The 54611-nt window shown below is 70.1% G+C and carries 57 protein-coding genes and 1 pseudogene (1 of these 58 only partly in view); 24 read left to right on the forward strand and 34 right to left on the reverse strand.

Features of this window, described 5'->3' with window-relative positions; genetic code table 11:
* Both AC060L_RS06430 and AC060L_RS06435 read right to left on the reverse strand, forming a co-directional pair.
* On the reverse strand, positions 1-38 hold the start of the coding sequence (locus AC060L_RS06430; RefSeq protein WP_483797533.1) for a GNAT family N-acetyltransferase. 475 nt of this gene lie to the left of the window's left edge; only the first 38 of its 513 coding nucleotides appear in the window; its start codon is at positions 36-38; its stop codon lies off the left edge, out of view.
* A 122-nt stretch (positions 39-160) separates the two neighbouring features.
* Positions 161-619, reverse strand: a complete 459-nt coding sequence (locus AC060L_RS06435) for a nitroreductase family deazaflavin-dependent oxidoreductase (protein WP_483797534.1) — start codon at positions 617-619, stop codon at positions 161-163.
* A 235-nt stretch (positions 620-854) separates the two neighbouring features.
* Here AC060L_RS06435 and AC060L_RS06440 point away from each other — a divergent pair, with 235 nt between their 5' ends.
* Complete coding sequence (locus AC060L_RS06440) at positions 855-1571, forward strand: TetR/AcrR family transcriptional regulator (RefSeq protein ID WP_483797536.1); 717 nt, start codon at positions 855-857, stop codon at positions 1569-1571.
* A gap of 195 nt (positions 1572-1766) precedes the next feature.
* Here AC060L_RS06440 and AC060L_RS06445 read toward each other — a convergent pair whose 3' ends face one another.
* Entirely contained in the window at positions 1767-3503 is a 1737-nt protein-coding gene (locus AC060L_RS06445; RefSeq protein ID WP_483797537.1) for a ricin-type beta-trefoil lectin domain protein, read from the reverse strand.
* Between the two features lie 177 nt (positions 3504-3680).
* Here AC060L_RS06445 and AC060L_RS06450 point away from each other — a divergent pair, with 177 nt between their 5' ends.
* Both AC060L_RS06450 and AC060L_RS06455 read left to right on the forward strand, forming a co-directional pair.
* Positions 3681-4148 (forward strand): hypothetical protein, encoded by a 468-nt coding sequence (locus tag AC060L_RS06450; RefSeq protein ID WP_483797538.1) that lies wholly within the window; start codon positions 3681-3683, stop codon positions 4146-4148.
* A 113-nt stretch (positions 4149-4261) separates the two neighbouring features.
* Positions 4262-4573: a transcriptional regulator gene (locus AC060L_RS06455; protein WP_483797539.1), complete on the forward strand. Its 312-nt coding sequence runs from the start codon at positions 4262-4264 to the stop codon at positions 4571-4573.
* Between the two features lie 58 nt (positions 4574-4631).
* Here the strand turns inward: AC060L_RS06455 and AC060L_RS06460 are convergent, their stop codons facing one another.
* From AC060L_RS06460 to AC060L_RS06500, 9 genes are all read right to left on the reverse strand, one after another.
* Positions 4632-5387: a histidine phosphatase family protein gene (locus AC060L_RS06460; protein WP_483797540.1), complete on the reverse strand. Its 756-nt coding sequence runs from the start codon at positions 5385-5387 to the stop codon at positions 4632-4634.
* A gap of 213 nt (positions 5388-5600) precedes the next feature.
* A complete protein-coding gene (mctP, locus tag AC060L_RS06465; RefSeq protein ID WP_483797541.1) occupies positions 5601-7232 on the reverse strand; it encodes a monocarboxylate uptake permease MctP in 1632 nt (543 codons plus the stop codon).
* A complete protein-coding gene (locus AC060L_RS06470) occupies positions 7229-7549 on the reverse strand; it encodes a DUF3311 domain-containing protein (RefSeq protein ID WP_483797542.1) in 321 nt (106 codons plus the stop codon). Before AC060L_RS06470 ends, mctP begins: the two co-directional genes overlap by 4 nt.
* 223 nt (positions 7550-7772) lie before the next feature.
* Positions 7773-8336 carry a PIN domain-containing protein gene (locus AC060L_RS06475; protein WP_483797543.1) on the reverse strand — a complete coding sequence of 188 codons (564 nt, stop codon included), beginning with the start codon at positions 8334-8336 and terminating at the stop codon, positions 7773-7775.
* A gap of 3 nt (positions 8337-8339) precedes the next feature.
* Positions 8340-8804, reverse strand: a complete 465-nt coding sequence (locus tag AC060L_RS06480) for a helix-turn-helix domain-containing protein (RefSeq protein ID WP_483797544.1) — start codon at positions 8802-8804, stop codon at positions 8340-8342.
* Between the two features lie 271 nt (positions 8805-9075).
* On the reverse strand, positions 9076-10092 hold the full coding sequence (locus tag AC060L_RS06485; protein ID WP_483797545.1) for an NAD-dependent epimerase/dehydratase family protein: 1017 nt from the start codon (positions 10090-10092) through the stop codon (positions 9076-9078).
* A gap of 162 nt (positions 10093-10254) precedes the next feature.
* Positions 10255-11076, reverse strand: coding sequence for an alpha/beta fold hydrolase (locus AC060L_RS06490; protein WP_483797546.1), 822 nt, complete (start codon positions 11074-11076; stop codon positions 10255-10257).
* Between the two features lie 84 nt (positions 11077-11160).
* A complete protein-coding gene (locus AC060L_RS06495) occupies positions 11161-11373 on the reverse strand; it encodes a DUF397 domain-containing protein (RefSeq protein WP_483797547.1) in 213 nt (70 codons plus the stop codon).
* On the reverse strand, positions 11370-12224 hold the full coding sequence (locus AC060L_RS06500; protein ID WP_483797548.1) for a helix-turn-helix domain-containing protein: 855 nt from the start codon (positions 12222-12224) through the stop codon (positions 11370-11372). The genes AC060L_RS06495 and AC060L_RS06500 overlap by 4 nt, the downstream gene beginning before the upstream one ends.
* A gap of 158 nt (positions 12225-12382) precedes the next feature.
* Between AC060L_RS06500 and AC060L_RS06505 the strand changes: the two genes are divergently transcribed.
* The 6 genes from AC060L_RS06505 (at position 12383) to AC060L_RS06530 (ending at position 14474) form a co-directional block, all read left to right on the forward strand.
* Positions 12383-12637 carry a hypothetical protein gene (locus AC060L_RS06505; protein WP_483797549.1) on the forward strand — a complete coding sequence of 85 codons (255 nt, stop codon included), beginning with the start codon at positions 12383-12385 and terminating at the stop codon, positions 12635-12637.
* Positions 12618-12941 carry a hypothetical protein gene (locus AC060L_RS06510; RefSeq protein ID WP_483797550.1) on the forward strand — a complete coding sequence of 108 codons (324 nt, stop codon included), beginning with the start codon at positions 12618-12620 and terminating at the stop codon, positions 12939-12941. The genes AC060L_RS06505 and AC060L_RS06510 overlap by 20 nt, the downstream gene beginning before the upstream one ends.
* The gene (locus AC060L_RS06515; RefSeq protein WP_483797552.1) at positions 12938-13126 is read left to right on the forward strand and encodes a hypothetical protein; all 189 of its coding nucleotides are present in this window, start codon (positions 12938-12940) and stop codon (positions 13124-13126) included. The genes AC060L_RS06510 and AC060L_RS06515 overlap by 4 nt, the downstream gene beginning before the upstream one ends.
* Before the next feature lie 648 nt (positions 13127-13774).
* The gene (locus tag AC060L_RS06520; RefSeq protein WP_483797554.1) at positions 13775-14050 is read left to right on the forward strand and encodes a hypothetical protein; all 276 of its coding nucleotides are present in this window, start codon (positions 13775-13777) and stop codon (positions 14048-14050) included.
* Positions 14051-14069: 19 nt separating this feature from the next.
* The gene (locus AC060L_RS06525) at positions 14070-14285 is read left to right on the forward strand and encodes a PIN domain-containing protein (protein WP_483797555.1); all 216 of its coding nucleotides are present in this window, start codon (positions 14070-14072) and stop codon (positions 14283-14285) included.
* Between the two features lie 54 nt (positions 14286-14339).
* The gene (locus AC060L_RS06530) at positions 14340-14474 is read left to right on the forward strand and encodes a hypothetical protein (RefSeq protein WP_483797556.1); all 135 of its coding nucleotides are present in this window, start codon (positions 14340-14342) and stop codon (positions 14472-14474) included.
* 166 nt (positions 14475-14640) lie between these two features.
* On the opposite strand, the gene AC060L_RS06535 is transcribed toward AC060L_RS06530, so the two are convergent.
* Together AC060L_RS06535 and AC060L_RS06540 are read right to left on the reverse strand one after the other, a co-directional pair.
* Entirely contained in the window at positions 14641-14907 is a 267-nt protein-coding gene (locus tag AC060L_RS06535; RefSeq protein WP_483797557.1) for a Txe/YoeB family addiction module toxin, read from the reverse strand.
* Positions 14904-15182, reverse strand: a complete 279-nt coding sequence (locus AC060L_RS06540; protein ID WP_483797558.1) for a type II toxin-antitoxin system Phd/YefM family antitoxin — start codon at positions 15180-15182, stop codon at positions 14904-14906. The genes AC060L_RS06535 and AC060L_RS06540 overlap by 4 nt, the downstream gene beginning before the upstream one ends.
* A 247-nt stretch (positions 15183-15429) precedes the next feature.
* Between AC060L_RS06540 and AC060L_RS06545 the strand changes: the two genes are divergently transcribed.
* Together AC060L_RS06545 and AC060L_RS06550 are read left to right on the forward strand one after the other, a co-directional pair.
* Positions 15430-15888 carry a nuclear transport factor 2 family protein gene (locus AC060L_RS06545; RefSeq protein ID WP_483797560.1) on the forward strand — a complete coding sequence of 153 codons (459 nt, stop codon included), beginning with the start codon at positions 15430-15432 and terminating at the stop codon, positions 15886-15888.
* 183 nt (positions 15889-16071) lie between these two features.
* The gene (locus AC060L_RS06550) at positions 16072-16464 is read left to right on the forward strand and encodes a fucose-binding lectin II (protein WP_483797561.1); all 393 of its coding nucleotides are present in this window, start codon (positions 16072-16074) and stop codon (positions 16462-16464) included.
* A gap of 95 nt (positions 16465-16559) precedes the next feature.
* Here AC060L_RS06550 and AC060L_RS06555 read toward each other — a convergent pair whose 3' ends face one another.
* The 4 genes from AC060L_RS06555 to AC060L_RS06570 form a co-directional block, all read right to left on the reverse strand.
* Positions 16560-17222 (reverse strand): glyoxalase, encoded by a 663-nt coding sequence (locus AC060L_RS06555; RefSeq protein WP_483797562.1) that lies wholly within the window; start codon positions 17220-17222, stop codon positions 16560-16562.
* 5 nt (positions 17223-17227) lie between these two features.
* Positions 17228-17755: a helix-turn-helix transcriptional regulator gene (locus AC060L_RS06560; protein ID WP_483797563.1), complete on the reverse strand. Its 528-nt coding sequence runs from the start codon at positions 17753-17755 to the stop codon at positions 17228-17230.
* 107 nt (positions 17756-17862) lie between these two features.
* Positions 17863-18273 carry a VOC family protein gene (locus AC060L_RS06565; protein ID WP_483797564.1) on the reverse strand — a complete coding sequence of 137 codons (411 nt, stop codon included), beginning with the start codon at positions 18271-18273 and terminating at the stop codon, positions 17863-17865.
* 169 nt (positions 18274-18442) lie between these two features.
* Positions 18443-19279 carry a GntR family transcriptional regulator gene (locus AC060L_RS06570; protein WP_483797565.1) on the reverse strand — a complete coding sequence of 279 codons (837 nt, stop codon included), beginning with the start codon at positions 19277-19279 and terminating at the stop codon, positions 18443-18445.
* Between the two features lie 333 nt (positions 19280-19612).
* On the opposite strand from AC060L_RS06570, the gene AC060L_RS06575 reads away from it, so the two are divergent.
* The 7 genes from AC060L_RS06575 (at position 19613) to AC060L_RS06605 (ending at position 29119) form a co-directional block, all read left to right on the forward strand.
* Complete coding sequence (locus AC060L_RS06575; RefSeq protein WP_483797566.1) at positions 19613-20881, forward strand: extracellular solute-binding protein; 1269 nt, start codon at positions 19613-19615, stop codon at positions 20879-20881.
* A gap of 105 nt (positions 20882-20986) precedes the next feature.
* Positions 20987-21970: a carbohydrate ABC transporter permease gene (locus AC060L_RS06580; RefSeq protein ID WP_483797567.1), complete on the forward strand. Its 984-nt coding sequence runs from the start codon at positions 20987-20989 to the stop codon at positions 21968-21970.
* A complete protein-coding gene (locus tag AC060L_RS06585) occupies positions 21967-22806 on the forward strand; it encodes a carbohydrate ABC transporter permease (protein ID WP_483797568.1) in 840 nt (279 codons plus the stop codon). The genes AC060L_RS06580 and AC060L_RS06585 overlap by 4 nt, the downstream gene beginning before the upstream one ends.
* A gap of 9 nt (positions 22807-22815) precedes the next feature.
* The gene (locus AC060L_RS06590; RefSeq protein WP_483797569.1) at positions 22816-24369 is read left to right on the forward strand and encodes a glycoside hydrolase family 3 protein; all 1554 of its coding nucleotides are present in this window, start codon (positions 22816-22818) and stop codon (positions 24367-24369) included.
* A 255-nt stretch (positions 24370-24624) separates the two neighbouring features.
* A complete protein-coding gene (locus AC060L_RS06595) occupies positions 24625-25932 on the forward strand; it encodes an extracellular solute-binding protein (protein WP_483797570.1) in 1308 nt (435 codons plus the stop codon).
* Positions 25933-26088: 156 nt separating this feature from the next.
* On the forward strand, positions 26089-27144 hold the full coding sequence (locus AC060L_RS06600) for an SIS domain-containing protein (RefSeq protein WP_483797571.1): 1056 nt from the start codon (positions 26089-26091) through the stop codon (positions 27142-27144).
* A 463-nt stretch (positions 27145-27607) separates the two neighbouring features.
* A complete protein-coding gene (locus tag AC060L_RS06605) occupies positions 27608-29119 on the forward strand; it encodes a sensor histidine kinase (protein WP_483797749.1) in 1512 nt (503 codons plus the stop codon).
* A gap of 418 nt (positions 29120-29537) precedes the next feature.
* On the opposite strand, the gene AC060L_RS06610 is transcribed toward AC060L_RS06605, so the two are convergent.
* Positions 29538-29789, reverse strand: a complete 252-nt coding sequence (locus tag AC060L_RS06610) for a WhiB family transcriptional regulator (RefSeq protein ID WP_014138019.1) — start codon at positions 29787-29789, stop codon at positions 29538-29540.
* 373 nt (positions 29790-30162) lie between these two features.
* The gene (locus tag AC060L_RS06615) at positions 30163-31134 is read right to left on the reverse strand and encodes a diacylglycerol/lipid kinase family protein (protein WP_483797573.1); all 972 of its coding nucleotides are present in this window, start codon (positions 31132-31134) and stop codon (positions 30163-30165) included.
* Between the two features lie 51 nt (positions 31135-31185).
* On the opposite strand from AC060L_RS06615, the gene AC060L_RS06620 reads away from it, so the two are divergent.
* Positions 31186-31659 (forward strand): hypothetical protein, encoded by a 474-nt coding sequence (locus AC060L_RS06620; RefSeq protein WP_483797575.1) that lies wholly within the window; start codon positions 31186-31188, stop codon positions 31657-31659.
* Between the two features lie 118 nt (positions 31660-31777).
* Here the strand turns inward: AC060L_RS06620 and AC060L_RS06625 are convergent, their stop codons facing one another.
* From AC060L_RS06625 to sodN, 4 genes are all read right to left on the reverse strand, one after another.
* Positions 31778-32962 (reverse strand): RNA polymerase sigma factor SigF, encoded by a 1185-nt coding sequence (locus AC060L_RS06625; RefSeq protein ID WP_483797577.1) that lies wholly within the window; start codon positions 32960-32962, stop codon positions 31778-31780.
* A gap of 172 nt (positions 32963-33134) precedes the next feature.
* On the reverse strand, positions 33135-33566 hold the full coding sequence (locus tag AC060L_RS06630; RefSeq protein WP_483797579.1) for an ATP-binding protein: 432 nt from the start codon (positions 33564-33566) through the stop codon (positions 33135-33137).
* Positions 33567-33843: 277 nt separating this feature from the next.
* Positions 33844-34320 (reverse strand): N-acetyltransferase family protein, encoded by a 477-nt coding sequence (locus AC060L_RS06635; protein WP_483797581.1) that lies wholly within the window; start codon positions 34318-34320, stop codon positions 33844-33846.
* Positions 34321-34466: 146 nt separating this feature from the next.
* Entirely contained in the window at positions 34467-34862 is a 396-nt protein-coding gene (gene sodN, locus AC060L_RS06640) for a superoxide dismutase, Ni (protein ID WP_483797583.1), read from the reverse strand.
* Between the two features lie 215 nt (positions 34863-35077).
* On the opposite strand from sodN, the gene sodX reads away from it, so the two are divergent.
* Positions 35078-35554 carry a nickel-type superoxide dismutase maturation protease gene (gene sodX, locus AC060L_RS06645; protein WP_483797585.1) on the forward strand — a complete coding sequence of 159 codons (477 nt, stop codon included), beginning with the start codon at positions 35078-35080 and terminating at the stop codon, positions 35552-35554.
* Here sodX and AC060L_RS06650 read toward each other — a convergent pair.
* The 4 genes from AC060L_RS06650 to AC060L_RS06665 all read right to left on the reverse strand — a co-directional run bounded on the left by AC060L_RS06650 (position 35538) and on the right by AC060L_RS06665 (position 39089).
* Complete coding sequence (locus AC060L_RS06650; protein WP_483797587.1) at positions 35538-36182, reverse strand: CGNR zinc finger domain-containing protein; 645 nt, start codon at positions 36180-36182, stop codon at positions 35538-35540. The genes sodX and AC060L_RS06650 overlap by 17 nt on opposite strands.
* A 180-nt stretch (positions 36183-36362) precedes the next feature.
* Positions 36363-37115, reverse strand: coding sequence for an amino acid ABC transporter ATP-binding protein (locus AC060L_RS06655; RefSeq protein ID WP_483797750.1), 753 nt, complete (start codon positions 37113-37115; stop codon positions 36363-36365).
* Positions 37116-37132: 17 nt separating this feature from the next.
* On the reverse strand, positions 37133-38002 hold the full coding sequence (locus tag AC060L_RS06660) for an amino acid ABC transporter permease (protein ID WP_483797589.1): 870 nt from the start codon (positions 38000-38002) through the stop codon (positions 37133-37135).
* Positions 38003-38165: 163 nt separating this feature from the next.
* Complete coding sequence (locus AC060L_RS06665; RefSeq protein ID WP_483797591.1) at positions 38166-39089, reverse strand: ABC transporter substrate-binding protein; 924 nt, start codon at positions 39087-39089, stop codon at positions 38166-38168.
* Positions 39090-39768: 679 nt separating this feature from the next.
* Here AC060L_RS06665 and AC060L_RS06670 point away from each other — a divergent pair.
* Both AC060L_RS06670 and AC060L_RS06675 read left to right on the forward strand, forming a co-directional pair.
* Entirely contained in the window at positions 39769-40965 is a 1197-nt protein-coding gene (locus tag AC060L_RS06670) for an NAD(P)-dependent malic enzyme (RefSeq protein WP_483797593.1), read from the forward strand.
* A gap of 88 nt (positions 40966-41053) precedes the next feature.
* Positions 41054-42016, forward strand: a complete 963-nt coding sequence (locus tag AC060L_RS06675) for a zinc-binding dehydrogenase (RefSeq protein WP_483797595.1) — start codon at positions 41054-41056, stop codon at positions 42014-42016.
* 119 nt (positions 42017-42135) lie between these two features.
* On the opposite strand, the pseudogene AC060L_RS06680 reads toward AC060L_RS06675, so the two are convergent.
* The 6 genes and pseudogenes from AC060L_RS06680 to AC060L_RS06705 all read right to left on the reverse strand — a co-directional run.
* Positions 42136-43122: pseudogene (locus AC060L_RS06680) on the reverse strand (PadR family transcriptional regulator); the annotation flags it as partial.
* Positions 43119-44057, reverse strand: coding sequence for a DUF4097 family beta strand repeat-containing protein (locus AC060L_RS06685; RefSeq protein ID WP_483797597.1), 939 nt, complete (start codon positions 44055-44057; stop codon positions 43119-43121). The pseudogene AC060L_RS06680 and the gene AC060L_RS06685, both read right to left, overlap by 4 nt.
* A 204-nt stretch (positions 44058-44261) precedes the next feature.
* Positions 44262-44444 (reverse strand): DUF6104 family protein, encoded by a 183-nt coding sequence (locus tag AC060L_RS06690; protein WP_280715251.1) that lies wholly within the window; start codon positions 44442-44444, stop codon positions 44262-44264.
* Between the two features lie 100 nt (positions 44445-44544).
* A complete protein-coding gene (locus AC060L_RS06695) occupies positions 44545-48291 on the reverse strand; it encodes a multifunctional oxoglutarate decarboxylase/oxoglutarate dehydrogenase thiamine pyrophosphate-binding subunit/dihydrolipoyllysine-residue succinyltransferase subunit (protein WP_483797599.1) in 3747 nt (1248 codons plus the stop codon).
* A 336-nt stretch (positions 48292-48627) separates the two neighbouring features.
* Positions 48628-49785 (reverse strand): sensor histidine kinase, encoded by a 1158-nt coding sequence (locus tag AC060L_RS06700; protein ID WP_483797601.1) that lies wholly within the window; start codon positions 49783-49785, stop codon positions 48628-48630.
* A gap of 63 nt (positions 49786-49848) precedes the next feature.
* On the reverse strand, positions 49849-50583 hold the full coding sequence (locus AC060L_RS06705; RefSeq protein WP_483797602.1) for a response regulator transcription factor: 735 nt from the start codon (positions 50581-50583) through the stop codon (positions 49849-49851).
* Between the two features lie 551 nt (positions 50584-51134).
* Between AC060L_RS06705 and AC060L_RS06710 the strand changes: the two genes are divergently transcribed.
* Positions 51135-51950, forward strand: a complete 816-nt coding sequence (locus AC060L_RS06710; protein ID WP_483797603.1) for a rhomboid-like protein — start codon at positions 51135-51137, stop codon at positions 51948-51950.
* Positions 51951-52115: 165 nt separating this feature from the next.
* A complete protein-coding gene (gene lon / locus AC060L_RS06715) occupies positions 52116-54524 on the forward strand; it encodes an endopeptidase La (RefSeq protein ID WP_483797604.1) in 2409 nt (802 codons plus the stop codon).
* Positions 54525-54611: the final 87 nt, after the last annotated feature.

Raw genomic sequence — 54611 nt, forward strand, 5'->3', positions numbered from 1 at the left:
AGATCTTCTGCACGTGCGGCGCGGATGAGGATGCTCATCGGGACAGTCTGCCAAAGCCGTGGTTCGTGGACGGTCGGGAGGGGTCCTGAACGGGGTCGGGAGGGGTCCTGAACGGGGTCCGGTGCGGCGGCGAGGTGGGAGGGCGAGGCGGGAGCGCGGCTCAGTGCTCGGCGAGCCGGAAGACCGGGTAGCCGGGGGCGATCCGGAGCAGCTCGGCCTCGGAGGCGTTGGCGTCCACGCCCTGGAAGAAGACGCCGACCTCGAACTTCCAGCGCCGCAGGTAGGCGCGCAGCACCTCGGGCTTCTCGCTGTCGGCGAGCTCGGTCGCGTGGAACACCTCGACCTTCTTGCCCAGGCGCAGCTCGCCGGTGCCCGAGGCGCGCAGGTTGCGCACCCACTGGGTGTGGCCGCGCGGCGCGACCAGGTAGCGGGCGCCCTGGTGGGTGAGCAGGTTCACGGGGGTGGTGCGCCACTCACCGCTCTTGCGGCCGCGCACGGCGAGGACCCGCGAGCCCCAGAGGCTGATCCCGGCCCGGGTGAGCGCGGCGACCAGGCGGTTGCTCCAGACCAGGGCGCGGCTGCCGGAGTAGACGTAGCGCGGGGCTTCTGACTGTGACATCGGGGGGCTCCTCCGGTGGGACGAGTGGTGGCGGTGGTGCTGGTGCTGCGGGAGCAGTGATAGCGAACGAGATCGGTGATCCTGTTCGAGAGCAGTGCTCTCGTTTCCTGTTTCCAGAGTCCCGCAGCGGCGCCGGAGAGTCAAGAGCACTGCTCTCGTTTCGAAGCGATGCTCTCAAGACGGGTCACTGCTCTGATTCACGTGCGCTGCTCGCATGTGTGGCAGGCTTACCCCCATGGCCGCGATTCGAACTGCGCGGGAGCGTGCCCGCGAAGAGCTCACCATCGAGATCAAGCAAGAGGCTCGACGCCAGGTCGAGGTGGCGGGGGCGCAACAGCTCTCGCTGCGCGCCGTCGCGCGCGCCCTCGGGATGGCCTCCTCGGCGCTCTACCGCTACTTCCCGAGCCGCGACGAGCTGCTCACCGCATTGATCATCGATGCGTACGACGACCTCGCCGACGCGGTCGAGCGGGCGGCCCAGGCGGCCCAGGCGGCATCCGGTGCCGCGCCCGGTGCGCGGCCGCGCTGGCGCGCGCTCTGCTCGGCCGTGCGCCAGTGGGCGCTGGCGCACCCGCACGAGTACGCGCTGCTCTACGGCACTCCGGTGCCCGGCTACCACGCGCCGCCGGAGACCATCGCCTCGGCGGCCCGGATCCCGCTCGCGTTCGTCGAGGTGATGCGCGCTGCGGGCGGACGGCTGGCGGCGGCACCGGCGCCACCGCTCTCCCCGGAGCTCTCCGGTCAGCTCGCGAGGATCGCCGAGCAGTACGCGCCGGAGCTGCCCCAGGTCGTCCTGGCCCGGACGATGATCGCGTGGACGCAGCTGTTCGGCATGGTCGGGTTCGAGCTCTTCGGTCACCTCGTGGGCAGCGCGGATCCGGCCGATGCGTTCTTCGACTACTCGGTGGAGCAGATGGCGGACCTGCTGGGCCTTCCGGACGCCCCGCGCTGAACAGCGGGCATTGAACGCCGGGCGGTGAACGCCGAATGGGGCGTCCGGGCGGCCGGCCGGCCGTCCTGACGCCCCATCGTCGACCGGTGTCGCGTGGCCGGTCGTGAGGTCGGTCGTGAAGTTGTGCTCAGAAGTGGTTGCCGGTCGCGGGGCTGTGGGGTCGGCCCGCGACCGGCGGTCTGTGTCGGCCGGATGTCAGACCGGGAGCGACCAGGCCTGGTTGGCCTGGTGGTCGCCGCAGGTCCAGACGTCCAGCCGGGTGCTGTCGGCGCTGCCGCCGCCGTAGACGTCCAGGCAGAGGCCGGAGGCGTGGTTGGTCAGGGTGCCGTCGGGCTGGGCCGTCCACTGCTGTCCGGTGCCGCCGCAGGAGTTGAGCGTGACCCAGGAGCCGGCCGAAGTGCCGGACTCCGTCAGGCACTTGCCGAGCGTGCGGACGGTCGAGTCCGGGTTCAGGGTCCACCGCTGGTTCGGATTGCCGGTGCAGCTGTAGAGGATCACCGGGTTGCCGTCGGCCGTCGAACTGTTGGAGTCGTCAGCGCACTTGGCGCCGTTGCCGGTCAACTGCCCGGTCGGCAGCGGAGCTGCGCAGCCCTTCGGGGTGAGTCGCCACACCGCCGTGCCGTGCGCCGGGACGGTCGCGGTGAGCGTGGACGAGACGGTGGAACTCGCCCCGGTCCACAGGTTCTTGGCGCTCGCCGTGCAGCTCGGCAGCCCGATCGAGGCGAGCGAGGTGCTGATCGAGGCGGCGCTCGCCGAGCGGTTGAGCACGGCCACCGCGCGGTCGCCGTTCGCCAGCGGGCGGGCCAGCACGTCGGTGCTGCCGTTGCTGGAGACCACCGAGGCCTGCCGGCCCGCGCTGTCCTGGTCGAGCGCGACCAGGTCCTTGTTGCCGAGCGCGGCGAGTGCGGCGGGGGAGAGGTGGGCGACGTCCGAGGAGAGGATCATCGGGGCGGCCATCATCGACCAGAGTGCGACCTGGCTGCGCGATTCGTCGTCGGTCAGCCCGCCGTCACCGGCGATCAGGAAGTCCGGGTCGTTCCAGTTGCCGGGCTTCGCGTAGCGGCCGATCCAGCGGTTGTAGCCGTAGTTGGAGAGCACCGAACTCCACCGCGAGGCGGTCGGGTTGCTCGCGTCGAAGGTGGCGATGTCGTAGCCCTCGCGCCAGAGCTGGCCGTCCTGGCCGACCCAGCCGAGCACCGAGAACCAGCTCGGGTTGCCCCACTCGCCGCTCTGGAAGTACGCGGGCGCGGACTCCGAGAAGGTGATCGCCCGGCCACTGCCGGCAAGTGCGGCGGACTGCGCGTCGTACGCCTGGCGGTAGGCCTGCTCCTGGGTCTGGCCGGGCGCGGTCCAGACGTTGCAGCCGTCCAGCTTGAGGTAGTCCACGCCCCAGGAGGCGAAGGTCGCGGCGTCCTGCGCGAAGTGATCGGCGCCGCCGCCCTGGGGGAGTCCGCTGCCGGGGTAGCCGCCGCAGGTGCTGGAGCCGGCGTCCTCGTAGATGCCGAACTTGAGGCCCTTGCTGTGCAGGTAGCTGCCGAGCCAGGCCATCCCGTCCGGGAACTTGACCGGGTCGGCGACCAGGTTGCCGGCGCTGTCGCGGCTGCTCGCCATCCAGCAGTCGTCCACCGTCACGGTGGTGTAGCCCTTGGCAGCCAGGCCGCTGGAGACCAGCGCGTCGGCATTGGAGGTGATGGTCTGCTCGTCGATGCCGCACTGGTAGTGGGCCCAGTCGTTCCAGCCCATCGGTGGGGTGGCGGCGAGCAGTGGTGTGGACGGCGTCTTGGCGTCTGTTGCTGCGACTGCGGGGGACTTGGTGGCGGCGGTGGTGGCAGTCGTGGCGGCCATGGCCGGGGTCGCGGCCAGCGGCAGGGCTACCAGTGCGGTGGTGGTGAGGAGGTGCGAGAGCGTGCGGCGGAGGCGTACCGAGGGCACGAAAGGGCTCCTTCCGGCGGGGGCTGATGCGCACCCAGTGCAGCCGTCATGTTCATTCATGTCAATGAGATCGCCAGAATGAGCAGAAACAAGCATGATGGTTCGGCATCTCGGCGAAAGTACTTTTGCATCGCAAAAGTAGATGCCATGATGAGAGCGAACCGAGAAGGGGGATCCATGTCCATCACCGAACCGCCGTCACCCGCCACCGCCGCAGCAGCCGCAGCGGCTGCGCTCCGGGCCTATGAGGAGGCGCGCCGGGCCGGCGTCGCGCCCCGGCCCGCGCCGGCCTGGTACCCGCCGACGCGCGGCCTGCTGGGCGCCGCCAGCTATGCGCTCGCACCGGCGCTCTTCGTCCACCCCTGGCGGGGCTGGATGGTGGTGACGCTGTTCTTCAGCGGGCTGGGCTTCCTGGCCGTGCACCTCGCCGCGGTCCGGCCCGGCGGGGTGCTGGTGCTGCCCAGGGAGAGCCCGTACCGCAGGGCCAGGCTGCGCGCGCAATGGCAGAGCCTGCCGGTCTACGCTGTCGGCTGGCTCGCGGCGATCCCGGGCGGCGTCTGGGCGGGCTCGGTGACCTCGGCCGTGTTGCTCGGCGGCTTCCTGTGGTGGACCAGCGAGCGCGAGCGCCGGGCGGCCGGCGCGTGAGCGACCGGAGCGGGAGAACGATGATCGAGGACGGCCCGGCGCCCGAGGGTGGGAGCGGGAGTGGTTCAGAGCCCGAGGGCGCGGGGCTGCCTCAGGGGGCTGGGCTCCCCGAGGTGGACGAGGTGATCCACCACCCCACCCGGCTCGCGCTGGTCGGCTTCCTCTCCGGCTGTCACGAGGCCGAGTTCGCCGCCGTCCGCGACTACTGCCGGATCTCCGACGCGAGCGTCAGCCGGATCGTCGGCGCGCTGGAGGCGGCCGGGTACGTCAAGGTGCGCAAGGGCTACGTCGGCAAGCGCCCGCGCACCTGGCTCTCGCTCACCGAGCCCGGCCGGCGTGCGCTGGAGGCGCACCTGGCCGCGCTCCAGGCGATCGTGGCCGCCGCCCGCACGGCGGCCGAGCAGCAGCCGGACGACCGGCCGTAGCCGGACGCCCAGCCGTAGCCGGCCGCCCGGCCGCGCCGCAATCAGTCCGCGCGCCCGCTCAGCCCGCCGTGCCCGCCAGGTGCCCGACCGCGTTCCACTGCTCGGGCCGCAGCCGCTGCTGCGCCGAACGCCACACGCTGGCCGAGCAGTTGCGCACCGGTTCGAGCGCGAGCAGCCGCTCCTCGGAGAGCTGCTCCAGCACGTAGCGCAGCATCAGCACCACGTTGTCGTGCCCGACCAGCAGCACCGGCTGCCCGGCCTCCGCCGCGCAGACGTCCCGCAGGCAGTCGCGCACCCGCAGCGCGACGTCCGCCCAGCTCTCGCCGCCCGGCGGCCGGTAGTACAGCTCGCCGAGCTTGCGCCGCCGCGCCGCCTCGTCGGGGTGGTGCTTCTCGACCGCCGCGGCGGTGAGCATCTCCAGCACCCCGAGCTCCCGGTCGCGCAGCCGCTCGTCGTAGCGGACCGGCAGGCCGACCGGCACCGCGCCGAGCCCGGCCGCCTGCGCGATCGCGATCCGCGCGGTCTCGGTGGTGCGCACGTACGGCGAGCACCAGACCGAGCGCGGCCGGTCGGCGGGCGGCAGCTCGGCCCACCAGCGGCCCAGGGCCTGCGCCTGGGACTGCCCGTGGATGGTGAGCGGGATGTCGGCGTCCCGGCAGGTGATCGGCACGCTCAGCGCGCCGGTGGCGTCGGCGATCGCGAACTCCGCGTTGGCCAGGCTCTCGCCGTGCCGGGTCGCGATCAGGACGGACGGCAGCGCCGCCGCCGCGTCCTGGCGCGGATGTCCGTTGAGGATGGTGCTCAGCTCTGGCATGGGCCGGTGCTCCCCGTCGCTGTGGTGATGTGGGGGTGGATCGGGTAGCTGGTCAGCTCTCCGTACGGGCTCGCCGGGCGAGCCCGGGGTACGGACCCACGGTACGAGCTCTGCGCACAGCGGTACGAGCTCTGCGCACATATGATCGCGCCGCCACCTCCCCTCAGTGTTGAGGGAGGCGGCGGCACGGTCACAGGGCGCACGTCGGGGCGCTTAATGCGCCGCCACCGCTTGGGGCGCATCGGCAAGCTCTGGGTCGCCCGCCTCCGCGCTGTAGTCCGACGGCGAGGTCTCGTCCACGCCGTCCGGCGTCTTCGCCGCCCGCAGCACCAGCGTGAGCACCGCCGCGAGGCCCAGATTGAGCACGAACGCGGTCAGCCCGATGTAGCCGATCTGGCCGATCACCGGGATGTTCGCCGAGCTGCCGCCGAAGTGCTTGGTGGCGGGGGAGGCGATGCCGTACGCCTTCCAGGTGCCGTACGCCATGCCGACCGCCCAGCCGGCGAGCAGCGCCCAGTGGTGGAACCAGCGGGTGAAGAGGCCGGAGACGATCGAGACGCAGGTCTGCAGGATCCAGATCCCGCCGAGCAGTTGCAGGTTGATCGCGAGCTGCTTGTCCATGCCGAGCACGAAGATCAGCGCGCCGACCTTGACCAGCAGCGAGGCGAGCTTGGCGACCCTGGTCTCCTGCTGCGGGGTCGCGTCCGGCTTGAAGAACTCCTTGTACACGTTGCGGGTGAAGAGGTTGGCGGCGGCGATCGACATGATCGCGGCCGGCACCAGCGCACCGATCCCGATCGCCGCGAACGCGACGCCGGTGAACCAGTCCGGGAACAGCTTGGCGAACAGCTGCGGCACCGCGAGCTGCGCGTTGTAGCCCGGCACCCCCTTGCCGACCCCGGCCGCGATCGCCAGGAACCCGAGCAGCGCGAGCAGGCCGAGCATCAGCGAGTAGGCGGGCAGGATCGCCATGTTGCGGCGCACGGTGGTGCGCGACTTGGCGGCCAGCACGCCGGTGACGGTGTGGGGGTACATGAAGAGCGCCAGCGAGGAGCCGAGCGCGAGCGTCGCGTACGTCCACTGCGCCTTCGGGCCGGTCACCATCGCGCCGACCGGCTGGTGCGTCTTCGGGTTGATCGCGCTGAACTTCTGCGCGGCGCTGTCGAAGATGTGGCCGTAGCCGCCGAGCCGCATCGGCAGGTAGATCACCGCGACGATGATGACGATGTAGACCAGCGTGTCCTTGACGAACGCGATCAGCGCCGGTGCCCGCAGGCCCGAGGAGTACGTGTACGCGGCCAGCACCGCGAACGCGAGGAAGAGCGGCAGGTCCTTGACGAACCAGTTGGCGTGCGCGCCGCCGCCGACCCCGAGCGTGTCCAGCACCGCCTGGATCCCGACCAGTTGCAGTGCGATGTACGGCATGGTGGCGAGGATCCCGGTCAGCGCGACGGCGAGCGAGAGCCCGCGCGAGCCGTACCGCCCGCGCACGAAGTCGGCCGGGGTGACGTACCCGTGCACCCGCGCGACCGACCACAGGCGCGGCAGGAAGATGAAGACCAGCGGGTAGGCGATGATCGTGTACGGCACCGCGAAGAAGCCCGCCGCGCCCGAACCGTAGACCGCCGCCGGGACGGCGATGAAGGTGTACGCGGTGTAGAGGTCGCCGCCGAGCAGGAACCAGGTGATCCAGGTGCCGAAGCTGCGGCCGCCCAGCCCCCACTCGTCGAGGTGCAGCTCGTCGCTGCCGCGCCGCCACCGGGAGGCCAGGAAGCCCATCACGGTGACCAGCAGGAAGAAGAGGATGAACACCGTCAGCGCGACCGTGTTGACGCCGTGCTTCATCGCGGCTCACCGCCCTGGGCGGGGCGGGTGGCACCGGCGGCACCGGCGGCGCGGGCGGCCTTGCGGGCCTTCTCGTCGCGGGTCAGCAGGATGTACGCGGCGCCGGTGAAGAGCGCCGAGGCCGGGATCCAGAGGATCTGGTACCAGTAGAAGAACGGCACCCCGAGCAGCTTGGGCGTCAGCTTCGAGTAGGACGAGACCCAGAGCAGCGCGACGACCGGCACGGCCAGCGCGACGCCGGCCAGCACCCGCTCGGGAGTGACCGCCGGGGGCGCTGCGCCCGGTGGTGCCGATGGTGCGTCAGGTGTGGTGGGCATAGGGCGGACTCCGGCGGTGGAAGGGGATCCCCAACAGCGCCGCAGCGCGACGACCGGGCGGCCTGCGCGCCCGCCGAACAGCGCCCGTGGTGATCGGCTTGGACTGCACCGGAATGTAGGGCACCTGATGCTGTCCTGTCACCCGGGTATATCGGCCATCTTGGTGAGCGGACGCCGGAGTTCCGCTGAGCGGAGCCGTCCGCACGGCCAGCGGGTTCGTCCCTCAGGGGGCGGTGGCCGGTCCGAGGCGCAGAAAGGAGGCTGACTCGACGAGTCCGGAGCGCTCCAGTTGGCCGAGAACGTCCTCGAAGGTCTCGGGTGGTGAGGTGCGTTCATCGACGATCTGCTGCACGCAGGAGTAGACGACTCGCTCGTCCAGGCTGAGCAGGTCGAGCATGAAGTCGTCGGGGCTCTTTGCCTCGATGCCCCATTGAGCCAGATACGCCGGTGGGAAATCAGACAGGTTGGCCGTCACGATCACTTGAGCGCCGGCCTTGATGGCCGCTGCCAGTACGTGGCGATCATCAGGGTCCGGCAGCGTGAGCCCTGGGACAAGCGGCTCGTAGCCGCTGACCAGGCAGTCCCGTACGGCCTCGTTCATGAGCTTGCGTAAGCGCTGGAGGCTTGCCGCCGGCACCCCCTGCCTGCCGCGTGCACGGCACATTTCGTCGAGGATCCTGTCGCTCCACTTGGCTTGTACCAAGCGGGCCCGGGCCACGCGGATCAGCAGGTTCCGGAGCGTGTTCGGGTACAGCGCGCAGGCGTCGTAGACCACCACGAAGGCCATCGGTCAGTCCTGTCCCAACTCCTGGTCCAACCGGGTCAGTTCATCGATGGCGTTCTTGCGTTTGCGATCATCATCGCGAAGGTAGCGGGTCAGGTCGTCGAAGCGGATGCGCCTGTGGCGCCCTACGAGACGATGCGGGATCTCACCGCGATCGAGCAGGCCGATCAGGTAGGGGCGTGACACGTTCATCAGCTCAGCGGCTTGCTGGGTGGTGAGTTCCGCGTTGACCGGCATCAGCTGCACGCCCTGCCCGCGTGAGAGTGCGGCGAGGATGTCGGCGAACATCTCCGCAGCGGGGCGGGGGACGACCAGTACCTCGTTGTCGTCGCCCTCGATGTGGATCTCGATCTCGTCCGTCTGCTCGCGAGTGAGGCTCAAGTAGTCGCGGATGCGCCGCAGGGCGCGTGTCGCCACGTCCACATCGACGGTTCCAGGGGCGATCTTTCTGCCCTCGGTCGTAGCTGCCATGTCACATCCTCCCAATCGCAGTATTCGCAACAGGCGAAGCAATCGCAATGCTTCCCGGAAAATGCTTGAGCCAAGCATTAGGGCGCGACCGATCACTCGGAAGAGTGAGATGCGCGCTTACTGTGAGCAATGTTGGCAGTCGCCCGGCTGCTCTGAGTGACGCTTGGTGGAAGATCACTCGATCGTGGACCGAAGAGTGAGGGCAGTGAGCCGGCCGGCCCGGATGGGGGGCGGGCCGGCCGGCTCGTGTGGGGGCGGGTGGGTCAGGTGGTCAGGTGGCGAGTTCGCGCAGCAGGCGCTGCTCTTCGGCGGGGGTGAGTCCCTCGGCGCCTTCGGACGGGCCGCCGCGTGCGGTGTCCCAGGCGAGGGTGTCCGCCAGGGTGTGCGCCAGCGGGCGGAGGGTCAGGCCGGCGGCGAGGGCGCGGGAGACGTCCACCTGGTTGATCGCGGTGCAGTCCGGGTCGGCGATCCACATCGGGACGCCCATCCACGGGTCGACCCCGGCCGCGAGGAGCCGTTCGCTCGACACCCAGACCGGCTCGGTGGCGGTGGCGGTGTCGGCGGAGAGACTGCGGCAGGCGTCGAAGAAGGTGCCGAACGGCATCGGCCGGCCGGTCACGTTGAAGACTCCGCCGAGCTCCGACCGGACGCAGCGCAGGATCCAGCTTGCGAGGTCCCGGACGTCGATGAACTGCGCGGCGTCCGCCGGGTCGCCCGGGAGCAGCACCCGCCCGCCACGGGCGAAGCGGCGCGGCCAGTACGCGAAGCGGTCCGTCGGGTCGTGCGGTCCGACGATCATGCCGGGCCGGACGATCGAGGCCCGCTCGCCGAAGGCGGCGCGCACGATCTGCTCGCACGCCGCCTTGCGTGCGCCGTACGCCTGCTCCGGCGGTATCCCGTCGCGGAGTTGGAGCACGGCGCCGTCCTCGTCCTGCGGGGTGGTCTGGTCGGCGAGGACGGAGAGGGAGGAGACGAAGACGTAGCGCTGGACGCTGCTGCGAAGCGCCTCGCAGGAGCGGCTCACCACCTGCGGGTCGTAGCCCGCGACGTCGATGACGGCGTCCCAGGAGCGGTGCGTCAGGGCGGACAGGTCCTGGTCCTCGGTGCGGTCGCCGATGATGGTCTCAACGCCCGGGAAGAGGCCGGGATTTGTGCGACCCCGGTTGAAGAGGGTCACCTGGTGGCCGTCGGCCAGTGCGGCTTCGACGACGGCGCGGCCCAGGAAGCGGGTGCCGCCGAGTACCAGAAGGTTCAGCGGTGAGGACGGTGAAGAAGTGGTGCTGTGCACGGTGTGCGACTCCGGAAGTTCGTGGTGATGAGGGCATGGCGAAGCTCGCTCTGAGCACCCATAACCTCACCTCGTTCCGGTAGCGCCGACGGCCGGGACACTAGCACCGGCCGTCGAGCGGCGCGAGGGGATAATTCCTCAGGCCTTGATTCAGGCCTTGAGTCAGGCCTTGATGAAGTCCAGCAGGTCGGCGTTGAGCTCGTCCTTGTGGCTCATGTAGAGCCCGTGGCTGGCGGTCGGGTACTCCTTCAAGATGTTGTTCGGGACCAGCTCCTTGACCCGACGCGCCGTCAGGTCGATGTTCGCCGCCGAGTCCGCGACGCCGTGGACGAGCAGCGTGGGCACGGTGATCTCGCGCAGGCCGGCCCGGAAGTCGGTGTAGAACATGTTCCGCATCAGGTTGGCCGACGCCCACGGGGAGGCGCTGAGGCACTGGTTGATGGTCCACTCGATCGTCGCGGGCGAGACGGCGTTGCCGAGGTGGGTGCCGAACCAGATCTGGGCCTGCCGGGCGAACCAGTTCGGCCGGTCCCGCACGAACTCGGCGAAGTTGGCCTCGAACATCGCCTCCGGCACGGCGACCGGGTTGTCGTCGGTCTGGTGCAGGAACGGCAGGGTCGCCGAGACGAGGGCGATCTTCGACACCCGCTCCTCGCCGTGCCGGGCCAGGTAGCGGGCGATCTCGCAGGTGCCCATCGAGTGGCCGACGAGGATTGCGTCCCGGATGTCCAAGTGGGCGAGCAGGGAGGCGAGATCGTCGGCGATGGTGTCCATGTCGTACCCGGTGGACGGCCGGTCGGAGCGTCCGTGTCCGCGCCGGTCCAGCGCGATGCAGCGGTAGCCGCGCTCGACGAAGTACGGGATCTGGTACTCCCACATGTCGGCGTTCAGCACCCAGCTGGAGACGAAGACGATGGGCTGCCCGGTCCCGTACTCCTCGTAGGCGAGGCGGGTTCCGTCGGTGGTGGTCTCGAAGAACGGCATCGGGTGCTCCTGGTGGATTCGCAGTCCCGGGCCGTGTGTTCGGCCCGTTGAGAAGGAGTCTGCCGGGAGCGGGTGACTGGCGAATCAGTCGCCTGTAGGTAGGGTGCCGGACTTGATGGAGGTGACGAAGGCCGCGAAGGAGGCGGCGGGGAAGGTGAGGGCCGGGCCGGACGGGTCCTTGGAGTCACGGACGGGGGTGAGGCCGGGGAGCTGACCGTCGGCGATCTCGATGCAGGCACCCTGGTTGGTGCTGTAACTCGCCTTGCGCCAAAGGACCGTGGCTAGGTCGTTGCTCATGAGTACAAATCCTTCTTGACTTTACGGATCAGCTCCATGGACGCCTCCTCCGAGAGGGCGGCAACTTGGAGGAGAGCATACAGACGCTGCCACTGGCTGGTCGTTGCTTTGTCGCGCACCACCGAGCCCTTCTGCAATGACTCGGTGTACCCAACCAGCGAACCGTCAGGGAGGGTCAGTAGATGGAGCGAATGCCAAAGTGGCAGGCACTCGCCCACGGACAAGGGTGCGATCTGAATGACCACGTTCGGGAGCTCGGCGACAGCCAGCAGGTGGTCCAGCTGTGCTCGCATCACCTCCTTGCCACCGACCGGACGCATCAACGCACTCTCGTCAATCACGAAGAAAGCGAACGCTGGTGCCTCTGAGGTGAGGATCTGCTGACGGTCGAGCCGGACGGCGACGGCATCATCGAGCGTGCTTGGCGAATCGTCCATCCGATTACCCCGAGCGACTCCGAAGCCGAGGATCGCCCTGGCATAGGCAGGAGTCTGAAGCAGTCCCGGCACGCTCGCGTTCTCGAAGATCCGCAGCTCGATGGCCTTGGCCTCTTCCTCGACGTACTCCATGAAGCCTTCGATGAAGACCTCCGCCAGCCGACGTCTCACGAACGGCATCAGGAACATCAGCACCCCGCCGGTCACCAGGATCACGTCACAGCGCGCCGCGAGATCCTCCTTCGGCACCCGGCCACCACTCTCCACGCGGCTGATATGACTGTCATCGCAGGGGACTTGGGCGGCCAGCTGCGGCTGTGACATACCTTTCGCCTCGCGCAGCATGCGCAGCATTCCGCCGAACAGAGTGCCGAACGACTCGCTCGGGTCCAGCTCATTCTTTCGACCGGGCACCGCAGCTTCCTTCCGTGGGCAGGAGTTTGCCCGGAGGCGGCAGCATCAGTTGCCTCCGGCAGGATCCACCTCTGGCGAGGATAAGCACAGTTGCCGATGCTTGGAGCAGAAAGTGACCAACTGGTCGCACTGTGCATCCCCCATGCAATGGAGCAGCCATGCCCACCCCGCCCACCCCGCTCGCCCGCCAGCTCGCCAATGCGCGCCAGGAAGCCGCCGACGCCCTGGAGGACTTGAACGCCGTCCTCGCGCTCGCCACCGTCGTTCTCCCCAGCGTGGGCGTGGACTGGCGCAATGGGCAGACGACTGGTGTCTTCCTGATCGACCTCGGTGCCGCCCGGCCCGCCACCATCGTCAAGCTCACCAACGTGATCCGGAAGGGACTGGAGTCCAGTGGACAGCAGCCGAGTTGACCTCGCCGGGGAGCGCTACGACGAGAACGAGCAGCGCGCGGCCGCCGAGCGCGCGGTCAACGCGCTGGCTTCTGCGATGGCCCTGGGTGGACTTCCGTACCTGCCTGGGCTGGCCGGTGCCCGCCTCACCGTCACCGAGCTCGGTGTGCACGTCGAGCTCGGCGGGTGCAGTGTCCGGGTGGTCCAGGCGCTGGCCGACTACATCCTCGACCACGCGCGCTGCACTGGCCGGATCATCCCGGGTGCCGTCCTGCCCCCTGGGCTGGCCGAGCTGCCCGTTGTGCGAAGGGAGCTGGAGCGATGAGCGATAGCAGGAACAACGGCAGCAGGATGACGCTCCGGGTCTACCGGATCACCGCCACCGGAAAGCGGGTGAACGTCGCCCGCAAGCAGACCGTCCGGATCGACCCCGACTACTTCGAGAGCCGCCTGACCGACCGCTGGCCCGACTGCGCCTGCCCCCGGCACGCGCACGCCCGGCCGACATAGAAGGAGATGGAGAGGGCCAAGGGCGTGTCTCGTCGCAGTCCTCGGCGCGGCCCAGTGGAGTTGATCGTCGCGATCCGGCCCAGTGCATCGAAGGTGATCTCGGTGACGGTGCCATCGGGCAGGCGGGCGCTGATCCGATCGGCGCCCGCCTCGACGGTCATGCCGTGGTGGGGTCGCGAGGCGTATAGATGTACATCAAGGCGTTGGACGAAGGCGACACTGCGGCGTTCGACATCAAGGCCCTCCAGGGGCACAACTCGCGATGGTGTCTCAGGGTTGGGGACTATCGCATCGTGTACACGATCGAGAACGGCCGGCTGATCGTGAGCGCGGTCACGGTCGCTGTCATCCCCCGGCCGCAGTCGTACGAACTGCCAGCCGTGAACAGGCGCACGACATCAGGGCAGCAAGCGGCATCGGTGCTCACCCTCGCAATAGTTGAACGGACGGCCGGCCGACGCCTTCGCGGGTGGATCCCCCGAAAGCCGACCGCGCTGCCCAGACGCTGGCCCTGGGCACGGACAAGTCCGGGCAGCAGGTTGCTGCACCATGCCGTCTTCAAGAGCCGACTGACGCCAGACGCGCCCGGACTCTACGCTGGAGTTGCCCATACTGGCTTGAGGGCTGCACCGAGGAGGAGCCGATCACATGAGCACTGCCCCGAATCTGCCGCGGCCGCCGAGCCGTCCTGGTGAACCGCATCCCCTGCGGACGATCCGCGAGATCAGGGAGTCCCTGCCCGCGGATCAAGTCGAGCATTTCGATGCCGAACTCGCTGATGTCGACATCGACGCTCTGCCAGCCATGCTGCATCGTTGGGCGACCCTCGGGAGCGACAGATTCCTTGAGCGGCTCCTGTCGGCACCTTTCGAAGGGCTGGAGTTCGGGCAGCGCTCCTACGATGACGCGGTGGACGGCGAGTGATCTACCTGCTCGACACAACGTGGTCGCCGAGATCACCACTCGGCCGAAGCCGGCCCCGGCGGTCGTCGCATGGGCCCGCTCCGTCCCGGCTCCCGCCCTCTACCTCAGTGTGATCACGATCGCCGAGATCGAGGCAGGGATCGCGGCGGCGCCTGACCTGCTGCGGCAGGCTTCCTTCGAGCGGGCGCTTGAGGGCATCCGGGATGAGTACCGCGACCGGATCGCTGCCATCTGAGAGCGCGAGGCTCTTGCCTACCTTGCCGTCCACCGGCAGCTCAAGGGCTCCGGAATGAGTATCGACCCGCCGGACGCACTGATCGCCGCAACCGCTATCGCGAACGGTTGGACAGTGGTGAGCCGGAACATCAAGCATCTGGCCCGGACAGGCGCGCTCACGCTGAACCCGTGGGAGTACCAGGTGTAGGTACGCTGCGAACGGCGGCTTCGAATTACCTGATTTGCCCGAGCTGTGAACACATGCGAATGCAACCGGAACCGCAACCACCCGGCGTTCCTCTCCGCGAGGTCCGACAGTGCGACGTCTCGGCTCGATGCCAGAGCGCAGCGGCGGGGGCAGGACGGTAGAGGCTCTACTTGCCGTAGTGGTAGCGGCAGGCGACGACACAGACGGTGTCGGCTTGCTCGTCGAGGACGTAGACCAGGCGGTGCTCCTGGTCGATCCGGCGGGACCAGGCCCCAGCGAGCTCATGGCGCAAAGGCTCGGGCTTGCCGATGCCCTCGTTGCCGTTGCGGCGGATGTCGTCAATCAACTGGTTGATGCGCTTGAGGAGGCGGCGATCGTCCGCTTGCCAGGACAGGTAGTCGTTCCAGCCGCGCTCGGTGAACTGGACCTTCACGCGGTCGGCTCGGTGAGGCCGTCGGGGTCGATCAGCTCGCGGGCCTGGACGCGGCCTTCCCGGTATTCCTGCAGGGAGCGGCGCAGGTGATCGGCGTTCGCCGGGGAGCGGAGCAGGTAGTCGGTCTCGCGTAGTGACGCGTACTCGGCGAGGGAGACGACGACCAACGGTTCGTGGCCGGCGCGGGTGATAACGAGTTCTTCGGCGTCGTTCTCGACGGCGTCGAGCGCGGCGGCGAGGTTGCCGCGGAGTTCAGTCGCACTCATCGTCTTCATGCCGTACATAATAACGTACGCTCTGCCCCTTGGTCTGCCTTGGCGCTGCGGGGGTTGAGTGCCGCTTGCCTCGACTTCGTGATCGCTCTGGCGGTGCGGACTGAGGACGGCCTGATCACCGGGCTGTACTTCGTGCGCAACCCCGAGAAGTTGTCGTGTCTCGAACGGGAGACCGCCCTGCGCCTAGCCCTTACCCTCGGGGCTTGTCCCGTAAGACGTGCTTCGCTGCTTCGCTGACGACGGATCAATGCCCGGCCTGGCTTTCCAGGCCGGGCTGGAGAGGATGCGCGTGTCACTCGCTCTGGAAGATCGCCTGGCCATCACCGAACTGGTCGCGTTGCATGGTCACCTTGTTGACGACGGAAGCCTGGACCGGTTGGAGGAGCTGTTCACCCCCGATGTTGTCTACGACCTCACCGACTTCGGTCAGGAGTCGCTGTCCGGGGTGGCGGCCATCCGAGAAGCGGCATGGGCGCTGGCAGCCGCCAACCCCGTCGCGCATCACGTGACGAACGTCGTCGTGACGGCGTGGGCAGACGGCCGGGTGCAGGTCCGATCCAAGGGTCTGGGCATCAAGGCGGACGGCTCCTGCGGTTCCGTCTCCTACGACGACACCGTCGTGCGCACCGCCGACGGCTGGCGGATCAGCCATCGCAAGGTATCGCCACGCCGTACCCCCTTGGGCGGGATGACGAAGCCCGGCTGACCGGGCACGCCTCGCCTGGTCCCGCCCTAGCACCAGGCTGGCGTTCCTGTCCTGGATTCCACCAATCCGATCACTTCTGGCTCCTGGGTGACTACTCTGATCTTCGCTCACTCTGGATAATCACTTCGAAACCCGGAGTGACGATCTCGTTCTCCGGGTCCACCCGATACAAAGGAGCGCTCAGTGTCTATCGCGTACGTCTTCGTCAAGGACAACAAGGCCGAGATTCAGCTTCCCGCCGGCGTAACCGTCACGGCCAAGGTGAAGACCAACTCGAAGCTCCAGCAGGCCGTCACGATCACCGACAAGGCCGGCATCGTGGTTCTGTCGTACACCGGAACCGGAGAGCGCAACACCATCGTCGGCCAGGAGCAGTTCAAGTCGGATGGCGGCGTACTCACCGCCACCTTCACGTACACCGGGGACGATGGTGTCGCCAAGCCGAGCAAGCTCAACAGCGGTGGCCCGTATGGCATCGGCAACTACAACCTGATGGTCGTCGTGGCCGAGAACGGCGACGACGCCGACTACAACGACGCCATCCTCGAGTTCAGCTGGCACACCCCGAAGGCGTAGCGGACCCCGGAGGCCGGACTGCGCGTGCCCGCAGCACGCGCACGTCCGGCCGGTACGGGATTCGGTGCATCGTGCGTAGCCGACGTAGCGGGGAGTCAGGACGCCGCGGGAGTGGCCGACGTGACGGCCTCCCAGGCGAACCCGTCCGGGTCGGTGAAGGAGCCGGCGGTGCTGCCGAGGGTGATGCGGTGCGAGCCGGTGCCCTCGGCGGGGATGCCGAGCTCCTTGGCCAGACCACGGCGCTTGTACAGGGCCAGCTTGACGGTGCCGGACTTGCCGGCGGCGAACTCGGTGTACTTGCCGCCGAAGCTCTTGGCCACGGTCAGGCCCTGACCGACGTAGAACTGCTTGCTGGCCTTCATGTCCTCGACGCCGAGCAGCAGGACGAAGTCGTCGATCTCGCGGGTGGCCGGGCCGGTGTCCTTCTTCGCCGAGGTCGCGACCTTCCAGATCGTCCCGTCCGGCGCCTGGACGACGCCGCCGTAGCCCCACAGCGACTTCTCCGCGGGCTTCAGCACCGTGGCGCCGGCGTTCACGGCGTCGCCGATGAAGCCGTCGACGGTGGCCAGCCGGGAGACCGTGAGCGCCAGGGTGAAGCCGCGGAACCCGGTGGACTGTGCATCGGACGCCCGCAGGCGGACGTGCGCGTCCACGCCGAAGGCGGTGTAGAAGCGCTGGGCGGCCTCGAGATCGGCCACCTCGAGGGTGACGGATGCGATGGAGGTGACGGATGCGGTGGATGCGGTGGTGGTTGCCATGACATTCACGCTAGGGGCTGCCCGGTGGCGGGGGCTTCTCGATTCCTGACCGGTCTCGTCACCTGCTTCGCCACGCAGGCCGGCATCCCCTCCAGCCTGATCCCGGGCCTCGCGGCACCGGTATCGGCACGCGTGGCCTCCGTGGCCTCCGCAGCTGCCGCCTCCGCGGCGCGGCGCCGGAAGACCCCGGGTGACATGCCGACCAGCTCGCTGAAGCGGGTGGTGAACGTGCCCAGCGATGCGCAGCCGACCTCGAAGCAGACCTCGGTGACGCTCAGGTCGCCACGCCGCAGCAGCGCCGTCGCCCGCTCGATGCGGCGCGTCATCAGGTACGAGTACGGCGACTCACCGTAGGCGGCGCGGAACTGCCGGCTGAGGTGCCCGGCGGACATGTGCACACCGCGGGCGAGCGCCTCCACGTCCAGCGGCTGCGCGTACTCCCGGTCGATCCGGTCCCGGACACGGCGCAGCCGCGCGAGATCGGTCAGGTGCTGCGCCTCGACGCGCGCACGCCGCCACTCGGGCAGACACATGTCAGGACTCCCCTTCCCTTCGTCTTTCATCGAGTTCTCTCCCTTCGACCAGGGGTGCGGACGTGGACGCGCCACGGCACGGCGCGGCCGTACCGATGCCCGCAGGCTCAGCGAAGCTCCTGGATGCGGACCAGGTTGCCCGCGGGGTCACGGAAGGCGCAGTCGCGGATGCCGTACGGCTGCTCGGTCGGCTCCTGCACGACCTCGGTGTCACCGGCCTGCACCCTCTCGAACGTGGCGTCGAGGTCCGGTGTGGCCAGCAGGATCCAGCCGTAGGTGCCCTTGGCCATCATCTCGGTGATGGTGCGCCGCTCGGCCTCGGTGACTCCCGGGTCGGCGGCCGGCGGCGCCAGGAGGATGGACGTCTCGGGCTGGCCCGCCGGGCCGACCGTGATCCAGCGCATCTTGCCCTGACCGACGTCGCTGCGGACCTCCAGGCCGAGGACGTCGCGGTAGAAGGCAAGCGACGCGTCCGGGTCGTCGTGCGGCAGGGAACACATGTGAATGGTGAGCTCCATGCCGAGCAGGGTAGAGCGGCTCGGTGCCCCGCGCTTCTCGAATCCTGATCGATCGTCATGCTCGGATATTCACGTTCACATGCACCGCCGCAGTCGGCCGTGGTGGCACGACGCCCCCGCCGCCCGGGTGGGCGACGGGGGCGTCGGCAGCGATGAGCAGCGGCGGGAGCTACGCGTCCCCGCCCGGCCGCTGGAGCCGGGTGATGAACTTGTACCGGTCCCCCCGGTAGATCGAGCGCACCCACTCCACCGGCGCTCCTTCGGCGTCGAAGGAGTGCCGCGACAGCTGGAGCATCGGCAGCCCGAGGTCCGACCCCAGCAGCCCGGCCTCGCGCGGGTTCGCCAGCGTGGTCTCGATGGTCTCCTCGGCCTCCGCCACCACGACCTCGTAGACCTCGCGCAGCGCGGTGTACAGCGAGTTGTACTTGACCAGGTTGCGGCGCAGCGCCGGGAACCGCTTCGCCGACAGGTGCGCGACCTCGATCGCCATCGGGTCGCCGTTGGCCAGGCGCAGGCGCTCGATCCGGAGCACCCGGCCGCCGGGCTTGATGTCGAGGAGCGGGGCGAGGTGGTCGTCGGCGGTGACGTAGCCGACCTCGATCAGCCGGGAGGTGGGCTCCAGGCCCTGGGCGCGCATGTCCTCGGTGTAGGAGGTGAGCTGCAGCGCCTGGGCGACCTTCGGCTTGGCGACGAACGTGCCCTTGCCCTGGATCCGCTCCAGCCGGCCTTCGACCACCAGCTCCTGGAGCGCCTGGCGCACGGTGGTGCGGGAGGTGTCGAACTGCGCGGCCAGCGCGCGCTCCGGCGGGACCGGGGTGCCGGCCGGCTGGGTCTCGGTGAGCTGCAGCAGGTGGCGCTTCAGTCCGTAGTACTTGGGCACCCGCGCGCCGGCCGTCTCGCCGCCACCGGTCCCGCCGGCGGTCCCGTTCCCGGGCGCCGGGGCCGCCTCACCCGCCTGGGGGGTGTGCGCCCGAAGCTGGGCCGTGGTGCCCCCGTCGCTGCTCATGGGCCGCTTCTCCGCTCCTCGCGAGACCGCACATGGTCCCGCCACCTTGTTAACGGCACACATCGTTGCACGTATGCCGAGACGACGGGCACGTCATCACACGATGAACGATGAGCGGTGTCGGCTTGATAACGGCTCGTCCTGATTGCTCTTCGGGCCGTTGACACGTCCATTGGTCTAGGCCAAGCTCCAGGCATCTGGTCTACACCACTGCAGACCAACTCATGAATCCCCAGCCCATCACACGGGTTCGCGACACGCTTCCTTCCGGTTTGCGAGGGTATGTCGCTGGCCGCCGATGGGGGGCACCCGGGCATCCCTCAGGAGGATGGCGTGAAGCGTCAGCTCATCGCGGCGGTCGGCGTCGCGGCTATGGTCGTCGGCGTCGCGGCGTGTGGTTCGTCGGCCAAGAAGGACGACACCGCGGGCGGCAAGCCGGCCAACTACAACGGCAAGACCCTGACCGCCTGGTTCATGGACGGCTCCGCGCCGCAGGCCTGGCAGGACGGTGTCAAGGCCGACTTCGAGGCGGCGTACCCGGGCGCCAAGCTGAACATCCAGATCCAGAAGTGGGACGGGATCGGCCAGAAGGTCACCACCGCGCTCTCCGAGGGCTCGGTCGACGTCCTGGAGCTCGGCAACACCCAGACCGCGGGCTACGCGGCCACCGGCGGCCTCGCCGACCTGACCTCCGCCAAGACCGACCTCGGCGGCGCCGACTGGGCGCCGAACCTGAACGCCTCCTCGGTGTTCGACGGCAAGCAGTACGCCGCGCCGTGGTACTTCGCCAACCGCGTCGTCATCTACAACAAGGCGCTGTGGACGAAGGCCGGCATCACCGGCACCCCGACCACGCTGGCCGACTTCTACGGCGACCTCGACAAGCTCAAGGCCGCCGGCGTCCCGAACCCGATCTACCTGCCGGGCGAGGAGTGGTACACCTACTTCGGCCTGATCGCGGGCAGCGGCGGCCAGGTCGCCAAGCAGAACGGCAGCAAGTGGGTCGGCAACCTGGAGTCGCCGGAGGCCAAGGACGCCTTCGCGACCTACCAGAAGCTGCAGAGCTACTCCAACGCCCCCAAGGACAAGGACGAGGCGACCCCGCAGCAGTCCACCCTGTTCCCCAAGGGTGACGTCGGCTCGATGATCGGCCTCGGCTGGGAGGCCCCGGCCGTCAAGGACATGCCGGCCGACCAGGTGGGCTACTTCGCCCTGCCGGGCAAGACCGCGGACAAGCCCTCGGGCGTCTTCCTCGGCGGCTCGAACCTGGCGATCGCCCAGGCGAGCAAGAACCAGGACCTGGCCAAGGGCTTCCTGAAGATCGCGCTCTCCGACAAGTACGAGGGCCAGATGGCCGCCGCCGGCCTGGTCCCGAACAAGACCTCGCTGGACTCGCTGGCCACCTCCGACTACGCCAAGGCGGCCGTCCCGGCCTCGGCGAGCGGCGCCACCACGCCGAACATCCCGGCCTGGTCCAACGTCGAGAACGACCCGAACCCGATCAAGGACTTCATGGCCGCGGTCCTCCAGGGCGCCGACTACGACGCCACCGCGAAGAAGTTCGACGACCAGATCACCCAGCGTCTGGGCCAGTCTCAGTAACACCCCAGCGGCGTCGCCCGCCGGCTCTCCTGACGGAGCCGGCGGGTGGCGCCGCCAGCATGTTTTTCAGCGAGGCCGGCCAGGCGTGAGGGAAGTGAGAAGGCGATGGCTGTTCAGTCGGATCCGGTGCGGGTGAGCCCCGCCGGAAAAGCCGGGGCGGGCGACGCCCTGACGAGTGGCAGAAAGGCCGCGGGCCCGAGCCGGCTCAGTCGCAGCGCGCCGTACCTGCTGCTGCTGCCGGCCACCGCGGCCACCCTGGTCCTGCTCGGCTGGCCACTGCTGAAGACGGTTCTGCTGTCGCTGCAGAACATGAACAAGCGCCAGCTGATCCTGCACCTCACCGAGTGGAACGGCTTCGACAACTACAAGGCGCAGCTGACCAGCTCCGACTTCTGGCACACGACGGGCCGCTCGGTCGCCTTCGTGCTGATCTGCGTCGTGCTGGTGATGATCGGCGGCTCGCTGACCGGCCTGCTGCTGAACCGCCTCGGCAAGGCGATGCGGCTGGTCCTGTCGATCGGCCTGATCCTCGCCTGGGCGATGCCGTTCGTGGCTCAGGCCACCGTCTACACCTGGCTCTTCGACTCCCGCTACGGCGTCGTCAACTGGTTCCTGGACCGGCTCGGGTGGCACAGCATGGCCACCTTCAACTGGTACAGCACGCAGTACTCGACGTTCTTCGTGATCATCCTGCTGATCGTCTGGGGCTCGATCCCGTTCGTCGCACTGACCATGTACGCGGGCCTGACCACGATCCCGGCCGAGCTCTACGAGGCGGCCCGGATGGACGGCGCCGGCTCGCTGCGGATCTTCAGCACGGTGATCTTCCCGAGCCTGAAGCCGTTCTTCCTGGGGACGACGTTCCTGGAGATCGTCTGGATCTTCAAGTGCTTCACCCAGGTCTTCGCCATCAACAACGGCGGCCCGGACCGCAGCACCGAGACGCTGCCGGTCTACGCGTACGTCGAGGGCATCGGGAACCAGCACTTCGGCGTCGCCGGTGCGATCGCGGTGCTCACCATCGTGATGCTGGCCGTCGCGATGGCCTTCTACATCCGCGTGATTCTGAAGCAGGAGGACGAGCTGTGAGGCGCTCTTTCCTTGGCCGCAGCTGGGCCAACCTGGTGGCCGTCGTCCTGCTGGTCTTCTTCGCGTTCCCGGTCTACTGGATGGCCACCACGGCCTTCAAGCAGAACAACGACATCATCAGCAAGACCCCGGTCTTCTTCCCGCTGCACGCCACCTTCGAGCACTTCAGCACCGCGACCAACGCGCCGCAGTTCTGGGAGATGGTCGGCAACAGCCTGATCGTGACGATCACTTCGGTGGTCGCCTCGCTGGTGATCGGCACCATGGCCGCGTTCGCGGTGACCCGGATGCGGTTCCGCGGCCGCAAGAGCTTCATCCTGGTGATCATGATGGCGCAGATGGCGCCCTGGGAGATCATGGTCATCGCGTGCTACCTGATCGTCCGCGACAACGACATGCTCAACAGCCTGGTGCCGCTGATCGTCTTCTACGCGATGATGGTGCTGCCCTTCACGATCTGGACGCTGCGCGGCTTCATCGCCGCCGTGCCGAAGGAGCTGGAGGAGTCGGCCATGGTGGACGGCTGCACCCGGGGGCAGGCCTTCGTCAAGGTGATCCTCCCGCTGCTCGCCCCCGGCCTGATGTCCACCTCGCTCTTCGGCTTCATCACCGCGTGGAACGAGTTCCCGCTGGTCCTGGTGCTCAACAAGGCCACCGGCCCTGGCACCGCGCAGACCCTGCCGCTCTGGCTGACCTCGTTCCAGACCACCTTCGGCGACGACTGGGGCGCCACCATGGCCGCCTCCACGCTGTTCGCGCTGCCGATCCTCGTCCTCTTCCTGTTCCTCCAGCGCAAGGCTGTCGGCGGGATGACCGCCGGCGCAGTGAAGGGCTGACCGATCACCGTGAGCATCCTCATCCCGAGCATCGCGGACAGCGACCAACTGCACCGCGACGCGCTCACCGTCCTGCAGCCCGGCTTCGAGGGCACCGAGGCACCCGAGTGGGTGCACCGCCACCTGGCGGCCGGCCTCGGATCGGTCGCGCTCTTCGGCCGCAACGTCACCAGCCCGGCCCAGTTGGCCGCGCTGACCGCGAGCCTGCGCCGGGAGAACCCCGACGTGCTGATCGCGATCGACGAGGAGGGCGGCGACGTCACCCGCCTGGAGGCCGGCTCCGGCTCCTCCTGGCCGGGCAACCTGGCGCTCGGCGCGATCGACGACCCGGCGCTGACCCGGGACGTGGCCCGTGAGCTCGGCCGCGCGCTGGCCGAGTGCGGCATCAACTACAACTGGGCGCCCTCGGCGGACGTCAACTCCAACCCGGGCAACCCGGTGATCGGGGTGCGCTCGTTCGGCGCCGACCCGGAGCTGTGCGCCCGGCACACCGCCGCCTGGGTGGAGGGCCTGCAGTCGGTGGGCGTGGCCGCCTGCGCGAAGCACTTCCCGGGTCACGGCGACACGGTCGTCGACTCGCACCACGGTCTGCCGGTGGTGGACGTGGACGTGGACCTGCTGAGCTCGCGCGACCTGGTGCCGTTCCGGGCCGCGATCGCGGCCGGCGCGAAGGCCGTGATGAGCGCGCACATCATGATCCCGGCGCTCGACCCGGTCTACCCGGCCACGCTGAGCCGGGCCGTGCTCAGCGGCCTGCTGCGGGCGCGGACGGCCGAGGGCGGGCTCGGTTACGACGGCCTGATCGTCACCGACGCGGTCGAGATGGGCGCCATCGCGGACACGTTCGGCATCGCGGAGGGGACGGTGCTGGCGCTGGCCGCGGGCGCGGACGCGATCTGCGTCGGTGGCGGACTGGCCGACGAGGAGACCGTGCTGCAACTGCGGGACGCGATCGTGGAGGCGGTCCGCTCCGGCCGGATCCCGCCGGAGCGGCTCGCCGACGCCGCCGCCCGGGTCCGCGCGCTCGGCAGCTGGGCCCGGATCTCGTCGCAGGCCGCCGTCACCGAGCCGGACCTGTCGATCGGCCTGCGGGCCGCCCGCCGGGCGCTGCGGGTGACGGCCGACCCGGCGCAGCCGTTCGTCCCGGTCACCGACCGGCCGTACGTCGCGTCCTTCTCGCCCGAGGCGAACATCGCGGTCGGCGACGAGACGCCGTGGGGGGTCGCCGGGATGCTCGCCGAGCGGTTCCCGGGCACTCGCACGCTCAGCGTCGGCCCCGCCGAGGCCGCCGCCGGGCGGCTGGACGAGCTGGTCGCACGGGTGCTGGCGGACGCGGACGGCCGCCGGCTGGTGCTGGTGGTGCGCGACGTGCACCGGCACGACTGGATGGCCACCGTGCTGCGGCAGGTGATGGCCGTCCGCCCGGACGCCCTGGTGGTCGAGATGGGGGTGCCGCAGGCCCAGCCGGCCGGCGCGCTGCACATCGCCACCCACGGCGCCGCCCGAGTCTGCGGCCTGGCCGCAGTGGAGGTGCTGACCGGACAGCCGTCCGTCCGGTCCTGACACCGGGCGGACGACTGGCCGACTTGGACCGCCGCTCAGCATCGCGGGCCCTGCGGAGGATTTCGTTCCTCCGTAGGGCCCCTTTGCGTTTTTCGTCCGGATGATGGGGGATGGACATTCCGCGCATTGTCAATTGTCATGTATTAAGCAGGAATTAACGCAACCTCAAGTATTGACAGTGACTTTGGTCTAGGCCAGGCTCTCCACAAATCTGGTCTGGACCACACCCGGACCGCGCTCTTCCGGAGGAACCGCGTGAAGCGTCAGCTGATGGCCGCGTCCGTCGCCACCGTCCTCGTCTCCGGCCTGGCCGCCTGCGGGGGCGGCGCCACGGCCCCGCAGGCCGCCCAGAGCAGCGCGGGTGCGGACCCGGCCACCGGCACGCTCACCATCTGGCTGATGAACGACGCGCAGACGAACTGGCCGGAGCTGGTCCAGCAGGTCAATGACGAGTTCGCGGCCAAGTACCCCAACATCAAGCTCCAGTTGAGCTACCAGACCTGGGCCGACAAGGTGAAGAACCTGGACGCGGCACTCGCCCAGGGCAATGCGCCGGACGTGGTCGAGCTCGGCAACACCGAGACCATGAAGTACATCCTGAACGGCTCGCTGGCGAATCTCGACAAGGCGAACTTCGAGAACTCGGACAGCTGGATCCGCGGCCTGGAGAACACCTGCAGCTACAACGACAAGCTGTTCTGCGTGCCGTACTACGCGGGTGCCCGGGTCGCCGTCTACAACCCGCAGCTGTTCCAGCAGGCCACCGGCAGTGCGGACTTCCCGACCACCGAGGACGACCTGACGGCGGCTCTGGACAAGCTCCAGGCGGCCCAGAAGGGCGACAAGGCGTTCTCCGCGCTCTACCTGCCCGGCCCGTACTGGTACGCGGCGATGTCGTACGTCGCGGCCTACGGCGGCACCATCGCCCGCTTCGACAGCAGCGGCAACTGGCATGGCACGCTGGAGGATCCGAAGTCCGAGCAGGGGATCGCGCACTTCACCGACCTGGTGAAGAAGTACAACCACGGCGACCTGACGGTCAATGAGCTGCACCAGTCCGACGTGCTCGGCAAGAAGGAGACCGCCGTCATCTACGGCAACGGCTGGGAGGCCGCGAGCGCGTCCACCGCGCCGGCCGGCGACCCCTCGCTCAAGGACGTGCTCAAGGTGGCCGGCATGCCGGGGCCGAACGGCAAGCCGCTGCCCAGCTTCATCGGCGGATCGGACCTCGCGGTCACCGCGAAGTCGAAGGTCACCGACGCGGCGACGGCCTGGGTGAAGCTGTTCACCGACAACAAGTCCGAGCAGCTGCTGGCGGACAAGGGGATCCTGCCGAACAACCTCGCGCAGCTGGACCCGCTCAGGTACAGACCCGAGACGGCCGCCGCCGCGAACGCCGTGCCGGACGCCTGGTTCACCCCGCTGGCCCCCGGCTGGAGCGCGGTGGAGAAGCAGAACGTGCTGGTGAACATGCTGAACGCGATCCTCACCGGGACCTCGGTGGACCAGGCCGCCAAGGCCGCGGACGCGCAGATCGACAAGTTGATCAACACCCCCTCCTGACCGCCTCGGGCGGTGCCCCCTCGGGTGTGCCCGAGGTCGCCCGCCCCCGTAGGATCGGCTCAGCAATGCGGAACGAGTGTGCGGACTCGCCGCCGTAAGAGGTCCCGCCGGGCAGCCGCCCGGTGGGGTAGAACCATCTCATCGGAGGCTCATCAGATGTCCGACCAGCAGGCCCACGTCCCCGGAAAGATCATGGCGGCGGAGATGGCCGAGCAGCCGGCCGTCCTGCAGCGCATCCTCGACGAGGGTGCCCCGAAGATCCGCGAGATCGCCGCCGAGATCGCCGCCCGCAACCCCCGTTTCGTCCTGCTCACCGCGCGTGGCACCTCGGACAACGCGGCGCTGTACGCGAAGTACCTGATCGAGGTGCTGCTCGGCAAGCCGGCCGGCCTCACCTCGATGTCCACCACGACCGCGTACGGTGCCAAGCCGGACCTGCGCGACGTTCTGGTGATCACGGTCAGCCAGTCCGGCGGCTCGCCCGACCTGGTCGCCTCCACCAAGGCGGCCCGCGAGGCCGGCGCGATCACGCTCGCGGTGACCAACAACCCGGGCTCGCCGCTGGCCGAGGTCTCCGAGTTCCACATCGACGTGCTGGCGGGCCCGGAGAAGGCGCTGCCGGCCACCAAGACGTACACCGCCGAGCTGCTCGCGCTCTACCTCTTCGTCGAGGGCCTGCGCGGCAACGACGGCGCGGCCGCCAAGGTGCTGCCGGAGCTGGCCGCCGGCGTGCTGGCCCGCCAGGCCGAGATCAAGGCGCTGGCGGAGCGCTACCGGTTCGCCCAGCGCCTGGTCATCACCTCGCGCGGCTACGGCTACCCGACCGCCCGCGAGGCGGCGCTGAAGCTGATGGAGACCACGTACATCCCGGCCTCCCCGTTCTCCGGCGCCGACCTGCTGCACGGCCCGCTGGCCATGGTGGACAACGTCTCGCCGGTCATCGCGATCGTGCCGGACGGCAAGGGCGGCGACGCGCTGCAGCCGGTCCTGGACCGGCTGCGCGGGCGTGGCGCGGACCTCGTGGTGGTCGGCCAGCAGGACCAGGTGGACGCCGCCTCGGCGGGCTTCGCGCTGCCCGCCGGCGTGCCCGAGGAGGTCCAGCCGATCCTGGAGATCCTGCCGCTCCAGCAGCTGGCCTACGAGGTCACCATCGCCCGTGGCCAGGATCCGGACGCGCCGCGCGCGCTCGCCAAGGTCACCGAGACGCACTGACCGGCACCCCGCTGTTCTCCCCGAGGGGGGAGCAGCGGGGCCCGTGATGCACCGAGGCCCCCTAATCGCTCAGCGATTAGGGGGCCTCGGTGCATCACGGGCCGGAAGACACGCCTGGAAAACACTACGGGCCACGGCGCCGACACGGGACCCTCAACCCATGCGGCACCGCAGCCCGGAGCTGTCGTCGGACGCCGATCGGGCAGCGGAACTGTGCGGGGTCCCGGTGCGGCGGCGGCCGACCGAGGAGGACCCACGCGCGGTCAGGGCAGTAGCGCGAGTCGGTCTCTCCTTGGTGCTCCTTCATTGTGGACTAGACCAATCTGGGTTGTCCAGGGGAGCTCCGAAAATTGGTCTGGACAACTTCGGGCCGCCCCGGGCCGGGACACCCGGGGGCAGGCCGGGCCGCCGCCCGCGCGGCGCCCCGCCCGGCATCCCGGCTACTCTCGGCCCTGTGCCCTCGTTGAACGAACTCGTCCGCCGCCACACCACCCTCACCGGTGCCGACGTGGAGTGGCTCCACATGCTGGTCTCGGAGTGGCAGCTGCTCTCCGACCTCTCCTTCGCCGACCTGGTGCTGTGGATCCCCACCTGGGACGGCATCCGCTACGTCTCGGTCGCCCAGATGCGCCCGAACACCGGCCCGACCTCCTACCAGGACGACATGGTCGGCCACCTGGTGCCGCGTGGCCGCCGCCCGCTGCTGGACGCGGCCTTCGACGAGGGCCGGATCGTGCGCGAGGGCGACCCGGAGTGGCGCGAGGAGGTGCCGGTCCGGGTCGAGTCGATCCCGGTCCGCCGCGAGGGCCGGGTGCTCGGCGTGATCGCCCGCAACACCAACCTGCTCACCGTGCGCACCCCGAGCCGGCTGGAGCTCACCTACCTGCAGAGCGCCTCCGACCTGGCCCAGATGATCGCCGCCGGAACGTTTCCCTATGCCGGCGACGAGCAGGTGGACATGGACGCGGCTCCCCGGGTCGGTGACGGCCTGATCCGGCTCGACGCCGACGGCATCGTCACGTACGCGAGCCCGAACGCGCTCTCCGCCTACCACCGCCTCGGCCTGACCACGGACCTGGTGGGTGGTCACCTCGGGCGCACCACGGCCGAGTTGGCGCCCCCATCGCGCGGCGCGGTGCACGAGGCGCTGGTCAAGCTGGCCAGTGGCTGGGCGCCCCGGCAGGCCGAGATCGAGGCCCAGGGCGGCGTGGTGACGCTGCGCGCGATCCCGCTCAAGCCGAAGGGCGTGCACACCGGCTCGCTGGTGCTGGCCCGGGACGTCACCGAGTTGCGGCGCCGGGACCGGGAGTTGATGACCAAGGACGCGACCATCCGGGAGATCCACCACCGGGTGAAGAACAACCTGCAGACGGTCGCGGCGCTGCTGCGCCTCCAGGCCCGCCGGATGGAGTCGGACGACGGCCGCTCCGCGCTGGACGAGGCGGTGCGCCGGGTCGGCTCGATCGCGATCGTGCACGAGACGCTCTCGCAGACGCTGGACGAGCAGGTCGCCTTCGACGAGATCGCCGACCGGGTGCTCGCGATGGTGATGGAGCTCTCCCAGGACGGCCAGGTGACCACCCGGCGCAGCGGCAGCTTCGGCATCCTGGCGGCCGAGGTGGCCACGCCGCTCGCGATGGTGCTGACCGAGCTGCTGCAGAACGCGCTGGAGCACGCGTTCGAGCCGGAGGCGGCCGGCAACCTGGAGGTGAGCGCGCTGCGTGGCCGCGCGCCGGCCACCGGGATGGGCTGGTCGGACAGTTGGAACGCCGGTGCGAAGCCGAGCGAGTACCTGCTGATCACCGTGCAGGACAACGGGCGCGGGATGCCGGAGGGCTTCGACCCGCAGCAGGCCGGGAACCTCGGGCTGCAGATCGTCCGGACGCTGGCCACCGGTGAGTTGGGCGGCACCTTCGACATGGTCGCTGCCCCGGGTGGCGGCACCAAGGTGGTGCTGGAGATCCCGGTGCCGTGAGGCCGGTGCGGCGGGGGGCCGGTGCAGCGGGGGCAGCCGGGTGGGGAAAGAGAAACGAGACCCTGCCGACCGGGGGGGGTGGGTCGGCAGGGCCTCTCAACCCGTTCCGGCCGTCGGGGGGAGTCGGTCGGAACGGGGGCTCTATGGGGCGTGGCGGCTGTCGGCGCGACAGCGGTCACCGTCGGGTCGCCCGTCCCGCCATATTGCGTACGGTGAGCGTCCCACGTCCACGATATTGCTCTGCGTGAACGGTATCAAGTGGCCGGGCCGAGCTGTGCCAGGTTGCCCCGGTACTGCGGTAGCAGACGCCGCTGACGCGGGCTGCTCCTGCGGAAGGCTTCGACGGAGTGGCGGCCGAAGCCTGTGATCGTGTGTTGATCGGTACTGCGGCTGATCGGTTGATCAGTACTGCGGTTGATCAGGCGGTGCGGGCGCGGTTGCGGGCGGCGCGACGCTTCATCGCACGACGCTCGTCCTCGCTCATGCCACCCCAGACGCCGGCGTCCTGGCCGGTCTCCAGGGCCCACTGCAGACACTGCTCCATGACGGGGCAGCGGCGGCACACGGCCTTGGCTTCCTCGATCTGCAGCAGAGCAGGGCCGGTGTTCCCGATCGGGAAGAACAGCTCCGGGTCCTCTTCGCGGCAGACAGCGCGGTGGCGCCAGTCCATGGTCGTCCAACTCCTCCGACTGACAGGCGGTGGACCGGTCAGCTCAATCGATGGCTTGTGAATGTGAACGCTTTCACGAATCCCACAACGGCAAAAGGGACCAAAGGCCTCTACGGCCTGACGGTCTTCGCTGAAGGGGGGTTCGGGCGAATCCTGAGGAGTCCCAGTCGTCGGGATGCTCAGTGGGGCCGCTGCGCTGTCCCACCGCGCCGCGTCCCGATCGCCATGTAGAGGTTCGCAAACCTCGGGCCTGGATACAACCCCCTTCGAGGAGGAATTTTTGATTCTTCGGTGTCGCCTACCTCACAGGCCGTACTTCTATGGGGTGAAGGGGGCTAGCGCGTTCGAGAAGAAGGGCGGGACCCCCTTCTGGTCACACAATCACACGCAGTGCCCGGCGTACGCCTGTGAAACTGACGCGACTCCTGTCTCCAAGGTGGTCCCCATCGACCTGAAATGGGGCCGGTTCCTGTGAAACCAAGGTGAAGTGTCTGACGTCGTGATAGGAGACGACGTGCTTACCGGACGGCCCGGCGGCCTTGGGTGATTGCTCCGAAGGAGTGTGCGGCCGCAGAATCTGACGGACCGTACGAGCCGTTCCGAACGCCGTCATTCGAGTGATGCCGAAGACGTCAAGGTCGGTTTCGAAGGACGCCGAGGGAGAAGGCAGCACCGGACGGTTGCCCAGAAAGGTCCACGGCGAAGTGTTCGACACTATGGTCATCACGAGGCCGGGTTGCGGTGCGCGGCCGGGGAGTTCGAGCGTCACGGGGCCGGATTTCCGGTGTTCACGTTCGGTGACGTAGTGCCGGAGCGCTTCGCGGATGTAGAGCGCGTGCGTCGATTTCCGCCCGGACTTCCGCTGTTCCTCGACCCGGCCCACCACGCCCGCGTCGAAGCCGAGGCCGGCCGTGAAGGTGAACCAGCGGTCCGGCAGCCCGTCGGTCATCGCCTTGCCGAGTGAGATCGCCCGTTCCCGCCGGCACTCCAGTGCGTCCAGCAGGACGCCGGTCGCCTCCACCGGGTGGTTCGGCAGCCCGAGCGCGCGGGCGAAGACATTGGTACTGCCGCCCGGCACGATCGCCAGTCTCGGCACCCGTTCGGAGGGGCCGTTCGCGAGCAGTCCGTTGACGACCTCGTTGACGGTCCCGTCGCCGCCGAGCGCCACCACCAGATCCACCGAGCCGTCGGCGGCCGCCTCGCGGGCCAGGTCACGGGCGTGGCCGCGGTACTCGGTGACCGCGACGTCGAGTTTCAGATCACTGCGCAGGGCGTGGGTCAGCACGTCTCTGGTCCGGCCGCTGGTGGTGGTGGCCTTCGGATTGACGACCAGAAGCGCGCGCATGAGGTTCAGCCTACGGCTCTGCGGTGGGGCGGTGGCGGCTACCCTGCTTGAGTGACCGCAGAAACCTCCACCCCGAGCTCCGCCGCGGCCGACGCCGCGGGAGAGGGCACCGCTGCCTCCGCCGACCCGGCCGCGCCCGCCGGCCGTCCGGCGCAGCTGCTCGCCGCCGTGGCCCTGTCCTTCGCCGAGGGCTCGGCGCTGGTCGCCTGGGGCGGCTACATGATCGTGGCCGGGCTGGTCGAGAGCACCCGCAACCAGGCGCTGGTCGAGTACGGCGGCGCGGTGATCCTGCTGATGGGGGTGCTGCCGCTGCTGGCTGCCCGGGCGCTGCTGAAGCTGCGCCGCTGGGGCCGCAGCCCGGCGGTGCTGACGCACTCGATCTGCCTGCCGGTGGCGTACTACATGTGGCAGAGCGGGGGCGCGATGGCGCCGCTGGGCGCCCTGGTGGGCGTGGTCGGCATCGCCGGGCTGGTGACGCTGCTCAACCCGAAGATCACCGCGCTGCTCTACAGCACCGAGAGCTGAGCCGCAGGCCTTAGGGCCTGTCCGGGCGGCAACACGACGCGGCGGGAGCACGACGCGGCCGGTGGGGGTTCGACGATGACGTCGGACCTCCACCGGCCGTTGGTGGCGCCGTGCCGGGTTACTCCTCGACCAGCAGCTTGTCGCGCAGCTGTGCGAGGGTGCGGGCGAGCAGCCGGGAGACGTGCATCTGCGAGATGCCGACCTCGGCCGCGATCTGCGACTGCGTCATGTTCCGGAAGAACCGCAGCACCAGGATCTTCTGTTCGCGCTGGGGCAGTTGGGCCAGCAGCGGCTTGAGCGACTCGCGGTACTCGACGCCCTCCAGCGCCTCGTCGGTGGCGCCCAGGGTGTCCGCCACGGCCGGCGACTCGTCGTCGCTGTCCGGCACGTCGAGCGAGAGCGTGGAGTACGCGTTGGCGGACTCCAGGCCCTCCAGCACGTCCTCCTCGGAGATGCCGAGGTGCTCGGCCAGCTCGTGCACCGTGGGGGAGCGGCCGTGCCGCTGGGAGAGCTCGCTGGTCGCCGTGGTCAGCGACAGCCGCAGCTCCTGGAGCCGGCGCGGCACCCGCACCGCCCAGCCCTTGTCCCGGAAGTGCCGCTTGATCTCGCCGACGATGGTCGGCGTCGCGTAGGTGGAGAACTCGACCCCGCGCTCGTGGTCGAACCGGTCCACCGACTTGATCAGGCCGATGGTGGCCACCTGGGTCAGGTCGTCGAGCGGCTCGCCGCGGTTGCGGAACCGCCGGGCCAGGTGCTCGACCAGCGGGATGTGCATCCGGACCAGCTGGTTGCGCAGCTCCACCCGCTCGGGCGAGCCCTCGGGCAGCGAGGACAGCTGGACGAAGAGCGCCCGGGCCGCCTCGCGGTCGGGTGCCCCGCTGCGGTGGTGCACCGCGGTCTGGGCGGGCAGCGCGGCCCGGACCGCCTCGGCCACCTCGGCGGCCTCGTGTTCGGCCAGCAACTCGTCCGCTTCGTGCTCCTCTTCGCCCTGCTGCCCACCTTCGGTGTGCTGCCCGTCGGCCCGCGGCTCGTGCCCGTTCTGCTGGTCCAGGACGTCCTCGGTCCGCGGGACAGCCGTCGGCTCCGGCGTGGGGTCGGTCGGCTGGCTCATCCGCTGGGCGTCCTTCGGGTGCGCTTCGTGGGGGACGGCGGGGCCCGGCACGGGCCCGCCCGGCTGGGCCGGTACGGTGCGGCGGCCGACCGCGGCTGCGCGCGCGACAGGGCCGCCGGTGGGCGCGGAGCCCGTCGGCAGGCCGTCGGCGAGCCGTGGCCCGACTGCGGCGTTGCGATCCAGATCACTCACGGCGATCCCCCGTTCCGTTCCGGGAGCGCCCGGAACGCCTGCGCGTCCGGGCCATCACATTGGTTGTACCGCGACCGGACCGCGCAGCGGGAGCGATTTCCCCCGCGACCGACCGGTAGCGATGCGGCCGGGCCGAGCGGCAGTGGGCCGCCCGGCCCGGCCGGTGACCGGGTCACGGCTGGGCGATGCTCCCGCCGCGCTTCTTGTGCAGGCTGATGCTGACCGTGCGGTCCTCGGCCACCGAGGACTCCACCTCGCCGGCCAGTGCCGAGAGCACCGTCCAGGCGAAGGTGTCGCGCTCGGGCGCCCGGCCGTCGGTGGTCGGTGCCGAGACGGTGACCCGCAGCGCGTCGCCGACCAGCTTGAACTCGCAGGACAGCACCGAACCCGGCACCGCCTGCTGGAGCAGGATGGCGCAGGCCTCGTCGACCGCGATCCGCAGGTCCTCGATCTCGTCGAGAGTGAAGTCCAGCCGGGCCGCGAGGCCGGCGGTGGCCGTCCGCAGCACCGAGAGGTAGGCCCCCTGGGCGGGCAGCCGGACTTCGACGAAATCCTGGGTGTTGAGGCCGTCCCGGGTCTCGGGACCACCGTCGATCTGGGACACCCTCACCTCCTGGGTGACGCGCTGTGCTTCCGGCTCCACGGCCCTGGCACGTTCTGTTGCTTGGCTCAACTGCTTCGCCCCAACTGTCTTGAGGGGTGGTGCGGTACGTACCGAGTCCTACCCAGTCAGGAGGGGCCGGACGCGGGCCGTCCGCCGAGACGTTACCGCGATACGTCCGCTGATGTCGCGACCTGGGACCGGATTCCCCCGCGCGGGGTCGTCGGGCGCGCGCCCGAGGGGTGCCCCGGGGGCGCCCCGGCCGGTCGCCGGCAGCGGCTCAGCGGGTGCCGAGTTCGCGCAGTGCGGGCCCGGTCATGCGGTAGACCGTCCATTCGTCCATGGCCTCGGCGCCGAGCGAGCGGTAGAAGCCGATGGACGGCTCGTTCCAGTCCAGCACCGACCACTCCAGGCGCTGGTAGCCGCGCTCCACCGCGATCGCGGCCAGCTCGGTCAGCAGCGCCTTGCCGTGCCCGCCGCCGCGCGCCTCGGGGCGCACGTAGAGGTCCTCCAGGTAGATCCCGTGGGTCCCCGTCCAGGTGGAGAAGTTGCGGAACCAGAGCGCGAAGCCGACGGTGGCGCCGCTCGCGTCGTCCTCGGCGATCAGCCCGTACACGGCCGGATCGGCGCCGAACAGCGCCTCGCGCAGCTGCTCCTCGGTGGCCTTCGCCTTGTCCAGCGCCTTCTCGTAGTCCGCCAGCTCGCGGATCAGCTCGATGATGGTCGGGACGTCCTCGACTGCGGCAGTTCTGATCATGCCGTCGAGGGTACTTGGCGGCGCCGCTCGAACCCGTGGTCAAGGCGTGTTCAAGGGAGGACCAGGGCCGGGTCAAGGTACGAACGAAGCCCCTCACTCGGCAGAGTGAGGGGCTTCGTTCGTACCTTGACCGGGCAATCCCGGGATCAGGCCTGCTTGGTCTCCCAGAAGATCTTGTCGATCTGGGCGATCAGGTCGAGCAGCGCCTGGCCGGTGGCCGGGTCGGTCGACGCCTTGGTGGCCGAGGCGGCCTTCAGGGTGTCGTTGACCAGCTGGTGCAGCTGCGGGTACTTCTCGAAGTGCGGGGCCTTGAAGTAGTCGCTCCACAGCACCGAGATGTGGTGCTTGACGGCCTCCGCGCGCTGCTCCTTGATGATGATGGCGCGAGCGCGGAAGTGGGCGTCCTCGTTGGCCTGGTACTTCTCCTGAGTGGCCTTCACCGACTCGGCCTCGATGCGCGCCTGAGCGGGGTCGTAGACACCGCAGGGCAGGTCGCAGTGGGCGTGGGCGGTGACTCGCGGCGCAAACAGACGAGAGAACATGGGAGTCCTTCCTTAGATCGTCTTCCCGCGGCTGAGACTACCCCGCCGACCCCCGCTTCTCTCGGTCGGGAGCGGGGCCTAGGGCAAAAGACGGAGCTGGAACCGGGTGATATCGGACAGACGTTGTCGATACGGGATGCTGGACGAATAGTCCTGCCGGACGGTATGGAACTGACGGTACGACTGGCTGATGATGCGACAAGGAGGCGGGTGCGATGAGGGCGCTGCGGCGGCGGGAAACCGACTCGGAACCGGAGCCGGTGGAGCAGAGCGGAGGCGGGCTGGTGCCGCTCGGGGTGACGGACGTGTCCGGGCCCTCGATGGTGCCGACGCTGTACCACGGTGACCGGCTGCTGGTCAGGTACGGCGCCAAGGTGCGGCCGGGCGCCGTGGTGCTGGCCCGGCACCCGCTGCGCCAGGACCTGTTGGTGGTCAAACGAGCGGCCGAGCACCGGGCCAAGGGGTGGTGGCTGCTCTCCGACAACCAGTTCCTGGGCAACGACAGCCGCGAGTACGGCGCCGTTCCGGCCGAGTTGGTGCTCGGCCGGGTGCTGCTGCGGCTGGCGCCCAACCCGGTCTGGCTGGCCCCGGCCGGCTGGCTGGAGCGGCTGCTGACCGGCTGGCCGCTGGACCGGGTGCCGGGCCTGGCGGCGCGGTTCGGTGTCTTCCGGCAGCTCAGTCCCGAGCTGTAGCGGTGCCGGTGCCGGTGTCCGTGGCGGGGCCAGCGGCGGGGCCCGTCGCAGCGGCCGCGGCAGCCGCCTCCTGGCGCTTGCGGGCCCGGTAGGCCGCCACGTTGGCCCGGGTCGCGCAGCGGTCCGAGCAGTACCGCCGGGAGCGGTTGGTCGAGGTGTCCAGATAGGCGTTGCGGCACGGTGCCGCCTGGCAGATGCCGAGCCGGTCGGCGCCCAGCTCGGTCAGGTGGATCGCCAGCCCCATGCAGGCCACCGCGGTGAAGTTCGCGGTGGCGCTCGGCGCGTTGTCGGCCAGGTGCAGGTGCCAGCGCGGCCGGCCGCTCTCGTCCAGGTAGTCGTGGCCGGAGACCAGCGGGCTGACCGGGTACTCGACCAGCAGGGCGTTCAGCAGATCGACGCCGCGCACCTCCTGACCGGCCGCGGCGGCCTCGAAGACCGCCCGCAGCCGGGCCCGCACCTCGCGCAGCCGGGGCAGGTCGCCCTCCTCGGCGAGCCGGGCGCCGCGCGAGTCGGGGCGGCCGAACAGCGTGCGGACGGCCTCCACGCTGGTCAGCGCGTCGGTGCCGCGCTCGGGTTCCTCGCTGTTCACCAGCCGAACGGCGTAGTCGGCGTACAGGGCGAGCTCCACGGCGATCCTCCGGGCGGTAACGGGCAAGCAGCTTTCAGCCTATTACCTTCTCGGCTCAGGACGAAGGCGGAGCCACCGGTACCGGTTCGCCGGATCCGCCGCGCACCTTCCGCAGTGCGCGCGGGCATGCGCCGAAGCACCCGCGCCCTCGATGCCCGTCCGCCGAGCCGGTCCGCGGCGCTACAGCACCTTGGAGAGGAAGGCCTTCGTCCGCTCGTGCTGCGGGTTGGTCAGCACCTCCCTCGGATGGCCGGCCTCGACCACCACGCCGTCGTCCATGAAGACCAGCGCGTCGCCGACCTCGCGGGCGAAGCCCATCTCGTGCGTGACGACGATCATCGTCATGCCGTCCTCGGCCAGCCGGCGCATCACGTCCAGCACCTCGCCGACCAGCTCGGGGTCGAGCGCCGAGGTGGGCTCGTCGAAGAGCATCAGCTTGGGGTGCATGGCCAGCGCCCGGGCGATCGCGACCCGCTGCTGCTGGCCGCCGGAGAGCTGCGACGGGTAGTTCCCGGCCTTCTCGACCATGCCCACCCGCTCCAGCAGCGCCAGCGCCTCGCCCCTGGCCTCGGCCTTGCCCTTCCGCTTGACCCGGATCGGCGCCTCCATGACGTTGTCCACCGCGGTCATGTGCGGGAACAGGTTGAAGCGCTGGAAGACCATGCCGATGTCGCGCCGCTTCATCGCGACCTCGCGGTCCCTGAGCTCGTAGAGCTTCTCGCCCTTCTGGCGGTAGCCGACCAGCTCGCCGTCCACCCAGAGCCGTCCGGCGTTGATCTTCTCCAGGTGGTTGATGCAGCGCAGGAAGGTCGATTTCCCGGAGCCGGACGGGCCGACCAGGCAGAACACCTCGCTCTGCCGCACCTCCAGGTCGATGCCCTTGAGCACCTCGACCAGGCCGTACGACTTATGCACCCGCTCGGCCCTGACCATCACCCCGCTCTGCTCGGTCATACGTGACCGCCTCCTTCGAGCCCCGGCACCACGTCGGACTTGGCGCTCGGCACGGTCTTGCCGGCGATCAGCCGGCGCAGCCGCTGCAGCGGAGTGGGCGGCAGCGTGCGGTTGGCACCCCGTGCGTAGTACCTCTCAACGTAGTACTGGCCGACGGTCAGGATCGAGGTCATGAAGAGGTACCAGCAGCTCACCGCGATCAGCACCGGGATCGTCTGGAACGTGCGCGAGTAGATGTCGTGGCCGGCCGTGAACAGCTCCTGCAGCGAGATGACCTGGACCAGCGAGGTGGTCTTCAGCATCGAGATGGTCTCGTTGCCGGTCGGCGGGACGATCACCCGCATCGCCTGTGGCAGCACGATCCGGCGCAGCGTGGCGGCATGGCTCATGCCGAGCGCGTGGGCGGCCTCGGTCTGGCCCTCGTCCACCGACTGGATGCCGCCGCGGACGATCTCCGCCATGTAGGCCGCCTCGTTGAGGCCCAGGCCCAGCAGGGCGGCGGTGAAGACCGGGATCAGCGTGTTCGTCGAGCCGGACCAGAACGAGGGTCCGAACGGGATGCCGATCGAGAGCTTCACCCAGAGCGCGCCGAGGAAGTTCCAGAACACCAGCTGGACCAGCACCGGCGTACCGCGGAAGACCCAGATGTAGACCCAGGCGGTCGCGGAGAGCAGCGGATTGTGCGACAGGCGCATCACCGCCAGCAGCACGCCGCCGACCACGCCCATCAGCATCGACAGCACGGTCAGCTCCAGCGTGACGCGCACGCCGTGCAGGATCTGCGAGTTGAAAATGGTGTTGCCGACGACATCCCATTTGAAGGCGGGATTCGCGATCAGGGCGTGGAGCAGCATCGCGATGAGCACGAGGATGACTGCTGCTCCGGCCCAGCGTCCGGGGTGGCGTACCGGGACGGCCTTGATGGCCTCAGGCCGTTCCGGGCGCGCCGCCCCCTGATCTGAAGAGTTCACGATGGCCTCAGGGGGTTGTGTCGCGGGGGATCAGTCGCGGGGGATCACCCGGCGGAGATCAGCTGGTGGCGCCGTTGATCACCGACTGGGTGACGGCGCCCGCCTGGACTCCCCACTTCTCCAGGACGGACTTGTACGTGCCGTTCGCGATCAGCTCGTTGACGGCGCCCTGGACGGCCTTGCCGAGCTCGGAGCCCTTGTTGACCACGATGCCGTAGGGGGCGGTGCCGGTGACCGAGCCGATCTTCTCCAGCTGGCCGCTGGTCTGCTTGACCGCGTAGTCGACGACCGGGGAGTCGGCGAGCATCACCTGGTCGCGGCCGGAGACCACGGCGTCGGTGACGTCGGTCTGCAGCGTGAACTGGTCGCCGTCGTTGGGGATGGTCGGCTTGCCGGCCGCCGTGCAGGCCGGGTTGAGGGTGTTCTTGATCAGGTCGGCCTGGGTGGTGCCGGTCTGCACGGCGACCTTCTTGCCGCACAGGTTGTTCGGGTCGATGTTGTCGGGGTTGCCGGCCTTGACGGCGGTGCCGGTACCGGCCGAGAAGTAGGTCACCATGTCGACGGTGGCCTCGCGCTCCTTGGTGTCGGTGAAGGAGCTCATCCCGAGGTTGTACTTGTTCGACGTGATGCCCGGGATGATCGAGGTGAAGTCGGCGTTCTGCACGTTCGCCTTCAGGCCCAGCGTCTGTGCGATCGCGTTGGCCATGTCGACGTCCATGCCGACGATGTTGCCGTTGGCGTCCTTGAACTCGTTCGGTGCGTACGAGGCGTCGGCGGCGACGATCAGCTGACCGCTGGACTTGATGTCGGGGGGAAGCAGGGCGGCCAGCGAGGCGACCGCGCTGGGCGTCGGCAGCGCCGAGCTGCCCGAGCTACCGGAGCTGCTGCTCTTGCTGCTGCTGCAACCCGAGACGACCAGCGTGCCGGCGATCAGGACCGCGCCGAGGGCGGCCAGGTGGGGGCGGTGAGTAGGGATGCTCATCGTGAGGACCCTCCTGCTGAGCGGTAAGGCGGATGTGGTGCGCCGCTCCTTCCGGTCTCTTCCCGATCTCTTCTGAACAGGTTCCCACCGGTCCTCCGGTCCCGCCCGCCGGTCCCGACCCAGGTCCAGCGGTGGCAGGTGCATGCTCAATGTGGGATTCGCCACGTGCTTCCCGGTCTGCCGGGCCGGGCTGCGGGTGTGTCAGAATCTGCTATCGGGTGACCCCCGACACCGAACAGAGGCCGCCGGTTCGCGACAGGACCGGGGTGCGCAGGACCGGAAAGTCGACGACGCCGACTCCGTATCCGAGGCACCAGCTCCCCTCCGCGCCTGCTGTTCACTCCTGCGTGTTTGCGTACCGATTCACCGTTGACTGCGCCGCTGCCCGGGTTCTTCCGAAGCCCGAGCGCCGGATGGTGGAGTCCTACAGTGAACAGTGCGTGACTATGGCTCGATGGCACAGGTGCGGTGCCGGCAGTGGGGCCTAGGCTCGGCCCGGAAGCACACAGTGCAGAACACCCAAAACCCTCATTTCGAGGGCGCCCGTCCGACGGCCGCGCCCGATCGCCTCCCGGCTCCGGGTCCGCTGCGGCGGGCCCGGGATTTCAGCATCCCCGGGGGCGGCCGAACGCCCGTCGCCGCGTGCGTCCTCACTGATCATGACGAAGAGGTCATCATCGTGGCAGCGGAGATCATTCACCCTCGTACCCAGGACACCGAGGACCCCGTCGACGCCGTCTTCGCGCTGCACCGCGGCGGCAAGATGGAGATTCGCGCGACCGTCCCGGTGCGTGACGCGGACGACCTGTCCCTGGCCTACACCCCGGGCGTGGCCCGGGTCTGCACCGCGATCGCCGAGCAGCCCGAGCTGGTCAACGACTACACCTGGAAGGCCAACACGGTCGCCGTCGTCACCGACGGCACCGCCGTGCTGGGCCTGGGCGACATCGGCCCGCAGGCGTCCCTGCCGGTGATGGAGGGCAAGGCGATCCTGTTCAAGCAGTTCGGCGGCGTGGACGCGGTGCCGATCGCGCTGGACTGCACCGGGGTGGACGAGATCGTCGAGACCGTGGTCCGGCTCGCGCCGTCCTTCGGTGGCGTCAACCTGGAGGACATCTCCGCCCCGCGCTGCTTCGAGATCGAGCGCCGGCTCCAGGACGCGCTGGACATCCCGATCTTCCACGACGACCAGCACGGCACCGCGATCGTCACGACCGCCGCGCTGTGGAACGCCGCCAAGGTGACCGGCCGCGGCATCGCCGAGCTGCGCGCCGTCATCTCCGGTGCGGGCGCGGCCGGCATCGCGATCGCCAAGATGCTGGTCGCGGCCGGCATCGGTGACGTGGCGGTCTGCGACCGCCGCGGCGTGGTGTACGAGGGCCGGGGCGACCTGACCGACGTCAAGGCCGAGATCGCCGCGCTGACCAACAAGACCGGGCAGCAGGGCTCGCTGGCCGACGCGCTGGTCGGCGCCGACGTCTTCATCGGCGTCTCCGGCGGCACCGTGCCGGAGGAGGCGGTGGCGACCATGGCCAAGGGCTGCTTCATCTTCGCGATGGCCAACCCGACCCCGGAGATCCACCCCGAGGTGGCGCACAAGTACGCCTCCGTGGTGGCCACCGGCCGCTCGGACTTCCCGAACCAGATCAACAACGTGCTCGCGTTCCCCGGCATCTTCGCCGGCGCGCTGCAGGTCCGGGCCACCCGGATCACCGAGGGCATGAAGCTGGCCGCCGCCGAGGCGCTGGCCGAGGTCGTCGCCGAGGAGCTGACGGCGCAGCGGGTGATCCCCTCGCCGTTCGACCCGCGGGTCGCGCCGGCGGTCACCAAGGCGGTCGCCGAGGCAGCCCGCCGCGAGGGCGTCGCGCGCCGCTGAAACCTCACCGGTGCGCCCGGGACACGCGTTGCAGGTCACACTCGCGCGTGGTTCCGGGCCCCGGCCGCGGCCCGCTAGGGTCCGGATCATGTTCGCTGCCTACGCCGCCCGCATCGATGCCGACGATCCGCTGAGTGCGCTGGAGCTCGGGGAACTGCCCGAGCCCGAGGCCCGTCCGGGCTGGAGCGTGGTGACCGTCAAGGCGGCCACGCTCAACCACCATGACCTCTGGTCGCTGCGCGGGGTCGGCCTGCCCGCCGAGCGGCTGCCGATGATCCTGGGCTGCGACGCCGCTGGGATCGACGAGCACGGCAACGAGGTGGTCATCCACTCCGTGATCGGCCAGAGCGGCCACGGGGTCGGGCCGAACGAGCCGCGCTCGATCCTGACCGAGCGCTACCAGGGCACCTTCGCCGAGCGCGTCGCGGTGCCGACCTGGAACCTGCTGCCGAAGCCGGCCGAGCTCTCCTTCGCCGAGGCGGCCTGCCTGCCGACGGCCTGGCTGACGGCCTATCGGATGCTCTTCACGAACGCGGGCGTGCGCCCGGGCGACACGGTGCTGGTGCAGGGCGCCGGCGGCGGGGTGGCCACCGCGCTGATCGTCCTCGGCAAGGCGGCCGGCCTGCGGGTCTGGGTCACCGGGCGGGACGAGGCCAAGCGGGCCCGGGCGGTGGCGCTCGGCGCGGACGCCGCCTTCGAGAGCGGTGCGCGGCTGCCTGAGCGGGTGGACGCCGTGATGGAGACGGTCGGGGCGGCGACCTGGTCGCACTCGGTGAAGTCGCTGCGGCCCGGCGGCACGATCGTGATCTCCGGCGCGACCTCCGGGCCGAACCCGAAGGCGGCGGAGCTCAACCGGATCTTCTTCCTGGAGCTCAAGGTGGTCGGCTCGACCATGGGCAGCAAGGAGGAGCTGGCCGGTCTGCTCGCGCTCTGCGCGCACGCGGGCGTGCGCCCGGTGATCGACTCGGTACTGCCGCTGAGCGAGGCGCGCGAGGGATTCGCGCGCCTGGCGAAGGGCGAGGTCTTCGGCAAGATCGTGCTGGAGCCCTGACAGTCGCGTGACGCACGAGTGGGGCGCGCGGTGTGTACCGCGCGCCCCACTCGGGTGTTTTTTGCGGAGGCTCCACCGAGAAATCGGCACCGCCACTCTCCCCCCCTTCCTAGTACGGCCTGGGCCTGGGTCAGCTGATCGGGCGTCACGGTGCCGGCGTCCCGGGCCGCGTCACGGACCTGGTCGCGGAACCGGTCGAGCAGCCGGTCCAGCTCGCGGGTCGGATCGCCGGCCGGGTCGGTGCGGGCCCAGCCGGGCAGGTCGGCCGGGGCGTCACCGGTCGCCTCGCCGGTGGCGTCCTTGCCAAGGTCGACCCGGGTGGCGGTGACCTTCTCCTCGCGCGGCGAATCGCCCCAGCGGATCGACTCGGCCAGCCCGCCCAGGCTGCGGGTCAGCTCGGAGAAGCCCTCGGCCAGCCCGCTCGGCCAGTCGCCCTTGCCGGCGTGCTCGCGGACCTGCTGCTCGACCCGGTTCTTGATCCGCAGCGCCTCGTCCCGGGCCGCCTGGCGGACCGCCTGGGACTGCTCGCGGGCCTTGCGGGCCTCCTCCTTCGCGCGCCTGGCCTGCTCCTTGGCGGCCCGCTCCTGCTCCTTGGCCCGCTTCGCCTGGGCCTTGAACTCGGCGAACTCCTCCTTGGTGCGCTGCCAGGCCGGATCGCCGGTGCGATCGCCGGTGCGCGGCCCGGTGGCCCCGGCCCAGCCGGCGCCCGGGTCGGCCCTGGGCGCGTTGCGGGCGGCGTCGCGCAGCTCCTCGCGCAGGTCCTTGGCCGAGTCGCGGACGTCCTCGCGGATCGCGCCGGCCAGCTGGGTCACCGAGTCGCTGATCTCCAGCTCCAGTTCGGCGAGGTCACTCTGGCGGTCGGTCAGCTCGGCGCGGCCGGCGTCGGTGATCCGGTAGACCTTGCGGCCACCCTCGCTCGCGTGCTCGACCAGCCCCTCCTGCTCCAGCTTGGCGAGCCGGGGGTAGACGGTGCCGGCGGACGGCGCGTAGAGCCCGTGGAAGCGCTCCTCCAGCAGCCGGATCACCTCGTAGCCGTGTCGCGGCGACTCCTCCAGCAGCTTCAGCAGGTAGAGCCGCAGCCGACCGTGTCCGAACACGCCGCTCATGCGTCCGCCTCCTGCTCGTTGTCGCCCTGGACGCTGTCGCGCGGCTCGGCGTCGCGCGGCGCGGGGGCGGTGGTCAGCTCCTTGGCCGGGGCGTCGTCCTGCGACTCCGGGCGGCGCAGCAGCGAGACGCCGCCGCTGACCGTGGTGACCTGGAGCCGGCCGGCGCCGCTGCCGAGCGTGCCGCTGAGCTTCTTCGAGCCCCAGCCGCCCTCGACCGTCAACTCCTCGAAGGCGGTGGCGAACTGACCGCTGGTGCTGCCCGCCTCGACCGTGGTGTCGGCCGGCTGCGGGAGCCGCACGGTGACGTCGCCGCCGACCGTGTTGACCTTGATCTCGGCCGCGCCGGCGTCCAGGTCGAGGGTGACCGCGCCGCTGACCGTCTTGGCGTGCAGCTTGCTGGTGCTGGAGGAGATCACCGTCAGGTCGCCGGAGATGGTCTTGACGTCCAGCTCGCCGGTCACCGACTGGGCGTCCACGCTGCCGGAGACCGACTTGGCGTCGATCTGGCCGCCCAGCGCGACCAGCGTGGTGCTGCCGCCCACGGCGCGGGTGCTGGTCACCCGGCGCACGCCGGAGACGATGGTCTCGGCGGTGACCGTGCCGGTGCGGACCTCGGTGTCGGCCGGGACGGTCAGCGAGACCACGGCCGTCGCCTCGCGCTTGCGGCGCAGCGAGTTGAAGAAGCCCTTGACCGAGTCGACCGACTTGAAGTTCTCGGCGAAGTCGTTCCAGGTCAGGTCGGGGTAGGTCACGGTCAGGACGCCGTCGGCGAGGGTGACCTCGAGCGGCTCGCCCTTCAGCTCGCCGACCTCCAGGCGGGCCGGGCCCTCGGCGGCGACCACGTTGACCGCGCCGCCGATGATCCGCACCTGCACCGAGCTGACCGGCTCGTCGATGGCGATCTTGCCGGGCTCGCTGATCGTCCACTGGCTCATCTGTTCGTCCTCCCGTCGCGCGGCCGCCGTCGTACGCTGGATAGGCGATCGATCCGGCAAGTCGCGATGTATCGCGTCTTCTGAGAAACACGATATATCGCGTGACGGGGAAGTCAAGCACTTCTCCGTGCCGAGAGCGACGAAGGGCCCGGGAGTCGCCTCCCGGGCCCTTCGTCGTGCGGTCTGCCGGCCGTTCCCGGCGGCTCAGTCCTCGTCGTCCTCGTCGTCCAGCCGGGCCAGCCAGGTGGCCAGCCGCTCGACGGGGATCTCGAAGTCGGGGTTGAGGTCCACGAACTCGCGCAGGCGCTCGGCCAGCCACTCGAAGGTGACCTCCTCGTCGCCACGCCGGCTCTCCAGCTCCTCGATGCCGCGGTCGGTGAAGTACACGGTGTGCTCCGGTCCAGAGTGATGGTGACGGTGAAAAGGATACGAAGGAGCCCGGGCCCGCCGAAGCGGACCCGGGCTTACCTGCGTGACGTGCGTGACGTCAGAGGCTGTAGACCTCTTCGATCAGGGCCTGCTGCTCCGCGGCGTGGCGCTTGGCCGAGCCGACGGCCGGGGCCGAGGAGGCCGGCCGGGCGACCCGGCGCAGACGCGCGGCGCCGGCCTTGCGGCCGACCACGACGTCCAGGTGGTCCACCAGGTTCATCGCGATGAACGGCCAGGCACCCTGGTTCGCCGGCTCCTCCTGGGCCCAGACGAACTGGACGTCCTCGCCGTAGCGGGCCAGCTCCTCCTGGAGCTCGGCCACCGGCAGCGGGTAGAGCCGCTCGACCCGGACGATCGCCGTGTCGGTGACGCCGCGCTCGGTGCGCGCCGCCGCCAGGTCGTAGTAGAACTTGCCCGCGGTGATGATCACCTTGCGCACGCCGGCCGGGTCCACGGTGCTGTCACCGATCACCGGACGGAACGAGCCGGAGGTGAACTCCTCCGCCGAGCTGGCCGCGGCCTTCAGACGCAGCATCGACTTCGGGGTGAAGACGACGAGCGGCTTGTGGTGCGGGTTGTGCACCTGCCAGCGCAGCAGGTGGAAGTAGTTCGACGGCAGCGTCGGCATGGCGACCGTCATGTTGTTCTGCGCGCACAGCTGGAGGAAGCGCTCCGGGCGGGCGGACGAGTGGTCCGGGCCCTGGCCCTCGTAGCCGTGCGGCAGCAGCAGCGTGACGCCGGAGTGCTGGCCCCACTTCTGCTCGGCCGAGGAGATGTACTCGTCGGTGATGCTCTGCGCGCCGTTGACGAAGTCGCCGAACTGCGCCTCCCACATGACCAGCGCGTTCGGGCGGGTCAGCGAGTAGCCGTACTCGAAGCCCATCGCCGCGTACTCCGACAGCAGGCTGTCGTAGACGGTGAAGCGGGCCTGGTCCTCGGTCAGGTACAGCAGCGGGGTGTAGTCCTCGCCGGTGACCCGGTCGATCAGCACCGCGTGGCGCTGGCCGAAGGTGCCGCGGCGGCTGTCCTGGCCGGCCAGGCGGACCGGGTGGCCCTCCATCAGCAGCGAGCCGATGGCGAGGCACTCGCCGGTGGCCCAGTCGATCGTGCCGTCCTCGATCGAGGCGGCGCGGCGCTGGAGCTGCGGCAGCAGGCGCGGGTGCACGGTCAGCCAGTCCGGCAGGTTGACCTGCGAGGCGGCGATCCGCTTGACCATCTCCTGGGAGATGCCGGTCTGGATGTTGACCGGGAAGTCGGCGACCGGCTTGCCGTTCGGGGCGACGGCCTGCGTGGCGGCCGCGTCGCGGACCTCCGCGAAGACCTTCTCCAGCTGGCCCTGGAAGTCCTGGAGCGCGGACTCCGCCTCTTCCATCGTGATGTCGCCGCGACCGATCAGGCCCTCGGTGTACAGCTTGCGCACCGAGCGCTTCTTGTCGATCAGGTCGTACATCAGCGGCTGGGTGAACGACGGGTTGTCGGCCTCGTTGTGACCGCGGCGGCGGTAGCAGATGAGGTCGATCACGACGTCCTTGTGGAACGTCTGGCGGAACTCGAAGGCGAGCCGCGCGACGCGGACCACGGCCTCCGGGTCGTCGCCGTTCACGTGGAAGATCGGGGCCTCGATCATCCGGGCCACGTCGGTGCAGTACATCGAGGAGCGGCTGGACGCCGGCGCCGCGGTGAAGCCGACCTGGTTGTTGACGACCAGGTGGATCGTGCCACCGGTGCGGTAGCCGCGCAGCTGCGACATGTTCAGCGTCTCGGCGACGACGCCCTGGCCGGCGAAGGCCGCGTCGCCGTGGATCTGGATCGGCAGCACCGGGAAGGTGGTGCCGCCCTGGTCCAGGACGTCCTGCTTGGCGCGGGCGATGCCCTCGACGACCGGGTCGACCGTCTCCAGGTGGGACGGGTTGGCGGCCAGCGAGACCTTGATGGTCTCGCCGTCCAGGCCGGTGAAGGTGCCCTCGGAGCCGAGGTGGTACTTCACGTCGCCGGAGCCGTGCATCGACTTCGGGTCGAGGTTGCCCTCGAACTCGCCGAAGATCTTGCCGTACGGCTTGCCGACGATGTTGGCCAGCACGTTCAGGCGGCCGCGGTGGGCCATGCCGATGACGGCCTCGTCCAGCCGGTGCTCGGCGGCGGCGTCGATGGTCGCGTCGAGCAGCGGGATGAGCGACTCGCCGCCCTCCAGCGAGAAGCGCTTCTGGCCGACGTACTTCGTCTGCAGGAAGGTCTCGAAGGCCTCCGCCGAGTTCAGCCGGCGCAGGATGCGCAGCTGCTCCTCGCGCTCCGGCTTCGTGTACGGCTTCTCCAGGCGCTCCTGCAGCCACTTGCGCTGCTTCGGGTCCTGGATGTGCATGTACTCGATGCCGACGGTGCGGCAGTACGTGTTGCGCAGCAGGCCGAGGATGTCGCGGAGCTTCATCATCTTCTGGCCGCCGAAGCCGCCGACGGCGAACTCGCGCTCCAGGTCCCACAGCGTCAGACCGTGCTCGACCACGTCCAGGTCGGGGTGCCGGCGCTGCTTGTACTCCAGCGGGTCGGTGTCCGCCATCAGGTGGCCGCGCACGCGGTAGGCGTGGATCAGCTCCATCACGCGGGCGGTCTTGTTGACGTCGTCCTCGTGCGTGGTCGCGACGTCGGTGGCCCAGCGGACCGGCTCGTACGGGATCCGCAGCGACTCGAAGACCTCGTCGTAGAACCCGTGCTCGCCGAGCAGCAGCTGGTGGATCGCGCGCAGGAACTCGCCGGAGGCGGCGCCCTGGATGACCCGGTGGTCGTACGTCGAGGTCAGCGTCATGATCTTGGAGACGCCGAGCCGGGCCAGGGTGTCCGGGTTGGAGCCCTGGAACTCGGCCGGGTACTCCATCGCGCCGACGCCGAGGATGGTGCCCTGACCCTGCATCAGGCGGGGCACCGAGTGCACGGTGCCGATGCCGCCCGGGTTGGTCAGCGAGACCGTCACGCCGGTGAAGTCGTCCATCGTCAGCTTGTTGCCGCGGGCGCGGCGGACGATGTCCTCGTAGGCCTGCCAGAAGCCGAAGAAGTCGAGCGTCTCGGCCTTCTTGATGGCCGCGACGACCAGCTGGCGGTCACCGTTCGGCTTCACCAGGTCGATGGCCAGGCCGAGGTTGACGTGCTCCGGCTTCACCATGAAGGACTTGCCGTCCTTCACCGCGTAGCTGTAGTTCAGGCCCGGGGTCGCCTTCAGGGCCTGCACCATGGCGTAGCCGATCAGGTGCGTGAAGGAGACCTTGCCGCCACGGGCGCGCTGCAGGTGGTTGTTGATGACGATGCGGTTGTCGATCAACAGCTTGGCCGGCACGGCGCGCACGCTCGTCGCGGTGGGCACCTCGAGCGAGGCGTCCATGTTCGTGGCGACGGCCTTGGCCGGGCCGCGCAGCGGGACGAGCTCGGGGCCCGTGCTGCTCTCGACGGCCGGGGCGGCCGGAGCGGCCGCCTTCGGGGCCGGCGGCGCTGCGGGGGCGGCTGCCAGCGGCGCGGCGGCGACAGGCGCGGCCACGGGGGCCGGGGCTGCCGGGGCGGCGACGGGGGCAGGCGCCGCCGGAGCAGCAGCAGGGGCAGGGGCGGCAACGGCGGTCGGCGTGGGGCCGGCCTGGGTCGCGGCCTGGGTCACTGGGGTCACCTCGGTACCGGGCTTGTAGTCGGCGAAAAAGTCCCACCAGGCTCGGTCGACCGAGTTGGGATCCTGGAGGTACTGCTGGTAGATCTCGTCGACGAGCCACTCATTGGGGCCGAAGCCAGTGGTGCTTGCCGAGCTGGGGGTTTCAGGGTGTGGCGACACGGCGGCAACCGCCCTCTTCCGCTTCCTTTTGGGACATGTGGACAGCGGGGATTAAGGCTACGCCCCTGACCAGTGATCGCGCAGTCCCCGGGGGGTCGGCGTCGTCCAGATCACAGTACCGTCGGCCAAAATGGCCGAATATCTACGTTACAGCGCCGGGTCGGATGGGAAAAGTGAGGGGCCGAACTGCCGGGCAGAAGCCTGCAAAATCGGGCAAAACACCCCGGAAATGACCGGATGCGACCAATCTTGGGCTGTCGAGCGCCGGTATGTCCCAATTCTGTGACAAAGCTGGACCGGTTGGACAGATCGTCCTCGGTCGAACGACGTCGCGGGTCAGAGCCGCGGGTGCGGCACGGCCGGCGGCGCGCCGGGCAGCGCGACCTTGATCAGGCAGCCCTGCGAGCCGTCCGCGACCTCGATCCGCCCGCCGTGCAGATCGACCGCCCAGCGCGCGATGGCCAGCCCGAGGCCGGTGCCGCCGTCGCTACCGGGGCCGGCCGCGGTCGGCGCGCCGGCCCGGCTGAACCGGTCGAAGACCCGGGTGCGGTCCTGCACCGGGATCCCCGGGCCCTGGTCCTCGACCTCCAGGTCGAGCGACTGCGCCACCTCGCCGGCCCGGGCCCGCACGGTCACCAGGCCGCCGACGGGGGAGTGCTTGCAGGCGTTGTCGACCAGGTTCGCGACCACCTGGTGCAGCCGCTCCGGGTCGGCCACGGCGGTCAGCTCCGGCGGCTGGACGTCCAGGCGCAGGCTCAGGTCGCCGCGCCGGCTCCAGGCGCCGCCGGCCGTCGCGCCGTCCACCGTCAGCCCGCGCAGCACGCCGGCCAGGAAGGGGGCGACCTCGAACTCCCGGGCGTCCAGCGGGACCACTCCGCCGTCCAGTTTGGACAGGTCCAGCAGGTGGGTGACCAGCCGGCCGAGCCGTTCGGTCTGCTCCAGCGCGGCGCCCAGGGTGGCGTGGTCGGGGCGGACCACGCCGTCCACCATGTTCTCCAGGACCGCCTGCAGCGCCGCGATCGGCGTCCGCAGCTCGTGCGAGACGTTGGCGACCAGCTCGCGCCGGTGCCGGTCGGCGGCCGCGAGATCGGCCGCCATCCGGTTGAACGTGCTGGCCAGCTCGCCGATCTCGTCGCGCGAACCGGTCGTCACCCGGCGGCTGTAGTCGCCGCCGGCCATGGCCCGGGCGGCCGCCGTCATCTCGCGCAGCGGGGCGGTCAGGGTGTGCGCCAGCAGCTGCATGAAGAGCAGCGAGGCGATCATCGAGAAGATCATGATCACTCGGATCTGGGTCTCCGAGCGGGTCGCGATCACCACCATCACGGTGGCGAGCACCACCGAGACGATGACCAGCAGGGTCAGCTTGCCCTTGATCGACCGGCGCGGATCCACCGCGCGCAGCTGCCGTCCGGCCCGGGTGACGGCGCGCCGTAGCGGCCCCGGCCCCGCCGGTGCGTCGGCCTCGGTGCGGCCTGGTGCCGCGGTGGTCTTCATCGGTGCTGTGGTCCCCGTGCTTCTCTGCCCCCGTGAGCCCCCTGACCTGCGGATGCGCACCGGTCAGGAGACCGGGGCCTCCAGTGCGTACCCGACCCCGTGCACGGTGCGGATCCAGCTCGCGCCGATCTTCCGGCGCAGCGCCTTGACGTGGCTGTCCACCGTCCGGGTGCCGGACGCGTCGGTCCAGTCCCAGACCTCGGCCAGCAGCTGCTCGCGGGTCAGCACGGCGCGCGGCTGGGCGGCCAGGCAGGCGAGCAGGTCGAACTCGGTCGGCGTCAGGTGGACGTCGCCGGAGGCGAGCCGGACCCGGCGCTGCACGTGGTCGATCTCCAGTTCGCCGAACCGCAGCGACCCGAGCGCGGGTGTGCGGGCAGCCTGCTGGGCCCGCTCGACCCGGCGCAGCAGCACGTTGACCCGGGCCGCCAGCTCGCGCATCGAGAACGGCTTGGTCATGTAGTCGTCGGCGCCCACGCCGAGGCCGACCAGCAGGTCCGTCTCGTCGTCGCGGGCGGTCAGCATCAGCACCGGGACCGGGCGCTGCGCCTGGATCCGGCGGCAGACCTCCAGTCCGTCGAAGCCGGGCAGCATGATGTCGAGCACCACGAGGTCCGGCTGCCAGGTGTGGAAGCCGTCCACGGCGCCGGGGCCGTCGTGGGCCACGGCGACCTTGAAGCCCTCCGCGCCCAGCCGGGCCGCGATCGACTCGGCGATGGTCGGTTCGTCCTCCACCACCAGTACCCGACGCTGGGCAATCACTCCGCTGCCGCCGCTGTCCTGTTGTTGAATCTCTGTCACGGTCACGCCACCGCCCCCAGGGCCTGCGGGCCGCCACCTATGGGTGTGGCGGGCTCCGCTCGTAGTCTTGTTCCGTCGTTTTGCCGTGCCGGATTGTCGCCCCGGGCTCCGTCCGACACGGTGGACCGCGGCTTCCCGACCGCGGATCCCGTTATGCGCACCTCGCAGCGTACGGACACCGGGCAGGCCCCGGCAGGCGGACCGCAGATTTCCGGCCCGACGGTCGGTGCTCGTGCCCGGGGACCGGCACGGGCCGTTACCTTACCTGTCCATGTCGCCTCTCCGTAACGGTGTGTATGCACGAAGGCGTTCACAGTCGGCTCGTGCGGTAATCTCCGACACAGCTGGGGAGTTGGTCCGTACCAGGCTGTGAACTGCCGGGATCCGGCGCGATCGGCGCGACGTCCGGCGGGCTCCCAGGTACGCGCCGCGGCTGCGCGGGAGCTGTGGATGCCTGGGCGGTGAGCGCGCGGTGACGGATGAGCGGTATCCGGCGCTGTAGAGGTAACGGCACACTGGAAGCGGCAGTGCGGCGATCGACGGGAGGCGCCATGGCGGACACGGCACCGGGTGACGTGCGGCGCGCCCCCGCGACGCCCTACGCCGGGCTGCGGCTGGGGCTGCGCTCCTGGCCGCTGGAATGGCTGCTGGAACGGCTGCCGACACCGCGTCGCAACCCGTTCGCACTCGGGTACATGCTGCTGCTGGCCGGTACCGCGCTCTTCGCCCACGCAGGCGACCAGCACCTGGTGCAGCAGCTGCAGACCATGTCCAGCACCGACGGCCACCACCTGCTGCACACCCCGGTGCGCTCGCTGCTGATGAGCGGGCTCTGGGTCGCCGGACCGGTCTGGATGCCCTACCTGTGGGCCTACGCGATCACCGTGGCGCCGCTGGAGCGGCGGATCGGGGCGCTGCGGACGGCGGGCGTCTTCTTCGCCGGGCACGTGATCGGCACGCTGCTCTCGCAGGGCGTGGTCGCCGTCGCGGTGGCCACCCACCAGATCGGCGCGGGTGCGCTGGACGAGCTGGACATCGGCGTCAGCTACGGCGTGCTGGCCAGTCTGGGCGCGCTCGCCGGGCTGCTGTCGCGGCGCGGGCGGGTGCTCGCGCTGGCCGGTGCGCTCGCGCTGATCGCGCACCAGATCCTGAACGAGCCGGACCTGGTCACCGGGATCGGGCACCCGACCGCGCTGCTGGTCGGCATGGCGCTGTGGCGGCCGCTGCGCGCCTCGCTGCGCCGCCGTCCGGTCGCCGCCCGGGCCGGCTCCCCGGCGCGGTCTTCGGCGCACTCCTCGGCTCGGTCGTCGGCTGATTCCGTCGCCGATTCCGCGGCCGGCGCTCCGCCGGCACTCGAGAAGGCCTAGATCTTTTCTCAGGGTCTGCGCCCTGACCTGCGGATTTCCTGTGAGTTCCGACAGTGTTCCGGCCAGCCCGGGTCCGTTCGCTCAGAGCGAACAAATTGCGGGGAACATCCTGAGGTCCGTGAGCCTTAGTCACATCGACTCAAGTTCACTGACTGGGGAGAGATAATGGCTTCGACGTCCGCTTCGCTCACCCTGCCCGTGCTGCCGCTCGACGACGAGGTCGTGCTGCCCGGCATGGTGGTGCCCCTGGACCTCAAGGATGCCGAGGTGCGCGCCGCCGTCGAGGCGGCCCGGGCCGCCGCGCGGACGTCTGCGGACGGCGGCAAGCCCGCCGTGCTGCTGGTGCCGCGGATGGACGGCTCGTACGCGGCCGTCGGCACGCTGGCCACCATCGAGCAGGTCGGCCGCCTCGCCGACGGCGACCCGGCCGCGCTGGTCCGCGCCGTCCGCCGGGTGCGGATCGGCGCCGGCACCACCGGCCCCGGCGCCGCGCTCTGGGTGGAGACCAGCCCGTTCCGGGAGTCCTCGGTGGGGATCCCGGTCGGTGGCCGCGCCACCGAGCTGATGAAGGAGTACAAGGCGGTCTCCACCACGTACCTGCGCAAGCGCGGTGCCTGGCAGATCGTCGACCGGGTGGCCGCGATCGAGGGTGTCGGCGAGCTCGCCGACAACATCGGCTACGCGCCGTTCGCGACCGCCGAGCAGAAGCTCAAGGTGCTGCTGGAGGCCGACCAGATCGCCCGCCTGGAGTACGCGCTCCAGCTGCTCCGCGACCACCTCGCGGAGGAGGAGGTCAACGACACCATCCGCAAGGACGTCGAGGAGGGCGTGGCCAAGCAGCAGAAGGAGTTCCTGCTGCGCCGCCAGCTGGAGGCCGTCCGCAAGGAGCTCGCCGAGCTGAACGGCGAGGCCGCCGACGAGGAGGGCGACTACCGCGCCCGGGTCGAGGCCGCCGAGCTGCCTGAGAAGGTCCGCGAGGCCGCCCTCAAGGAGGTCGACAAGCTGGAGCGGTCCTCCGACCAGTCGCCCGAGGGCAGCTGGATCCGCACCTGGCTGGACACCGTCCTCGAGCTGCCCTGGAACAACCGCAAGGAGGACGCCTACGACATCGCCGGCGCCCGTGCGGTGCTGGACGCCGACCACGCGGGCCTGGCCGACGTGAAGGACCGGATCGTCGAGTACCTGGCGGTCCGCAAGCGGCGCTCGGACCAGGGCCTGGGCCTGATCGGCGGCCGGCGCGGCGGCGCGGTGCTCGCGCTGGTCGGCCCGCCCGGGGTCGGCAAGACCTCGCTCGGCGAGTCGGTGGCCCGCGCGATGGGCCGTGACTTCGTCCGGGTCGCGCTCGGCGGCGTCCGGGACGAGGCGGAGATCCGCGGCCACCGGCGCACCTACGTCGGCGCGCTGCCCGGCCGGATCGTGCGGGCCATCAAGGAGGCCGGCTCGATGAACCCGGTCGTGCTGCTGGACGAGATCGACAAGGTCGGCTCGGACTACCGCGGCGACCCGGCGGCGGCCCTGCTGGAGGTGCTGGACCCGGCGCAGAACCACACCTTCCGGGACCACTACCTGGAGGTCGAGCTCGACCTGTCCGACGTCGTCTTCCTGGCCACCGCGAACGTGCTGGAGGCGATCCCCGAGCCGCTGCTGGACCGGATGGAGCTCGTCCGGCTCGACGGCTACACCGAGGACGAGAAGGTCGTCATCGCCCGTGACCACCTGCTGCCGCGCCAGCTGCAGCGGGCCGGCCTGACCACGGACGACGTCACGGTGGACGAGTCGGCGCTGCGTAAGCTGGCCGGCGAGTACACCCGCGAGGCCGGCGTGCGGAACCTGGAGCGGGCGGTCTCCCGGATCCTGCGCAAGGTCGCCGCGCAGAGCGAGCTCGGCGAGCGCGAGCTGCCGGCCGCGATCGGTGCGGACGAGTTGCGCGCGCTGATCGGGCGCCCGCACCACACCCCGGAGTCGGCCCAGGAGCCGGCCGAGCGCCGCACGGCCGTGCCGGGCGTCGCGACCGGGCTGGCGGTCACCGGTGCCGGTGGCGACGTGCTCTTCGTCGAGGCCTCGCTGGCCGACGCCGAGACCGGCTCGACCGGCCTGACCCTGACCGGCCAGCTGGGCGACGTGATGAAGGAGTCCGCGCACATCGCGCTCTCCTTCCTGCGCTCGCGCGGCGCCGAGCTGGAGCTGCCGGTCACCGGTCTGCGGGAGCGCGGCATCCACCTGCACGTGCCGGCGGGCGCGGTGCCGAAGGACGGCCCGAGCGCCGGCGTCACGATGACCACCGCGCTGGCCTCGCTGCTCTCCGGCCGCAAGGTCCGCACCGATGTGGCGATGACCGGTGAGGTCTCGCTCACCGGCCGGGTGCTGCCGATCGGCGGCGTGAAGCAGAAGCTGCTCGCGGCCGACCGGGCCGGCGTCACCACGGTGATCATCCCCAAGCGCAACGAGCCCGACCTGGACGACGTCCCGGCCGAGGTGCTGGAGCGGCTGACCGTCCACCCGGTGGCGGACGTGCGGGAGGTGCTCGCGCTGGCCCTGGAGCCGGCCGAGGTGCGGGTGGCGGCGGCCGCCTGAGCAACCGTCCGCTGATGCGGTGAGCCGGTGACGCGGCGGGGGAAAGGGGTGGGAAACACACCGGGGGCGGGGAGGGGCACGAAGGGG

It is taken from the genome of Kitasatospora sp. NEAU-69, from assembly GCF_057158765.1.

Coding starts and splice junctions, on each gene's coding strand:
- AC060L_RS06490 (WP_483797546.1), bottom strand. CDS start 11,076: ATGCCGTTCTTCGAGACCACCACCGACGGAACCCGCCTCGCCTACGAG.
- AC060L_RS06675 (WP_483797595.1), top strand. CDS start 41,054: ATGTTCGCTGCCTACGCCGCCCGCATCGATGCCGACGATCCGCTGAGT.
- AC060L_RS06435 (WP_483797534.1), bottom strand. CDS start 619: ATGTCACAGTCAGAAGCCCCGCGCTACGTCTACTCCGGCAGCCGCGCC.
- AC060L_RS06515 (WP_483797552.1), top strand. CDS start 12,938: ATGAGCGATAGCAGGAACAACGGCAGCAGGATGACGCTCCGGGTCTAC.
- AC060L_RS06520 (WP_483797554.1), top strand. CDS start 13,775: ATGAGCACTGCCCCGAATCTGCCGCGGCCGCCGAGCCGTCCTGGTGAA.
- sodN (WP_483797583.1), bottom strand. CDS start 34,862: ATGTTCTCTCGTCTGTTTGCGCCGCGAGTCACCGCCCACGCCCACTGC.
- AC060L_RS06700 (WP_483797601.1), bottom strand. CDS start 49,785: ATGAAGACCACCGCGGCACCAGGCCGCACCGAGGCCGACGCACCGGCG.
- AC060L_RS06495 (WP_483797547.1), bottom strand. CDS start 11,373: ATGAGCAACGACCTAGCCACGGTCCTTTGGCGCAAGGCGAGTTACAGC.
- AC060L_RS06530 (WP_483797556.1), top strand. CDS start 14,340: ATGAGTATCGACCCGCCGGACGCACTGATCGCCGCAACCGCTATCGCG.
- AC060L_RS06655 (WP_483797750.1), bottom strand. CDS start 37,115: ATGGTCAGGGCCGAGCGGGTGCATAAGTCGTACGGCCTGGTCGAGGTG.
- AC060L_RS06635 (WP_483797581.1), bottom strand. CDS start 34,320: ATGATCAGAACTGCCGCAGTCGAGGACGTCCCGACCATCATCGAGCTG.
- AC060L_RS06610 (WP_014138019.1), bottom strand. CDS start 29,789: ATGGACTGGCGCCACCGCGCTGTCTGCCGCGAAGAGGACCCGGAGCTG.
- AC060L_RS06560 (WP_483797563.1), bottom strand. CDS start 17,755: ATGTGTCTGCCCGAGTGGCGGCGTGCGCGCGTCGAGGCGCAGCACCTG.
- mctP (WP_483797541.1), bottom strand. CDS start 7,232: ATGAAGCACGGCGTCAACACGGTCGCGCTGACGGTGTTCATCCTCTTC.
- AC060L_RS06460 (WP_483797540.1), bottom strand. CDS start 5,387: ATGCCAGAGCTGAGCACCATCCTCAACGGACATCCGCGCCAGGACGCG.
- AC060L_RS06685 (WP_483797597.1), bottom strand. CDS start 44,057: ATGAGCCAGTGGACGATCAGCGAGCCCGGCAAGATCGCCATCGACGAG.
- AC060L_RS06665 (WP_483797591.1), bottom strand. CDS start 39,089: ATGAGCATCCCTACTCACCGCCCCCACCTGGCCGCCCTCGGCGCGGTC.
- AC060L_RS06475 (WP_483797543.1), bottom strand. CDS start 8,336: ATGGCCTTCGTGGTGGTCTACGACGCCTGCGCGCTGTACCCGAACACG.
- AC060L_RS06600 (WP_483797571.1), top strand. CDS start 26,089: ATGTCCGACCAGCAGGCCCACGTCCCCGGAAAGATCATGGCGGCGGAG.
- AC060L_RS06440 (WP_483797536.1), top strand. CDS start 855: ATGGCCGCGATTCGAACTGCGCGGGAGCGTGCCCGCGAAGAGCTCACC.
- AC060L_RS06580 (WP_483797567.1), top strand. CDS start 20,987: ATGGCTGTTCAGTCGGATCCGGTGCGGGTGAGCCCCGCCGGAAAAGCC.
- sodX (WP_483797585.1), top strand. CDS start 35,078: ATGAGGGCGCTGCGGCGGCGGGAAACCGACTCGGAACCGGAGCCGGTG.
- AC060L_RS06505 (WP_483797549.1), top strand. CDS start 12,383: ATGCCCACCCCGCCCACCCCGCTCGCCCGCCAGCTCGCCAATGCGCGC.
- AC060L_RS06710 (WP_483797603.1), top strand. CDS start 51,135: ATGGCGGACACGGCACCGGGTGACGTGCGGCGCGCCCCCGCGACGCCC.
- AC060L_RS06480 (WP_483797544.1), bottom strand. CDS start 8,804: ATGGCAGCTACGACCGAGGGCAGAAAGATCGCCCCTGGAACCGTCGAT.
- AC060L_RS06450 (WP_483797538.1), top strand. CDS start 3,681: ATGTCCATCACCGAACCGCCGTCACCCGCCACCGCCGCAGCAGCCGCA.
- AC060L_RS06570 (WP_483797565.1), bottom strand. CDS start 19,279: ATGAGCAGCGACGGGGGCACCACGGCCCAGCTTCGGGCGCACACCCCC.
- AC060L_RS06555 (WP_483797562.1), bottom strand. CDS start 17,222: ATGGCAACCACCACCGCATCCACCGCATCCGTCACCTCCATCGCATCC.
- lon (WP_483797604.1), top strand. CDS start 52,116: ATGGCTTCGACGTCCGCTTCGCTCACCCTGCCCGTGCTGCCGCTCGAC.
- AC060L_RS06470 (WP_483797542.1), bottom strand. CDS start 7,549: ATGCCCACCACACCTGACGCACCATCGGCACCACCGGGCGCAGCGCCC.
- AC060L_RS06615 (WP_483797573.1), bottom strand. CDS start 31,134: ATGCGCGCGCTTCTGGTCGTCAATCCGAAGGCCACCACCACCAGCGGC.
- AC060L_RS06540 (WP_483797558.1), bottom strand. CDS start 15,182: ATGAAGACGATGAGTGCGACTGAACTCCGCGGCAACCTCGCCGCCGCG.
- AC060L_RS06545 (WP_483797560.1), top strand. CDS start 15,430: ATGCCCGGCCTGGCTTTCCAGGCCGGGCTGGAGAGGATGCGCGTGTCA.
- AC060L_RS06565 (WP_483797564.1), bottom strand. CDS start 18,273: ATGGAGCTCACCATTCACATGTGTTCCCTGCCGCACGACGACCCGGAC.